49 protein-coding genes and 3 pseudogenes (2 of these 52 only partly in view) are annotated in these 57,671 nt (G+C 66.3%); 31 read left to right on the top strand and 21 right to left on the bottom strand.

Annotation, left to right across the window (positions count from 1 at the left end; translation table 11 throughout):
• Positions 1–733 carry the 5' portion of a transglutaminase-like domain-containing protein gene (locus BN972_RS26290; protein ID WP_036365306.1) on the bottom strand. Its footprint begins 71 nt before the window's first position, so the window shows 733 of its 804 coding nt (coding positions 1–733); the start codon lies at positions 731–733; the stop codon falls past the left edge of the window.
• A 90-nt stretch (positions 734–823) separates the two neighbouring features.
• Complete coding sequence (locus BN972_RS26285; protein WP_036365305.1) at positions 824–1,693, bottom strand: proline iminopeptidase-family hydrolase; 870 nt, start codon at positions 1,691–1,693, stop codon at positions 824–826.
• Positions 1,694–1,844: 151 nt separating this feature from the next.
• Between BN972_RS26285 and BN972_RS26280 the strand changes: the two genes are divergently transcribed.
• Positions 1,845–2,723, top strand: coding sequence for an ArgK/MeaB family GTPase (locus BN972_RS26280; RefSeq protein ID WP_036365303.1), 879 nt, complete (start codon positions 1,845–1,847; stop codon positions 2,721–2,723).
• A 7-nt stretch (positions 2,724–2,730) separates the two neighbouring features.
• Here BN972_RS26280 and BN972_RS26275 read toward each other — a convergent pair whose 3' ends face one another.
• Positions 2,731–3,384 (bottom strand): response regulator, encoded by a 654-nt coding sequence (locus BN972_RS26275; protein ID WP_036365972.1) that lies wholly within the window; start codon positions 3,382–3,384, stop codon positions 2,731–2,733.
• Positions 3,385–3,444: 60 nt separating this feature from the next.
• Between BN972_RS26275 and BN972_RS26270 the strand changes: the two genes are divergently transcribed.
• A complete protein-coding gene (locus tag BN972_RS26270; RefSeq protein WP_036365300.1) occupies positions 3,445–4,662 on the top strand; it encodes a sensor histidine kinase in 1,218 nt (405 codons plus the stop codon).
• Here BN972_RS26270 and BN972_RS26265 read toward each other — a convergent pair.
• On the bottom strand, positions 4,652–6,277 hold the full coding sequence (locus BN972_RS26265; protein ID WP_036365297.1) for an FAD-dependent oxidoreductase: 1,626 nt from the start codon (positions 6,275–6,277) through the stop codon (positions 4,652–4,654). The genes BN972_RS26270 and BN972_RS26265 overlap by 11 nt on opposite strands.
• 14 nt (positions 6,278–6,291) lie before the next feature.
• On the bottom strand, positions 6,292–6,987 hold the full coding sequence (locus tag BN972_RS26260) for an IclR family transcriptional regulator (protein ID WP_051545814.1): 696 nt from the start codon (positions 6,985–6,987) through the stop codon (positions 6,292–6,294).
• A gap of 85 nt (positions 6,988–7,072) precedes the next feature.
• Between BN972_RS26260 and BN972_RS26255 the strand changes: the two genes are divergently transcribed.
• The 8 genes from BN972_RS26255 to BN972_RS26220 are packed head-to-tail and all read left to right on the top strand — an operon-like array spanning position 7,073 to position 16,204.
• Complete coding sequence (locus BN972_RS26255) at positions 7,073–7,936, top strand: alpha/beta fold hydrolase (RefSeq protein WP_036365292.1); 864 nt, start codon at positions 7,073–7,075, stop codon at positions 7,934–7,936.
• The gene (locus BN972_RS26250; protein WP_036365290.1) at positions 7,936–9,618 is read left to right on the top strand and encodes a bifunctional 3-(3-hydroxy-phenyl)propionate/3-hydroxycinnamic acid hydroxylase; all 1,683 of its coding nucleotides are present in this window, start codon (positions 7,936–7,938) and stop codon (positions 9,616–9,618) included. The genes BN972_RS26255 and BN972_RS26250 overlap by 1 nt, the downstream gene beginning before the upstream one ends.
• The gene (locus BN972_RS26245) at positions 9,566–10,486 is read left to right on the top strand and encodes a 3-carboxyethylcatechol 2,3-dioxygenase (RefSeq protein ID WP_036365287.1); all 921 of its coding nucleotides are present in this window, start codon (positions 9,566–9,568) and stop codon (positions 10,484–10,486) included. Before BN972_RS26250 ends, BN972_RS26245 begins: the two co-directional genes overlap by 53 nt.
• Complete coding sequence (locus BN972_RS26240; RefSeq protein WP_036365283.1) at positions 10,483–12,255, top strand: FAD-binding protein; 1,773 nt, start codon at positions 10,483–10,485, stop codon at positions 12,253–12,255. Before BN972_RS26245 ends, BN972_RS26240 begins: the two co-directional genes overlap by 4 nt.
• Positions 12,256–12,257: 2 nt before the next feature.
• Positions 12,258–13,559 (top strand): LLM class flavin-dependent oxidoreductase, encoded by a 1,302-nt coding sequence (locus BN972_RS26235; protein ID WP_036365280.1) that lies wholly within the window; start codon positions 12,258–12,260, stop codon positions 13,557–13,559.
• A 28-nt stretch (positions 13,560–13,587) separates the two neighbouring features.
• The gene (locus BN972_RS26230) at positions 13,588–14,397 is read left to right on the top strand and encodes a coniferyl-alcohol dehydrogenase (protein ID WP_036365277.1); all 810 of its coding nucleotides are present in this window, start codon (positions 13,588–13,590) and stop codon (positions 14,395–14,397) included.
• A complete protein-coding gene (locus BN972_RS26225) occupies positions 14,397–15,386 on the top strand; it encodes a cyclase family protein (RefSeq protein WP_036365274.1) in 990 nt (329 codons plus the stop codon). Before BN972_RS26230 ends, BN972_RS26225 begins: the two co-directional genes overlap by 1 nt.
• Positions 15,386–16,204, top strand: coding sequence for an alpha/beta fold hydrolase (locus BN972_RS26220; protein WP_036365273.1), 819 nt, complete (start codon positions 15,386–15,388; stop codon positions 16,202–16,204). Before BN972_RS26225 ends, BN972_RS26220 begins: the two co-directional genes overlap by 1 nt.
• Before the next feature lie 96 nt (positions 16,205–16,300).
• On the opposite strand, the pseudogene BN972_RS26215 reads toward BN972_RS26220, so the two are convergent.
• Positions 16,301–17,945 (bottom strand): annotated as a pseudogene (locus BN972_RS26215) (multicopper oxidase family protein).
• A 145-nt stretch (positions 17,946–18,090) separates the two neighbouring features.
• On the opposite strand from BN972_RS26215, the gene lpqS reads away from it, so the two are divergent.
• The 3 genes from lpqS (at position 18,091) to BN972_RS26200 (ending at position 21,034) form a co-directional block, all read left to right on the top strand.
• The gene (gene lpqS, locus BN972_RS26210) at positions 18,091–18,492 is read left to right on the top strand and encodes a putative copper homeostasis (lipo)protein LpqS (protein ID WP_036365270.1); all 402 of its coding nucleotides are present in this window, start codon (positions 18,091–18,093) and stop codon (positions 18,490–18,492) included.
• Between the two features lie 233 nt (positions 18,493–18,725).
• On the top strand, positions 18,726–19,760 hold the full coding sequence (locus BN972_RS26205) for a PLP-dependent cysteine synthase family protein (protein ID WP_235192608.1): 1,035 nt from the start codon (positions 18,726–18,728) through the stop codon (positions 19,758–19,760).
• Entirely contained in the window at positions 19,760–21,034 is a 1,275-nt protein-coding gene (locus tag BN972_RS26200) for an MFS transporter (protein WP_051545840.1), read from the top strand. Before BN972_RS26205 ends, BN972_RS26200 begins: the two co-directional genes overlap by 1 nt.
• Here the strand turns inward: BN972_RS26200 and BN972_RS26195 are convergent.
• Complete coding sequence (locus tag BN972_RS26195; protein WP_036365267.1) at positions 20,937–22,151, bottom strand: EstA family serine hydrolase; 1,215 nt, start codon at positions 22,149–22,151, stop codon at positions 20,937–20,939. The two genes, BN972_RS26200 and BN972_RS26195, sit on opposite strands and share 98 nt — an antisense overlap.
• 155 nt (positions 22,152–22,306) lie before the next feature.
• On the opposite strand from BN972_RS26195, the gene BN972_RS26190 reads away from it, so the two are divergent.
• Positions 22,307–25,618 (top strand): helix-turn-helix transcriptional regulator, encoded by a 3,312-nt coding sequence (locus tag BN972_RS26190; RefSeq protein ID WP_235192590.1) that lies wholly within the window; start codon positions 22,307–22,309, stop codon positions 25,616–25,618.
• 137 nt (positions 25,619–25,755) lie between these two features.
• Positions 25,756–26,637: a PPE family protein gene (locus BN972_RS26185; RefSeq protein WP_036365961.1), complete on the top strand. Its 882-nt coding sequence runs from the start codon at positions 25,756–25,758 to the stop codon at positions 26,635–26,637.
• An 8-nt stretch (positions 26,638–26,645) separates the two neighbouring features.
• Here BN972_RS26185 and BN972_RS26180 read toward each other — a convergent pair whose 3' ends face one another.
• The 3 genes from BN972_RS26180 to BN972_RS26170 all read right to left on the bottom strand — a co-directional run bounded on the left by BN972_RS26180 (position 26,646) and on the right by BN972_RS26170 (position 31,044).
• The gene (locus tag BN972_RS26180) at positions 26,646–27,368 is read right to left on the bottom strand and encodes an SDR family NAD(P)-dependent oxidoreductase (protein ID WP_036365265.1); all 723 of its coding nucleotides are present in this window, start codon (positions 27,366–27,368) and stop codon (positions 26,646–26,648) included.
• A gap of 30 nt (positions 27,369–27,398) precedes the next feature.
• Positions 27,399–28,169, bottom strand: coding sequence for an SDR family oxidoreductase (locus tag BN972_RS26175; RefSeq protein ID WP_036365262.1), 771 nt, complete (start codon positions 28,167–28,169; stop codon positions 27,399–27,401).
• 88 nt (positions 28,170–28,257) lie between these two features.
• The gene (locus BN972_RS26170; protein WP_080697216.1) at positions 28,258–31,044 is read right to left on the bottom strand and encodes a helix-turn-helix transcriptional regulator; all 2,787 of its coding nucleotides are present in this window, start codon (positions 31,042–31,044) and stop codon (positions 28,258–28,260) included.
• A gap of 87 nt (positions 31,045–31,131) precedes the next feature.
• Between BN972_RS26170 and BN972_RS26165 the strand changes: the two genes are divergently transcribed.
• The 11 genes and pseudogenes from BN972_RS26165 to BN972_RS26115 all read left to right on the top strand — a co-directional run bounded on the left by BN972_RS26165 (position 31,132) and on the right by BN972_RS26115 (position 42,752).
• Positions 31,132–31,938 (top strand): SDR family NAD(P)-dependent oxidoreductase, encoded by an 807-nt coding sequence (locus tag BN972_RS26165; protein ID WP_036365259.1) that lies wholly within the window; start codon positions 31,132–31,134, stop codon positions 31,936–31,938.
• Between the two features lie 8 nt (positions 31,939–31,946).
• Positions 31,947–32,873: an alpha/beta hydrolase gene (locus tag BN972_RS26160; protein WP_036365255.1), complete on the top strand. Its 927-nt coding sequence runs from the start codon at positions 31,947–31,949 to the stop codon at positions 32,871–32,873.
• 45 nt (positions 32,874–32,918) lie between these two features.
• Positions 32,919–33,590, top strand: coding sequence for a TetR/AcrR family transcriptional regulator (locus BN972_RS26155; protein WP_036365252.1), 672 nt, complete (start codon positions 32,919–32,921; stop codon positions 33,588–33,590).
• Positions 33,587–33,781: a ferredoxin gene (locus BN972_RS26150; protein WP_036365249.1), complete on the top strand. Its 195-nt coding sequence runs from the start codon at positions 33,587–33,589 to the stop codon at positions 33,779–33,781. Before BN972_RS26155 ends, BN972_RS26150 begins: the two co-directional genes overlap by 4 nt.
• A gap of 2 nt (positions 33,782–33,783) precedes the next feature.
• Positions 33,784–35,022: a cytochrome P450 gene (locus tag BN972_RS26145; RefSeq protein ID WP_036365953.1), complete on the top strand. Its 1,239-nt coding sequence runs from the start codon at positions 33,784–33,786 to the stop codon at positions 35,020–35,022.
• A gap of 36 nt (positions 35,023–35,058) precedes the next feature.
• A pseudogene (locus tag BN972_RS26140) lies at positions 35,059–36,224 on the top strand (amidohydrolase family protein).
• Between the two features lie 56 nt (positions 36,225–36,280).
• Positions 36,281–37,450: a M24 family metallopeptidase gene (locus BN972_RS26135; RefSeq protein ID WP_080697215.1), complete on the top strand. Its 1,170-nt coding sequence runs from the start codon at positions 36,281–36,283 to the stop codon at positions 37,448–37,450.
• Positions 37,440–38,558, top strand: a complete 1,119-nt coding sequence (locus BN972_RS26130; protein WP_036365243.1) for a M24 family metallopeptidase — start codon at positions 37,440–37,442, stop codon at positions 38,556–38,558. Before BN972_RS26135 ends, BN972_RS26130 begins: the two co-directional genes overlap by 11 nt.
• A gap of 3 nt (positions 38,559–38,561) precedes the next feature.
• A complete protein-coding gene (locus BN972_RS26125; protein WP_036365241.1) occupies positions 38,562–39,530 on the top strand; it encodes an enoyl-CoA hydratase/isomerase family protein in 969 nt (322 codons plus the stop codon).
• Positions 39,530–41,917, top strand: a complete 2,388-nt coding sequence (locus BN972_RS26120) for a CaiB/BaiF CoA transferase family protein (RefSeq protein ID WP_036365239.1) — start codon at positions 39,530–39,532, stop codon at positions 41,915–41,917. The genes BN972_RS26125 and BN972_RS26120 overlap by 1 nt, the downstream gene beginning before the upstream one ends.
• Positions 41,918–41,948: 31 nt before the next feature.
• Positions 41,949–42,752 (top strand): SDR family NAD(P)-dependent oxidoreductase, encoded by an 804-nt coding sequence (locus tag BN972_RS26115; RefSeq protein WP_036365951.1) that lies wholly within the window; start codon positions 41,949–41,951, stop codon positions 42,750–42,752.
• Positions 42,753–42,778: 26 nt separating this feature from the next.
• Here BN972_RS26115 and BN972_RS26110 read toward each other — a convergent pair whose 3' ends face one another.
• From BN972_RS26110 to BN972_RS26095, 4 genes are all read right to left on the bottom strand, one after another.
• Positions 42,779–43,615 carry an SDR family NAD(P)-dependent oxidoreductase gene (locus BN972_RS26110; RefSeq protein WP_390176242.1) on the bottom strand — a complete coding sequence of 279 codons (837 nt, stop codon included), beginning with the start codon at positions 43,613–43,615 and terminating at the stop codon, positions 42,779–42,781.
• Between the two features lie 23 nt (positions 43,616–43,638).
• Positions 43,639–44,490: a mycofactocin-coupled SDR family oxidoreductase gene (locus BN972_RS26105; protein ID WP_036365232.1), complete on the bottom strand. Its 852-nt coding sequence runs from the start codon at positions 44,488–44,490 to the stop codon at positions 43,639–43,641.
• A gap of 19 nt (positions 44,491–44,509) precedes the next feature.
• Entirely contained in the window at positions 44,510–45,712 is a 1,203-nt protein-coding gene (locus BN972_RS26100; protein ID WP_036365229.1) for a cytochrome P450, read from the bottom strand.
• A 202-nt stretch (positions 45,713–45,914) separates the two neighbouring features.
• Complete coding sequence (locus BN972_RS26095) at positions 45,915–46,568, bottom strand: TetR/AcrR family transcriptional regulator (RefSeq protein ID WP_036365227.1); 654 nt, start codon at positions 46,566–46,568, stop codon at positions 45,915–45,917.
• 207 nt (positions 46,569–46,775) lie between these two features.
• Between BN972_RS26095 and BN972_RS31435 the strand changes: the two are divergent.
• A pseudogene (locus BN972_RS31435) lies at positions 46,776–47,429 on the top strand (acyl-CoA dehydrogenase family protein); the annotation flags it as partial.
• Positions 47,427–47,951 (top strand): acyl-CoA dehydrogenase family protein, encoded by a 525-nt coding sequence (locus BN972_RS31430; protein WP_455709867.1) that lies wholly within the window; start codon positions 47,427–47,429, stop codon positions 47,949–47,951. The pseudogene BN972_RS31435 and the gene BN972_RS31430, both read left to right, overlap by 3 nt.
• 66 nt (positions 47,952–48,017) lie before the next feature.
• Here the strand turns inward: BN972_RS31430 and BN972_RS26085 are convergent, their stop codons facing one another.
• The 7 genes from BN972_RS26085 to BN972_RS26055 are packed head-to-tail and all read right to left on the bottom strand — an operon-like array spanning position 48,018 to position 53,703.
• Positions 48,018–48,761 (bottom strand): acyl-CoA dehydrogenase family protein, encoded by a 744-nt coding sequence (locus BN972_RS26085; RefSeq protein ID WP_080697237.1) that lies wholly within the window; start codon positions 48,759–48,761, stop codon positions 48,018–48,020.
• Between the two features lie 53 nt (positions 48,762–48,814).
• Complete coding sequence (locus tag BN972_RS26080; protein WP_036365217.1) at positions 48,815–49,903, bottom strand: acyl-CoA dehydrogenase family protein; 1,089 nt, start codon at positions 49,901–49,903, stop codon at positions 48,815–48,817.
• Entirely contained in the window at positions 49,900–50,322 is a 423-nt protein-coding gene (locus BN972_RS26075; protein WP_036365214.1) for a nuclear transport factor 2 family protein, read from the bottom strand. Before BN972_RS26075 ends, BN972_RS26080 begins: the two co-directional genes overlap by 4 nt.
• Positions 50,306–51,553, bottom strand: a complete 1,248-nt coding sequence (locus tag BN972_RS26070) for a metal-dependent hydrolase family protein (protein ID WP_051545813.1) — start codon at positions 51,551–51,553, stop codon at positions 50,306–50,308. The genes BN972_RS26075 and BN972_RS26070 overlap by 17 nt, the downstream gene beginning before the upstream one ends.
• A gap of 2 nt (positions 51,554–51,555) precedes the next feature.
• A complete protein-coding gene (locus BN972_RS26065; protein ID WP_036365211.1) occupies positions 51,556–51,882 on the bottom strand; it encodes a hypothetical protein in 327 nt (108 codons plus the stop codon).
• Complete coding sequence (locus BN972_RS26060; protein WP_036365208.1) at positions 51,863–53,143, bottom strand: aromatic ring-hydroxylating oxygenase subunit alpha; 1,281 nt, start codon at positions 53,141–53,143, stop codon at positions 51,863–51,865. Before BN972_RS26060 ends, BN972_RS26065 begins: the two co-directional genes overlap by 20 nt.
• 2 nt (positions 53,144–53,145) lie before the next feature.
• Positions 53,146–53,703: a carboxymuconolactone decarboxylase family protein gene (locus tag BN972_RS26055; protein ID WP_036365205.1), complete on the bottom strand. Its 558-nt coding sequence runs from the start codon at positions 53,701–53,703 to the stop codon at positions 53,146–53,148.
• Between the two features lie 372 nt (positions 53,704–54,075).
• Between BN972_RS26055 and BN972_RS26050 the strand changes: the two genes are divergently transcribed.
• From BN972_RS26050 to BN972_RS26040, 3 genes are all read left to right on the top strand, one after another.
• Positions 54,076–55,374 (top strand): amidohydrolase family protein, encoded by a 1,299-nt coding sequence (locus tag BN972_RS26050; RefSeq protein WP_036365203.1) that lies wholly within the window; start codon positions 54,076–54,078, stop codon positions 55,372–55,374.
• Between the two features lie 99 nt (positions 55,375–55,473).
• Entirely contained in the window at positions 55,474–56,640 is a 1,167-nt protein-coding gene (locus BN972_RS26045; protein ID WP_036365201.1) for an acyl-CoA dehydrogenase family protein, read from the top strand.
• Positions 56,641–56,689: 49 nt separating this feature from the next.
• Positions 56,690–57,671: the 5' portion of a thiolase family protein gene (locus BN972_RS26040; protein ID WP_036365198.1), read on the top strand. The gene runs 170 nt beyond the window's last position; the window shows 982 of its 1,152 coding nt (coding positions 1–982); it begins with the start codon at positions 56,690–56,692; its stop codon lies off the right edge, out of view.

Genomic DNA, 57,671 nt, shown 5'->3' with positions numbered 1-57,671 from the left:
CTTCGGTGAGCTCGATCGCGCCGCCGTGGTTGTCCAGGAAGGCGGTGTCGGCGGCGTCCCGTCCGGTGGCGATCCGCACCATCGTCTGCCGCGGCGCCAAACAGGTCGCATCCACCACCCGCCACTGTCCGTCGACCAGCGCTTCGGCCACCGCATGGAAATCCATCGGCTGACAGCCGGGCGCGTACACCGCCACCAGCCGGGCGGGGACATTGACCGCCCGCAACAGCGCGACCACCAGATGCGCATAGTCGCGGCACACACCGGCCCCGGCCAGCAGCGTGTCTGTGGCGCCGTCGATCGGATCACTGGATCCCGGAACGTATTTCAACCGCGTCCCGACCCAGGACGACACCTTTTCCAGCAGGGTCACCGAGTTGGTGTATTGGCCGAACTCGGTGGCCGCGAAGCCGAAGAACTTGTCCGACTCGGCGTAACGGCTGGGGCGCAGATACGTCGAGATGTCGATGTCGTTGACCGGCAGCGGGTCGGCCGTGCCCACGACGGTGGCCTCATAGTTGACCCGCAGTTCGCCCACCCCGACCTCGGCGGCGTGGATCCGGGTGCCGTGCTGTCCGCTGATCTCCCGTAACGAGATCGGCTTGCCGTCCAGGGTGGCCGTCAACGACTCGTTCACTTCCAGTCCCGGCAGGGTTGCGGCGGTGATCTGAAACTCCAACGAAGTCGGATCGGTCACCTTGACCCCCAGGCTCGCCGCGACCTCACGCTTCATCGACGCGCCCCCTTTGTTCCGAATCCGTCGTAGCTTCATCGTTTGCAGCCAATCACGCTGCGTCTATACCCGCATCTCGTGGCTTGTCAATCAAGCGTCGTGCCAGCGAAGAAATTCGCGCATCACCGCGTCGAATTTCTGTGGCTCTTCGATGAACGGCAGGTGGGCGCTGTGCTCGAAGAACTCGAACCGCGAGCCGTCGATGGTTTCGTGCATCTCGCGCATCTCGTCCGGGGAACATTCGTCGAACCGGCCCGCCAGCAACAAAGTGGGAAGCGCGATCTCGCGCAACCGATCGCGCACGTCCCAGTCCCGGATGGTCCCGACGATGTGAAAGTCACTGGGGCCGAACATCGTTTCGAAGATCTCGGTCCCCATGTTCTGGAATGCCCGATAGAGATCGTCCGGCCACGGCAGTGCGCGGCACAGAAATGTCTCATTCCAGGTCATGATCGCAGCCTGATACTCCGCGTCGCTGGTGGTTCCGGCCGCCTCGTGACGATCGATCGCGTCCTGCGTCGACACGTCCAACTGCGACTTCAGCCGCGTCACGTGCTCGGCGAACCGGGGTATCGAGGCGGTGCTGTTGGAAATGGTCAGGCTGACAGCACCGGACGGCACGTCGAGCACGTACTGCTGGGCCAGCATGCCGCCCCAGGAGTTGCCGAAGATGTGGTAAGCGTCCAACCCCAATCCTCGGATGACGGCGTCCATCTCGGCCACCGAGCGCTCCATCGTCCATAAGGACCGGTCGGCCGGCCGGTCGGAATTCCCGCAGCCCAACTGATCCCAGAACACGACCGGCCGCTCATCAGCCAGACGCTCGAGGGAACTGAGGTAGTAATGCGGCAGTCCCGGACCGCCGTGCACCACGAGCAGTGGCAACCCGGGCGTTCCCGCGCTCGTCGGGCCCACCCGCTTGAACCAGACCGTGCCGCCGGGCACCTCGATCGTGCTCACCCGACACTTCCTTGCAACTCAGACTCTCGCGATGAGAGAATAGTGTTCTCGTTTCTTGGTTTTCTGAAGTGGAGATAGCCCGTGCCCGACGACGTCATCCTAGGTGAGGACACCTCGACGGTCGTCGAGGTAGCCGATGCCTAGCATCACGATGGACGTCGCCGATCTGATTGCCCGAGCACGCAGTGGCTCGCCACGCGCCGCCGGCCGGCTGCTGAGCTTGGTCGAGAGCGACCGCCGCGACGAGGTGCTGGCCGTCGTCGGCCCCTCCTCCGATGTACGGGTCATCGGGATCACCGGCCCACCGGGTGCCGGCAAATCGACGACGATCGCGGCGTTGGTCGGCGCGTACCGGGAGCAGGGCCGGCGGGTGGCCGTGTTGGCGGTGGACCCTTCGTCACCGTTCAGCGGGGGCGCGCTATTGGGCGACCGCATCCGAATGACCGCGCACATCAACGACTCTGACGTCCTGATCCGTTCGGTGGCCAGCCGGGGACATCTCGGCGGCCTGGCGGCGGCCGTACCCGCGGCGATCCGGTTGGTCGGCGCCATTGGGTACCACGTGGTCCTGCTGGAAACCGTGGGTGTGGGCCAATCCGAGATCGAGATCGCCGCCGTTGCCGATCCGACGGTCGTCATCCTCAATCCGGGAGCGGGCGACGCGGTGCAGGCCGCGAAGGCGGGTCTGCTGGAAGTCGCCGACGTCGTGGTGGTCAATAAAGCCGACCGCGACGGCGCGGCGCAGACGGTACGGGACCTGCGGGCGGAAACCGCCGCCCCGATCGTGAGTCTCGTCGCCGCCCGCGGCGACGGCCTGCCGGACCTGGTAGCCGCGATCGAGGCTCATCATCGCGCCGACAACCGCACTCGTCGGTTGGCCCGTGCCCGCGCGCAGATCCTGTCCCTGGCCCAGACGTTACTGCGCAACCGGACAGACCTCGACCTCCTCGCCGAGGCGGTGGTGGACGGCCGGGACGACCCGTATGCGGCCGCCGCCCGACTGTTATCACCTGCGCCGCAACAGGACTGAGCGGCAACTAGTTCAGCAGCCCCTGGCGCATCGCTTCGGCGACGGCGGCGGCGCGGTCACTGACTCCGAGCTTCTCGTAGAGGCGCTGCACATGAGTTTTGACGGTCGACGGTGCCACATAAAGCTCGCCGGCGATCGCCGGAATGCTTTGGCCGCGCGCGATACGGTTGAGCACCTCGCGTTCGCGCGCGCTGAGCACCGGAGCGCTCGGTGCGGCGCGCTGGCGGATCTCGCCGGCCAGTCCGCCGACCAGTGCGGGGGCCACCACGTCACGGCCCTCGGCGCAATCGAGTACCGCTTTGACGATCTCTGTGCGGGTCGAATCCTTCAACAGGAATCCGGCGGCGCCCTGTTGCAGAGCCTGGTACACGATCGCCGACTCGTCGTGCGCGGATATCAGCAATACTCGGGTCGGCAAGTCGTTGCTACGCACCGCCGCGGCCACCTGCGCGCCGTCCATCTTGGGCATGCGGTAATCGAGCAGGGCGACGTCCGGCAAATGCTCCTTGATCAATTCGAGGGCGGCCGAACCGTCATCCGCCTCACCGACGACGTTCACCGAACCGCTCAGCGAAAGCGCGCGCACCACACCCTCACGGAACAACGGGTGATCATCGCCGACCACCACCCGCACTTTTTCAGGCGTCCCCGCGCCGACCATGGCGAAAGTGTAGCGGCTGCCGGCAAAGGCCGAACGGATCCGGCTGAGTACGGTAGGTCCGTGGCGACCAGTGACGTCGAACTGGACCGGGTGCGCCGGGTGCACCAGCTGAGGTCCTACCGCATAGCCTCGGTTCTAAGGATCGCCGTAGCGGGACTCATGGTCGCCGCCATGCTCATCGGAACCCGGCGCTCGGAATGGGCCCAGCAAAGCATCTTGATCGGTGCGTACGCCTTCACCGCAGTGTGTTCGCTGTTGCTGGCGTACCGCCCGTCCCGGCGGTTGATCGGCGTGGGCTCGTTGGACGAGATGCGCCGCCTGGAGCCGTTCGCCTTCACCGCGATCGACGTGGTGGCGCTGACGGGATACCAATTGCTGTCCACCGACGGCATCTACCCTTTGCTGATCATGACGCTGCTGCCGGTGCTGGTGGGCCTCGATGTCTCGACTCGGCGGGCCGCTGTGGTGCTGGCCTTCACCCTGGTCGGTTTTGCACTCGCTGTCGTCCAGGACCCGGTCATGGTCCAGACGATCGGTTGGCCCGAGGCCGTCTTCCGGTTCGCGCTGTATGCGTTCCTGTGTGGCACCGCACTGGTGGTGGTGCGTATCGAGGAGCGGCACGCGCGCTCGATTGCCGGGTTGAGCGCGTTGCGCGAGGAGTTACTGGCGCAGACGATGACGGCTTCGGAGGAGTTGCAGCGCCGGATCTCCGAATCCATTCATGACGGACCCCTGCAGGACGTGCTGGTCGCCCGCCAGGAGCTGATCGAACTGCAGAGTGACGACCCGGACGACGAGCGGGTGAACCGCGCGTTGGCGGGGTTGCAGAATGCCTCGGAACGGTTGCGCCAGGCCACTTTCGAGCTGCACCCTGCGGTTCTCGAGCAGGTCGGGCTGGGCGCGGCGGTGCGACAGTTGGCCGGGTTCACCGCCGCCCGCTCAGGCATCGAAATCAGCACTGACATCGACTATCCGATCCGCGACGACATCGATCCGATTGTGTTCGGCGTGGTCCGCGAATTGCTGTCCAACGTGGTGCGTCACGCCCGCGCCCAACACGCCTCGGTCAGCCTGCAGATCAACGGTGAGAGTTGTGTGCTGGATGTGGCCGACGACGGCGTGGGGGTCAACGACGACACCATGGCGCGACGGCTGGGGGAGGGGCACATCGGACTCGCCTCGCACCGCGCCCGCGTCGACGCCGCCGGCGGCACGTTCCTCTTCCTACCCACCCCGGCGGGCACGCACGTCCGTGTGCAGTTGCCGGTCAGGGTTTGACGGACTCGCCGGTAGCCGCCGCGTAGCCGGCCCGATACCCGAATACCATTGCCGGGCCGATGGTTCCGCCGGCACCGCCGTATGCCCGGCCGGTGGCCCCGGCCATCGCGTTGCCCGCGGCGAACAGTCCGGCGATGGGTTGGCCGTTGACATGCAACACCCGGCCGTCGCGATCGGTCCGCGGGCCGCCCTTGGTGCCCATCGCGCCGATGTGCACCGGCACCGCGTAGTAGGGGGCGGTGTCAATGGGGCCCAACGTCTTTCCGGCCAGGGTCGTCGCGCGATCGTCGCCCCAGTAGCCGTCGTACGCGCTGGAGCCGCGACCGAAGTCGGGATCGGCACCGGCGGCGACATTGCGGTTCCACTGCTCGACGGTACGGGACAGACCCGCCGCGTCGATGCCTGTTTTCGCGGCCAGCTCGGCGAGGGTGGCCGACTCGCAGAACCAGTCCGGCACCGGTTCGCCCGGTGCGATGCCGAGAAATCCGTAGTTGCGCAGATGAATTGCGTCGAACACCATCCAGCCGCGGTCATTCACGTAGCCGCCGCGCGGGTCGAGGTAGTGAAAGGCACCGGCCATCGAGTTGTAGTCACATGCCTCGTTGACGAACCGCCGACCGGCCTGATTGACGATGATGCTGCGCGGGCGGGTCCGTTCCAATCGCACACTGCGGCTGCGCCGCCTGCCCTCGATGGTGTCGTTCGGGATCCGCACGATCGGCACCCACCACGCCTCACCCATGTTCGCCAGGTCCGCACCGAGCGCCATGGCCATGCGCAACCCGTCGCCGGTGTTGTTGGGCGGCGACACGGCGCCGTGCATGGGCCCACGCAGAAAAGCTTGCACCAGAACGGGATCCCATTCGAATCCGCCGGTGCCCAGGATAATCCCGCGGCGCGCGCGGACGTTCATGCTTGCCTCTGGCCCGGCAATCCGCACCCCCGCGACACCCTCGGAGTCGCCGATCAGTTCGGTGGCGCGCGAGTGGGTGCACGGGGCCACCCCCAGGTCCAGCAGACCCTTCAGCAGACCGGCGATCAGCGCCGTTCCGGCCACACACAGGTCGCCGGCGCGCTCCACCTCGGCGTGCAGCCGGGCCCGGGTCTCCGCGTCGAACCCGACGTTGGACCAGTCGGCGGGGAACGCGGTGATGCGGGTGGCCCAGTCACCGAGCTGGCCAAGGTCGAACGGCGCCGCCCCCAGCGAACGACCACCCGTCGGCTGCCCACCCGGCAACTCGGGCTGGTAGTCGGGGAAGCCGGTGGCCACCTCGAACCGCAGGCCGCTGTGGTCCTCGACGAAGTCGAGCATCGACGGGCCGGTCCGCACGAACGTGTCCACGAGCGCGTCGTCCATCGAGCCGAACGACTGTGCGCGCAGATACCGCAAGGCGTCCTCGACCGTCAAATCCCGGTCCGGACAACGGTTGTGGGCGGGGATCCACGCGATGCCACCCGAGACGGCAGTGGTTCCGCCGACGGTGGCCGCCTTTTCGTACACCTGAACCGTGGCACCGGTCGCCGCCGCGGTCAGGGCGGCCGTCAGACCGGCGGCACCACTACCGAGCACGACGACGTCGTATTCCTGATCCCAGTCAGTATCCCAGTCAGTCAAAAGGCTTGGTCCTTTCAGCTCAGGAGCGCGGACAACCGCGCTGCGGCCTGGATGACGGCGTCCTTGCCACGCATCACCACGTCTTCCCGATGCGAGATCAAGTTGATGCACGTCGGCGGCGACGGCGCGGGGCGATGCACCGGCACCGCGAGGCCATAGGTGTTCGGTTCGATTTCACCGTGCGTGGTGATCCAGCCGCGCTGGCGCGCTTCGGTGACCAGACCGCGCTCGGCCGGCCGCGGGGGCATGCTCGCCAGTAGCGCGATCCCGGCCGCACCCCGATCCAGCGGGTAGCGGCTGCCCTCGTGGAAGGCGAGTTGGTAGGCGACCTGAGTCGGCACGATCACCGCGATCGCGACCTGCTCCTCGCCCTCGGCCACCAGCAAGGACACGGTGGTGCCGAGCTCGTCGGCCAGCGCCCGCAGTGTCGGCAGGCAGAGCTGGCGCACGTTGTGGTCGAACGATGCACCCAGTGTGGCGAGCCCGGCGGCCGGCCGGTAGCGGCCGTCCTCACCCTTGGCTACCAACCGGAATTGGGCCAGGGTCGTCAGCAGTCGGTACGCGATGGTGCGGTGCACTCCCACCTGGTCAGCGACTTCCTGCATGGTCAGCCCGGTCGAGGAGGCCGCGACCAGTTGCAGCGCGGTGAGTCCCCGGGCAAGCGTCTGCGAACCCGTCACGCTCTTGACAGACCCCCGGGCGAGAGCCAAGCTCTATATATAACGCACATTAGTGTGCGATATTAGCACACAAGATGTCCGAAAACGAGAACCGGATTTCCGGCAAGAAGGAACCGTGACGGAGTTCGAGAGCGTCTGGAGCGACCTGCAGGGCGTTGAGTTTTCCCAGGGCTACCTCAACGCGGGCGGCGTGCGCACCCGCTACCTGCGCGCCGGCGAGCCAGGCAAGCCGGTGCTGGTGTTGTTGCACGGCTCCGGTGGTCACGCCGAGGCCTATGTGCGGAACCTGGCCGCGCACGCCGAGCATTTCTGGACGTGGTCGATCGACATGCTCGGGCACGGGTACACCGACAAACCCGGCCACCCGCTGGAGATCCGGCACTACGTCGAGCACCTGATGGCCGTGGTGCGCAGCATCGGGGCCGACCGGATCAAACTCAGTGGTGAGTCGCTGGGCGGTTGGGTCGCCGCGCGTGCCGCCGTGGACCATCCGGACGTCATCGACCGACTGGTGCTCAACACCGCCGGTGGCTCACAGGCCGACCCGGCGGTGATGAAACGAATCATCACTCTGTCGATGGCCGCTGCCGAGAACCCGACCTGGGAGACCGTGCAGGCACGCATCAAATGGTTGATGGCCGACAAGTCCAAGAACTACGACGACCTGGTCGCCAGCAGACAACGCATCTACCGTCAGTCCGGATTCGTCTCGGCGATGCGCGACATCATGGCGCTGCAGGATCCGGAGATCCGGGCCCGAAACCTGTTGGGCCCGGCGGAGTACGGTTCGATCACCGCGCCCACCTTGGTCCTGTGGACGAGTGATGACCCCACCGCCGATGTGCCCGAGGGTCGCCGCATCGCGTCGATGATTCCGGGGGCTAGGTTCGAGGTGATGCCGGGCTGCGGTCACTGGCCTCAGTACGAAGACGCCAAGACCTTCAACCGGTTGCACCTCGACTTCCTGCTGGGGCGTTGATGGCCGGCCCGGGCTTCGACGTGGTCGTCGTCGGCGCCGGCCCCGTCGGCCTGACCCTGGCCAACATTCTTGGCCTGCACGGCATTCGGACCCTGGTGGTGGACGAACGTTCGACGCTCATCGACTATCCCCGCGGGGTCGGCCTGGACGACGAGGCGTTGCGCACCTTCCAGTCGATCGGATTGGTCGACAACGTGCTGCCGCACACCGTTCCGAACCAGATCCTGCGCTTCTATGACGCCAAGCGCCGAGTGCTCGCCGAAATGGCGCCGCCGGACGCGCGTTTCGGCTGGCCTAAGCGCAACGGCTTCGTGCAGCCGCTGGTCGATGCCGAATTGCTGCGCGGGCTGGACAGATTCGACCACGTGCAGGTGTGGTGGAACCGCCCGATGGCCTCCTGCACCCAGGACGCCGACGCGGTGACCGTCACCCTCGGTGGCAACGACGACACCACCATGGTGCGCGCGCGGTATGTGGTGGGCTGCGACGGTGGGCGCAGCATGACTCGCGGCATGATGGGCGTTTCCTTCGACGGCACCACGTCACCGACCCGGTGGCTGGTGGTCGACATCGCCAACGACCCGCTGGGCCACCCGAACAGCGAGGTGGGTGCCGACCCGGAGCGCCCGTACGCGTCGATATCGATCGCGCACGGAATCCGCCGCTTCGAGTTCATGATTCACGCCCACGAGACAGATGAGCAGGCCGAGGACCCGGCGTTTCTGAGGCAGATGCTGGCGCGCATGGTGCCGCATCCAGATCGCGTCGAGGTGATCCGGCGGCGGGTCTACACCCACCACTCGCGGATCGCCGGTGCCTTCCGTGCCGACCGGATGCTGCTGGCGGGAGATGCGGCCCATCTGATGCCGGTCTGGCAGGGGCAGGGCTACAACAGCGGCATCCGGGACGCCGCCAACCTGGGCTGGAAGCTCGCCGCGGTGGTCAGCGGCCAGGCCGGTGACGCGTTGCTGGACACCTACGACGTCGAGCGGCGCAAGCACGCCCGAGCCATGATCGACCTGTCGACAATGGTGGGCCGGGTCATCTCCCCGACCAACCGCAGGGTAGCGGGCGCGCGTGACGTGCTCATTCGATCCGTGTCGATCGTGCCGTCGCTCAAGCGGTATGTGCTGGAGATGCGGTTCAAACCGATGCCTCGTTACGAGCACGGCGCCGTCCTGCACGACCGGCCGGAATCACCGGCTGGGACGTTGTTCGTGCAGCCCCGGGTCGATACCCGGACCCAGCAAGACGTGCTGCTCGACGACGTGTTGGGCCCCTGGTTCGCGGTGATGTGCTGGAACAACAACCCCCGCCAGATCCTCGGCGAACCGGCATTCGCGCAATGGAAAGCTCTGGGCGCGCGGTTCTTTGCGCTCCGGCCGCTGACGCAGCTGCACTGGACCGGCCAGGACGATCCAGACGTGGTCATCGTTGGTGATCGCTCGGGCGGGCTCAAAGCCTGGTTCGACGCCCACGAGGAATCGGTGGTGTTTCTGCGCCCGGATCGGTGCATCGCCGGCGCGTGTATCGCCCAGCGGTCGCCCGAATTGAGCGCGGCACTGATCGATGCCCTGACGCTGACACCGAGAGGGGGTGAAATCGACAGTGCCACTGGCTCTTTGCTGTATGTCGCACAGCCCGCTGCTGAATCTACCGGGGCCGCCGCGGGATCTGCTTGACGATGTCGACGCCGCGATCGCCCAGGCGCGGGAGTTCGTCACCGCCTACGACCCGGAGCTCGTCGTCATCTTCGCCCCAGATCACTACAACGGATTCTTCTACAAGGTGATGCCGCCGTTCTGTATCGGCATGCAGGCCAACAGCGTCGGCGATTACGGCACCCACGCAGGCCCACTCGATGTTGCCCAGGACATCGCCGAAGCCTGTGCCAAAGCGGTCCTTGCCGAGGGGGTGGACGTGGCGGTGTCGGCCAGCATGGACGTCGACCACGGCACGGTTCAGCCGCTGGAGAAGCTGCTGGGCGCGGCGACCGCGCGTCCGGTGATACCGATTTTTGTCAACGCTGTCGCGGCCCCGTTGGGACCGCTGCATCGGTGTCGCGCACTGGGCACCGCGGTCGGCAACTTCCTGGCCGCCCTCGAACGAAGGGTACTGGTGCTCGGATCCGGTGGCCTGTCGCACAGCCCCCCGGTGCCCACCCTGGCCACTGCCGGTCCGGCGGTGCTGGAGCGCATCGTGCATGGCCGGCCGATGACCACCGAGCAGCGCCAGGCCCGGCAGGCTCAGGTGATCGAGGCCGCCAAGGAGTTCGCCGACGGTACCGGTGCGTTGCAGGCCCTCAACCCGGCCTGGGACCAGCGCTTCCTCGATATCGTCGACAGCGGGCATCTCGCCGATCTGGACCACTGGTCGAATGCCTTCGTCACCCACGAGGGCGGCAGCTCCGCACATGAAATCCGCACCTGGATAGCGGCTTTCGCGGCACTGGCGACGGCCGGCCCGTACCGGACCACGGTGCGTTACTACCGGCAGGCGGCCGCGCTGATCGCCGGGTTCGCCGTCCGGACGGCGGTGCCCGCCGAATGACCGCCGCAGCCGGCTTCGACCGGGTCGTCGACGTGCTCGTCGTCGGATCCGGCGCGGGCGGCATGACCGCGGCCCTCACGGCGGCGGCCGCCGGGCTGGATGTACTGGTCATCGAAAAGTCCCCGCAGTTCGGTGGTTCCACTGCGCTGTCCGGCGGCGGCATCTGGGTGCCGGGCGCACCCGCACAGCGCAGGGCGGGCTACTCGCCCGACCCCCAAGCGGTCGTGCAGTACCTGCGGCAGATCACCGACGGACTGGTCAGCGATGCCCGACTCCGGCAGTACGTCGAATCGGCGCCGCGGATGCTCGAGTTTCTGGAAGGCCTCAGCCCGTGGCTCGAATTCGTCTGGAAACCGGGCTATGCCGACTACTACCCGGAATTGCCGGGCGGATCCAAACTCGGCAGCACCATCAACGTGCCGCCCATCGACCTCCGTCGGCTCGGCGATGACGAAGACAAGCTGTTACAACCGCTGGCACTGGCGCCGAAGGGAATCTGGCTGGGGCCCATGGAACTTCGGTCCTTTTACCGGATTCGGCAGTCCTGGGCCGGTAAAGCCGTACTGCTGAAGCTGATCGCGCGAATGGTCCGGGCCAGGGTGTTCGACGAGCGGATCGCCGCCATCGGGCAGTCGCTGGCCGCACGACTGCGGCTGGCGCTGCGAGACGGCGGCGTACCGCTATGGCTGAACACGCCGATGATCGAACTGCGCACCGACGCCGACGGATCGGTGGTCGGGGCACTAGTGGACCGCGGCGGCACGCCACTGCGGATCGGTGCACGGCGCGGGGTCATCCTGGCCTCCGGCGGCTTCGACCACGACATGGCCTGGCGCAAAGAGCATCAGCCGGTGGTGGACCAGGATTGGAGCTTTGGCAACCCGGCCGCCACCGGCGATGGTATCCGCGCCGGCCAACAGGTGGGTGCCGCTACCGACCTGCTCGACGAAGCGTGGTGGTTTCCGGCCATCCAATGGCCGGACGGGCGAATGCAATTCATGCTCAACGAGCGGATGATGCCCGCCCAGTTCATCGTCAACGGGGACGGGAAGCGGTTCATCAACGAGGCGGCGCCCTATATGGACTTCGGCCACGCCATGATCGAAGGCCAGAAGACCGGCGTGACGCACATCCCGTGCTGGCTGATCACCGACCACCGATCGTTCAACCGCTATGTCGTCGGCGGCCACCTGCCGATACCGAAGGTTCCCGGCGCGCCGGTGCCCACCGGGCGCAAGGTACCCAAGGCTTGGCTGAACTCCGGCGTCGTCAAGGCCGCTTCGACGTGGGAGGAGCTGGCCGCCAAGATAGGTGTACCGGCGCAACAACTTCGGGCTACCGCCACCCGCTTCAACGAACTCGCGCACCGGGGCCACGACGACGACTTCTGCCGCGGCGACAGTGTTTACGACAACTACTACGGCGACCCGACGCTACCCAACCCCAACCTGTACCCGCTCGGCGGCCCACCGTACTACGCGTTCCGCGTGGTGCTGGGCGACCTCGGCACCTCCGGCGGCCTGCGTACCGATGAATTCGCCCGCGTGCTGCGCGACGACGACACCGCGGTACCCGGACTCTATGCGGTGGGCAATACCTCCGCACCGGTGATGGGCCGCAGTTATGCCGGCGCGGGTGCGACCATCGGACCCGCCATGACCTTCGGCTTCGTCGCGGCGAATCACGCGGCGAATCACGCGGCGAATCGCCAAGTCGCACAGGACGCCGGGCTCGATGCAACCCAGACCCCGAATACTCCCAGGAGGTAACGATGAAGATTTCGCTGTTCTACGAGTTCGCGCTGCCGCGCCCCTGGGTGCCCGACGACGAGCGCCAGATGCTGCAGGATTGCCTGGACGAGGTCGAGGCGGCGGACAAGGCCGGCTTTTCCACCGTGTGGCTGACCGAGCACCACTTCCTCGAGGAGTACTGCCATTCCACCGCCCCGGAGATCTTTCTGGCAGCGGCCAGCCAGCGCACCAAGAACATTCGGCTGGGATTCGGCATCATGCATCTCCCGCCTGCGGTCAATCACCCGGCCCGGGTGGCCGAGCGGATCGCCACCCTGGACCTGCTGTCCAACGGGCGCGTGGAGTTCGGCACCGGCGAGTCGTCTTCGGTCGGCGAACTAGGCGGATTCAACATCGATCCCGCCGACAAGCGCGCGCAGTGGGAGGAGGCGCTCGAGGTCTCCATCCGTTGCATGATCGAGGAGCCGTTCTCCGGGTTCAAGGGTGAACACATCCAGATGCCGGCTCGTAACGTCATTCCCAAGCCGCTGCAGAAGCCGCACCCCCCGGTCTGGGTGGCCTGTACCCGCCCGGCCAGCGTGCAGATGGCGGCCCAAAAAGCAATCGGCGCACTGAGTTTCGCCTACACCGGGCCCGGCCCGCTGACCGAGCGGGTCAACGGCTACTACAAGGAATTCGAGGAGAACGGCGTACCCGTCACCCCCGCGATCAACCCGAATATCCTGGCCATCGGCGGGGACCTGTCGATGATGGTCGCCAAGTCCGACGACCTGGCGCTACAACGCCTCGGCAAGGGCGGCGGCTTCTTCTCATTCGGGATCATGCACTACTACATGACCGGTGTGCACACCCCGGGCCGGACCGGCGTCTGGGAACGTTATCTCGAAGAGGTCGAAAAGGACCCGACCCTGGCCTATGGTCCCGGCCGGGGCGCGATCGGATCGCCGGCCACCGTGCGTGAGTTCTTGCGCGGCTACGAAGAAAGCGGTGTGGACGAGATCATTCTGCTACTCAACCCGCGCAGTCACGAAGGCACCATGGAATCCATCGAATTGATGGGCAAAGAGGTGCTGCCCGAGTTCATCGAACGGGATGAAAAGGCGGTTGCCGACAAGGTCGCACGGCTGGCACCGGTCATCGAGAAGGTGGAGGCGCGCCGGCCCGAATCGACGGTGCCGCCGTTCGACGAGAACTACTCGTTCGGTGGGCTGCCGACCGGGCGCGGCGGTAAGTTCACCGCCAGCGAGATCCCGGAGGCGATGGCCGAGATCAACGAGGGCCGGGTGCAGGCGGCGCAGCGGTTGAAAGAGCAGGGCAAGTGACGAAAGCTCGGCCGGCAAGGGAGAGCGGTTGACCCGATACGACGAGCTGTGGCGCTACGACGGCCGTCGTGCCGTGGTGACCGGATGCGCCTCGGGCATCGGCGCACGCGTGGTCTCCGGGCTGACCGAGCTCGGTGCCGAAGTGGTGGGACTGGACAAACGGCGACCCGCGGTCGACCTCAACGCTTTCCATGAAGTCGACCTGGCCGACCCCGCATCGATCGAGCAAGCGGTGGCAGCCGTCGGGGGGCCCGTCGACGTGCTGTTCAACGTCGCGGGTGTCTCCTCGGGAGTCGGCGACCCACACCTTGTCCTCACCGTCAACTTCCTCGGCTTGCGCCATCTCACCGAAGCGGTGATCCCCACGATGACGGTGGGATCGTCGATCGTCAGCGTGTCCTCACTGGCCGCGTCCGGCTACCGCGAGCACCTGCGCGACGTCGCGCCGCTGTTGCGCACCGCGACGATGCAGGAGGGCGCCGAATGGGCCCAGCGTCACCCGGAGACGTTGGGCTCGGGTTACCAACTGGCCAAGGAAGCCGTCATCCTTTACACCATGCGAAGCGCCGCCGCGCTCGGTGCGCGCGGTATCCGGATCAATTGCACCGGCCCGGGGGTCACCGAAACACCGATCCTGGACCAACTCCGGACCGCGTACGGACCGGCATTTCTCGACGACATCCCCAAGCCACTGGGCCGGGTGTCCGATCCAGCGGAACAGGCCGCCGTGCTGCTGTTCTTGAATAGCGCAGCCGCAAGCTATATTTCCGGCCAGGTCGTCTGGGTCGACGGCGGAAACGTCGGCACCGCCATCGCCCATGAACTCGAGGAGGCCTGATGGCCACGATGGCTGATTTTCGCCGGGTCGCCAACGACGTCAGCAACTGGGGCCGGTGGGGCGATGACGACGAGTTGGGGACCCTGAACTTCATCACTCCCGAGAAGGTGCTGCAGGCGGCAAGCCTGGTCCGACACGGCAAGGTCTTCCCGCTAGGTGTGGACTTCGGATCCTCGGGACCCCAAGGGGCCTTTGGCTTCCGGCACAATCCCGTGCACGTGATGACCGTCGACGGGGGAGACGCGAACTCCCTGCTGCAGTACGGGCCCGGTTGGGAGAAGAATCCGACCGCCGCCCAGCTGAGCGGTTACCTCGCCGACAATCCGTTCCGGTTCAACGACGACATGATCATCATGCCGCTGCAGGCCGCCACGCAGTGGGATGCGCTGTCCCACGTGTATTACGAGGACCGGCTTTACAACGGCTTTCCTGCCGATTCGGTGACCAGCCTGGGTGCATTCCACTGCGGCATCGACAAGGTTGACGTCAAAGGCATCACCTCCCGTGGGGTGCTGCTCGACCTGGTGCGGCACCGCGGCGCCGAGGTGTTCCTCGAACACGGCAACCCGATCACCCCGGAGGAACTGGACGACGTTGTCCGCGCACAGGGCGTTCGGATCGACAGTGGCGACATCGTGCTGGTCCGAACCGGCTGGTGGGCAAGGTTTCTGCACACCGGCGACAAGGTCGAGCCCTATTCCGGCCTGGATTGGCGTTGCGCGCAATGGCTGCACGACCACGACGTCGCCGCCGTCGCTTCCGACAACCTACAGGTCGAGGATCCGGTGTCCGGCGTCGAAGGCCTGTTCCTGCCTTTCCATCTGCTCTGCCTGCGTGACATGGGCCTGATGCTCGGCGAATATTGGGACCTGACCGCGCTCGCCGCCGACTGCGCCGCGGACGGCGTCTACGAATTCCAGTTGATAGCACCACCGCTGCGCTTCACCGGCGCGGTGGGTTCGCCGGTCAATCCGATCGCGATCAAGTGATGGAGATACACCGCAGAACCATTGAGGTCGACGGCCTGATCACCAGCTACCTAGAAGCCGGTGAGGGTGAACCGGTGGTGCTGTTGCATGGCGGTGAGTTCGGCGCCAGCGCCGATTTAGGCTGGGAGCGAACGATACCCGCGCTTGCCGCACGGTACCGGGTGCTGGCACCCGATCAGCTCGGCTTCGGTCAGTCGGCCAAGGTCATCGACTTCGTCAACAGCAGGGCCATGCGAATCCGGCATGTCGCCCGGTTCTGCCGGCTGCTCGGCGTCGAGTCGGCGCACTTCGCCGGAAACTCGATGGGCGCCATCAATCTGCTCACCGACACGACGTCGGAGGCGCCGTTACTGCCGGTGCGCAGCATGGCGATCATCTGCGGCGGCGGGGAGATTCAGCAGAACCACCACTTCGATGCTTTGCAGCAGTACGACGCCACATTGCCGGCGATGCGCAACATCGTCGAGGCGCTGTTCTACGACGCCGGTTACCCGGCCGACGAGGACTATGTGTGGCGCCGCTACACCTCCAGCACTGCCCCGGGTGCGTGGGAAGCGGTGGCCGCGGCCAGGTTTCGGCGTCCCAACGCCGCTGCAACGGCGGCCCCATCCAGTGCGCGTCCGTACCATCGGATCGGGGTGCCAACGTTGGTCATCGAGGGCGGCGGCGACAAACTCCTTCCGCCGGGCTGGGCCGCGCAGATTGCCGGCCAGATCGACGGTGCGCGATCGGTGGTGGTTCCCCGTGCCGGGCACTGCCCGCAGATCGAACAGGCCGCGGTGGTCAACGAGTTGCTGCTCAACTTTTTCGGCGGCTGACGGGCTCGGCATGGGGCAGACGAGTCGCCGAGACTGAAGATTTGCAGCAAAAGTGCGAGTGCGGACCTGCCAAATTTCAGTCTCGGCGAGTGACCGTCAGAAGACGTAGTCCAGCCGGGTCATCATGCCGGCTTCCTGGTGATAGGTGTTGTGGCAGTGCATAACCCACGTCCCGGGATTATCGGCGATCAGGACGGCGCGCAACTTGCGCTTGGGCAGCACGATGACGGTGTCCTTGCGGGCACCGAGGGTGCCGTCGCTGTTGATCACCTGAAAAGTGTGTCCGTGCAGGTGGATCGGGTGCCACATCATCGTGGTGTTGTCGAAGGTGAGGGTCGGGTGTTCACCTTCCCGGACGTGCAGCGGTCTGGTCCTGCTGTACGGCTCGCCGTTGATGATCCAGTCATATTTGGCCATAGTGCCGCCGAGCACCACCGGTAGGTCGAGGTTGGGCTGGGGGCGACCCAAATTGGCGGAGGTCACCGCGGTGAACATGTCGATGACGCCGACCCGTTTGTTCAACTCGTCCGGCCTGAATTGCGGGTCGGGCGAACTGCCCTTGCCGGTGACCAGCAGTGCGCGCGCCACCGCGTTCTTACCTTCGGCGGATGCGACCAACGGGAACACTCCGTCGGCCGCCGTCACCAGAACGTCGTAGCGTTCGGCCATCCCGATCAACAGAGCGTCAACCTGAGCGGGGACCACCGGATAGCCGTCGGTGTGGGTGACCGTCATCGTGTGTCCCGCCAACGCGACGCGGAACGCGGTATCGGAGGCGACGTTGATGAAGCGGATCCGAATGCGCTGACGGGGCTTGGCATTGAATGTGGTCGCCGCTTCGGGAATTCGCCCGTTGATCAAGTAGTAGGGGTAGGCGATGTCACCGGCGTCACCACCGAGCAGGTCGCTGGTACCGACCTGTCCCGTTCCGCCCATCCCCGGCATCTCGGGCATCCGCGGCATCCCGTTCGCCGGGCTTGCCGACGTGGTCGTCGTGGTGGGCGCACTCGTGGGTGTCGTGGTTGGTGTAGTAGTGGACGTCGGGGACGTCGGGGACGTCGGCGTTGTGGTGGTGGGGGGAGGTTGCATCGTCGGTTTGTTGGGATCGACGAGCGCGTCGTAGAGCTGTTGCGGGGACTTGCCGACGCCGTCGGTCCAATCATCGAGGATGACAATCCATTCGGCGTCGTAGCGGCCCGGCTCGGTCGGATCGTCGATGATGAACGGCAAATACAGGCCTTTGTCCGCGGACAGGCCGGTGTGTGGATGAGCCCAGTAGGTGCCGGCATTCGGCACCGAAAACCGGTAAGTGAAGTCTGCGCCGGCCGGGATGTTGGGGGTGGCGGGTTCGGCGCCGTCCATGTCGTTACGTATCGCGATGCCATGCCAATGCACCGACGTCGGACGATCCAGCTTGTTGGTCACCGAGACCACCACCTCGTCGCCGACGGTTGCCCGAATCAGCGGGCCCGGGACGGCGTCGCCGTAGGCGAACGTGTCGACGATCCGTCCACCGATGTCGACGCGCGCGGGTTTGGGGCGTCAGGGTAGTGGTCACCGTCCGGCCGCTGTGCGGACGCTGGGCCTCGGCCGCCGCGATCGCGGCCGCCATGGGGGACATTGGCGTCTTGTGGCCGCAGGCCGCCAGCGCGAATCCGCCGGCGATACCGGCGGCGAGGAAGCCGCGCCTGCTGAAGCGAACGCTCTCTGAGGGGTAACCGCTGGTCGGCTGCGCCGGCATGGACTGCTCCTCGTCTAGGTCGATTCGTCGAACCAAACGCCTTCCACCCTGCTCAGCGCGGCAGCATACCGCAACCCGACCGGGGGGAACGCGCCCGCCAGATCGCTCTAGACTATATACCCATAGGGGGTATATAGTCTGCCGCATGAACCTACGCCGCCGATCAACGCGGATGGCGGTCCTTGCCGTTCTCGCCTGGTTGGTGGCGGTGGTGGTCGGCCAGTGCTGGCTGCCGCACCTGCAGCAACATGCGCCGCATACCCCTCATCCGTTGGCAGCGGTGGTAGGCGGTGAGTTCACGGTCAACGCCGACCACGCGCACTTCTCCGACAACTCGACACCGCCATGCCCACTGGACATGGCGGCCGTTGCGCTATCACGCTCGGACGCAACAATCTTCGCGCCTGCGTCGGTTGTACCGGCTGCGGGCATCGTGGTCGCGCACGCTCACCCGGCCGAGTCCACGGGACGCGCTCCGCCCCGGGCGGTGGACTGCCCTACCTGCGGACAGGACTTGCTGACCCGTTACTGCCTGGCTCGTCGCTGAGTGGTCAGCGCCACGCCGTGGCGGCTATGCCGCCGCAGCCGGTGACCGCTGACCCCAGCCATGCCGCGCACTCTTTGCCGGCACCGATGTAGAAGCGACGGAAAATGAACTTTCTGACGAACGTAAAAGACCTGCGCGTTTCGAACCGCGCTCACCTCACCACCGTCCGACCCAACCGCGACCGGTACCGGCTTGTTCGCCCGATCCCGACCCGGAATCATCAGCCCGGCACCATGGTTGGCCACACACCAGTGCTGTGGGTGTCCGGAGAGACGAGCCCGGTTGGCGCCGCCGACCGCGGATTCTGGGCCAAGCTAGAAGGATTCAACCCCGGCGGTATGAAGGATCGCCCCGCGTTGCACATGGTGGAACGTGCCCGCGCCCGCGGCGACCTCGCCCCAGGCGGCATGATCATCGAGTCAACCAGCGGCACATTGGGATTGGGTCTGGCTCTGGCCGGCAATGTGTATCGGCATCCGGTCACCCTGGTGACCGACCCCGGCCTGGAGCCGATCATCGCGCGGATGCTGACTGCCTACGGTGCCCGGGTCGACATGGTCACCGAGCCGCATCCGGTCGGCGGCTGGCAGCAGGCCCGCAAGGACCGGGTCAACGAGCTGCTCGCCGGGGAACCTGGCGCGTGGAACCCCGATCAGTACGGCAATTCCGACAATGTCGACGGCTACCGGACTTTGGGCCTGGAGTTGGTGTCTCAGCTCGGCCGTATCGATGTCCTGGTGTGCTCGGTGGGCACCGGTGGGCATTCGGCCGGTGTGGCGCGGGTCTTGCGGGAGTTCAATCCCAACCTGCGGCTGATCGGCGTGGACACCATTGGGTCCACCATCTTCGGGCAGCCCGCAGCCAACCGGTTGATGCGTGGATTGGGCTCGAGCATCTATCCCGGCAACGTCGACTACGGCGCATTCGACGAGGTGCACTGGGTTGCTCCCGCCGAGGCAGTGTGGGCCGCGCGCAACATGGCGGCCACCCACTTCGCCAGCGGGGGGTGGAGTGTCGGGGCAGTGGCGCTGGTCGCCGGCTGGGCCGCGCGCACGTCGTCGCCCGAGACCACGATCGCCGCGGTCTTCCCCGACGGCCCGCAGCGCTATTTCGACACCGTCTACAACGACGAGTACTGCGCCGAGCACGGGATACTGGGCGGACGCCCGGCCACCGACCCCGACTACATCGCCTCACCGGCGGACGCAGTGGTGAGCCGTTGGACGCGTACCACCGCGGTGGTCAACCCGGTGCGGGCGGTGGCGTGATGGGATTGCTGGCGCAGTTCCGCAGCTTCAATCAACCCACCCGGGTGCTGATGGTCAACCAGTTCGGCATCAACTTCGGTTTCTACCTGTTGATGCCGTATCTGGCCGACTACCTTTCCGGTCCTTTGGGGTTGGCGGCGTGGGCGGTCGGTCTGGTGCTAGGCGTACGCAACTTCTCGCAACAGGGCATGTTCTTCGTGGGCGGCACGCTCGCCGACCGGTTCGGTTACAAGCCGCTGATCGTAGCCGGATGTCTGCTGCGTACTGGCGGTTTCGCTCTGCTGGCCGTAGCGCAATCCCTGCCCAGCCTGCTGACTGCCGCGGTTGCAACGGGTTTCGCCGGGGCGCTGTTCAATCCCGCGGTGCGCGCCTACATCGCGGCCGACTCCGGTGCGCGCAAGGTGGATGCGTTCGCGACATTCAACGTGTTCTACCAGGCGGGAATCCTGCTGGGGCCGTTGGCGGGATTGGCGTTGCTGACAGTGGATTTCCGTGCGACGGTGTGGACCGCCGCGGCGGTGTTCGCCGTGCTGACGGTGGCGCAGCTACGGTCGCTGCCTCAGCGCACGGTCCAGCCCAGCGGTGAGCGAGGCTCGGTCCTGCACGATTGGCGCACGGTGGTCCGCAACCGGCGGTTCCTCGCCTTCGCCGCGGCAATGTCCGGGGCCTACGTCCTGTCATTCCAGATCTATCTGGCGCTTCCGATGCAGGCCACGCTCCTGGTGCCGGGCCGCCAAGCACTGGTCGTGGCAGCGGTGTTCGCGGTCTCGGGACTGGTCGCAATCGCCGGCCAGCTGCGCATCACCGCGTGGTTCGCTCAGCGTTGGGAGCCGGCCCGCAGCCTGGTTGTCGGCGCGGGAATCCTAACGGCTTCCTTCGTACCCCTCGCCGTGATGCCGAACGGTCAGCGGTTCGGCACGGCCGCCGGGGTGACGGCTTTGCTGCTCTCAGCCGGCTTGCTCGCGATCGCCTCGGCCGCGCTGTTTCCGTTCGAGATGCGCACCGTGGTAACCCTGTCGCGGGACAGACTGGTCGCGACGCATTACGGGTTTTACAGCACGATCGTCGGGGTGGTGATCTTGGCGGGCAACCTCACGGTTGGAACTTTGCTCGATATGGCGCACCGGTGGAACGCTGACGAAATGGTCTGGGGCGCTTTGATACTGCTGGGCACCCTCACGGTCGCGGGGTTGCGCCGGTTGGAAAGATCCGCTCCAGTGCTTGATAGATCAGCCGGGTGTACCGCTGTGTCCGGTCCGATCCGGCCGCGGTGACCTGCCCCATCTTGTTCATCACGTAGGCGAAGGTGACCCGGCGATCGAGGTCCATGACCACCATGGACCCACCCCAGCCGCCCCAGTAGCAGATCCGTCCCGCCGGAATGTCGGGCACCGCTTCCGCTTTCGGCAACGCAAACCCGATGCCCCAGCGCACCGGCATGCCCAGCACCAGGTCGATGCCGTCGGCCTGCTCGGAGAAGATCAAATCCACCGTATCTGGGCTCAGAAACTGGCGCCCATTGATGGTGCCGCCCAAGGAAATCGGCGACAGTGCTCGGACCAGGGCACGGGCATTGGCGTGACCGTTGGCCGCGCCGATGTCGGCGCGCCGCCACCCGGTGCTATGCGCGAGTAACGCGGCCTCGCCGGTCGGTGCCAACATGCCGAAGGTCTTTCGCATCGGATGGTCCTCGGGCACCGCGTCCAAAGGGACATCCAGCGGAGGTGGCGGGATCAATTCGGCGATGCGGCTGTCGTCCTCGGGGCGGGCGCCGATCTGGACGTCGGCGCCCAACGGAGTGGCGATCTCCTCGCGCACGAAGTCCTTGAGGGTCATGCCGGTGATGCGGCGGACGATCTCGCCGACCAAGTGGCCGATGTTCACCGCGTGGTAGCCCGATGCGGTGCCGGGCTGCCACCACGGCGCCTGCGCGGCGAGCCGGGCGGTGGATTTCTCCCAGTCGTAAACCTCTTCGATGGTGAAGGGCAGCTCCCAACCCGACACCCCCGAGGTGTGGCTCAGCACGTGGCGGACCTCGATGCGCTCCTTGCCGTTCGCGGCGAACTCCGGCCAATAACGGGCGACGGGCGCGTACGGGTCGAGGTCACCGCGGTCGATGAGCAGCAGCGCCGCCAGGGCGGTGATGTTCTTGGTGCTGGAGAAGACGTTGACGATGGTGTCGGCGTTCCACTGCCGGGACTGGGCGCGGTCGACGTAGCCACCCCAAATGTCGACCACCGTCTCGCCGTCGATGTCGACCGCAATGGCGGCGCCGAGTTCTCCGCCGGTGGACAGCTCGTCGGCCAGGCCAGCCGCCAGGTCAGCGAAACGCGCGTCGTAGTGTCCGGCGATGACGGCGTCGACGGCGGTATCGCAGATTTGTCGAGTCATGCTTGAGCTCCTCGGTAGTCGGTTCCTCGACTATGGGGCCGGCGCCGGCCGCGGCGCATTGGCCGGATCGCGTAAATCGCCGCCGCCGTCAGCGGGTATTTTTCTACGCATATCCGCCGATGTTGCGGGTCGCGACGCGGCGCAGGCTGGCTAGCATGGGTGAATCTGATTCCCGCGTGGACACGGCGCCGCTGGACTGGAGCGAGTTGGGCGTGAGTGAACTGCCGACCGGTACGGTGACCCTGCTGCTGGCAGACATCGAAGGATCCACTGCTTTGTGGCAGAACCATCCCGCCGAGATGACCGAAGCGGTGGCGCGCCTGGATGCGACCCTGGCTCAGCTGGTGGACGGCCACCACGGAGTGCGCCCGGTCGAACAGGGTGAGGGAGACAGCTTCGTCGTCGCTTTCGCCCGTGCCAGCGACGCCGCGTGCTGTGCCCTGGCGTTGCAGCGCGCACCGCTGGCTCCGCTGCGACTGCGAATCGGGTTGCACACCGGAGAGATTCAGCTCCGCGATGGCGCCAACTACATGGGACCCACCATCAATCGGGCCGCCCGGGTGCGCGACCTGGCGCATGGCGGTCAGACCGTGCTTACCGCGGCCACCGAGCAGGTCGTGGTCGACCACCTGCCGGATGGGGCATGGCTGACCGAGCTCGGCACCCACCAACTCCGTGGCCTGAACCGGCCCGAGCGCATCGTGCAGCTGTGCCATCCCGACCTGCGCGTCGAATTCCCGCCGCTGCGGTCATCGGATAGCGTTGCCGCACAACCGCTTCCGATATCCTTGACCAGCTTTGTCGGGCGCAGCGCCGAAATCACAGAGCTTACGCGGTTAGTCAACGAGCACCGGTTGGTGACCCTGACCGGCGCGGGCGGGGTCGGCAAGACCCGGTTGGCCGTCGAGCTGGCAACACTTCTCAACAAGGGCGTCGCCGGCCCGATCCACTATGTCGATCTCGTCCCGATCAACGACGCCGCTCTGGTCGAGGGAGCCGTCGCCCAAGCCATGGGTCTGCCCAATCAACCGGGTCGGTCGGTCGTCGACACCCTCGCGGCACGCATCGCCGACGGCCCGACATTGATCGTGCTGGACAATTGCGAGCATGTCCGCGAAGCGGTTACGGCGTTGGTGGATTCGTTGTTGGGTCGCTGCCCCGCCCTCCGGATTCTGGCCACCAGTCGCGAACCGCTGCGCACCGCCGCCGAGGTGAACTGGCAGGTTCCTTCGCTCGCGGTGGTCGACGAGGCCGTCGCGTTGTTCACCGACCGCGCCCGCCACGTTCGGCCCGAGTTCACCATCACCGAGAGCAACATCGACGCGGTCACCGAGATCTGTCGGCGGCTGGACGGCATGCCGCTCGCCATCGAATTGGCCGCCGCCCGAATGCGGGCGTTGTCGACGGCCGACATCCGGGACAGCTTGCAGGACCGTTTCCAGCTGCTCACCGGTGGCGCGCACACGGCCGTTCGGCGGCAGCAGACCCTGCGGGCTTCGGTGGACTGGTCGCATTCGATGCTTACCGAGGCGGAGCGCGTGCTGTTTCGTCGATTAGCGGTATTCGCAGGTGGTTTCGATCTCGACGCCGCTGTATCGGTGTGTGGGGGCGAGGGTGTGCAGCGCTATCAGGTGCTCGACCAGCTGAGCCTGCTGGTGGACAAGTCACTGGTGCAGGCCGACAATATCGCCGACCGAGCGCGGTACCGCATGCTGGAAACGATCCGCGAGTACGGCTTGGAAAGGCTCGACGAGTCCGGTGAGGCCGCCGCGGTGCGTCGTCGGCATCGGGATCACTACGCGGTGCTGGCCACCGCTCTTGATACCCCTACGCGCAACGATTTTCGGGACCGGGTGGCCCGCGTCGAAGCCGACCTCGACAACGTGCGGGCCGCATTCGCCCACTGCTGCGACAACGGGGAGTGTGAACAGGCGTTGCGGCTGGCGTCCTCGCTGCAACCGCTGTGGCAAGGCCGCGGCCGCCTGCGCGAGGGACTGAGGTGGTTCGACTCGGTGCTTAACCGCGCCGACTTCGATCCGGCTGTCATCGACGCGGTGATACATGCCCGGGCCATTGCGGACAAGGCCGTCCTCGATTCCTACACCGCAGCTACCGACAGTCTCGGGCAGGTGCACCGCGCCCTGGAAACCGCACGCGAGCTCGGGGACCCCACGCTGCTGGCCCGCACGCTGACCGCATGCGGTTGCATCGCCAATCTCGACTTCGATTCGGCGGCAGGATATTTCGCCGAAGCGATCGACTTGGTCCGGACGATCGGCGATGACTGGCGGCTGAGTCAGATCCTGGCCAGACAGGCGTATCTCGCCGCAATGGCCGGCGACCCGGTCGCGGCCGACGAGCTCGGCCGAGAAGGCGCGGAAGTCGCCGGTGCGCTCGGCGATTGGCTGAACGAGCACTGGTGTCGCTGGAGTGTGGGCATGTCCCAGATGTTCCGTGCTGATCTGGACGGCGCGATCGACACCTTCCGCAACGTGCTCGCCGACTGCGAAACCGACGGAAACATGTTGGGCAACATGTTGTGCCTGATCAGTATGGGGTGCGCCCTGGTGTACCGCGGAGATGTCGCCGCGGCCCGGGACGCGGGCCATGCAGCGATGGCCACCGGGGCTCAACTCGACGCCATGCTGGAACTCGCGGCCGCGACCGTGGTGGCCATTGCGGCGGTGGCCGATGGCGATGCCGAAGCTGCGAGCGCGATCAGCGCAAAGATCTGGGACCATCCCGGTGTTCACCGCGGTACAGTGGCCGCCCCCGCCGTCGCGCTGGGCGCGCACGTCGATGGCGACCTCGTCAAGGCGCAGCAATTGGCCGATGAGGCCGTCGCAACGCTGGCTGGTTGGCACCAGATGCTGGCGCTGAGTGTCCGCGCACACATCGCCGCGGACCGTGGCGACTCCGAGCAGGCCCGACGCGACGCCCTTCGCGCGCTGACGATGGCGGCCGACAACCACGCATACCTCAGCGTCCCGGCGGATCTCGAGGTCCTGGCGCGGCTGGCGGTCGACGGGGACAACCATCGCGAGGCGGCCCGGCTGCTCGGGGCGGCGGACGCCCAGCGCGCCCGCGTCCGCGAATTACGCTATCCGGTGTATGAGCCGGCCTACGCGTCGGCGGTTGACGCGTGCCGAAAGCAGCTGCAAGACAAGGGCTTTCAGGAAGCCTACAATGACGGTGCAGCACTTTCGGTCGACGACGCCATCGGCTACGCGCTGCGCCGGCGCGGCGAACGGAAACGGCCCGCCACCGGTTGGGCATCGCTGACCCCTACCGAACTCGACGTGGCCCGCCTGGTCAGCGAGGGACTGGCGAACAAGGACATCGCCGAGCGCATGTTCATCTCACCCCGCACGGTCCAGGCGCACCTGACGCACATGTACACCAAACTCGGCTTCACCTCTCGGCTACAGCTCGCCCGGGAGACCGCGCGCCGCGGCGACGACTCCTGAGGCCAGCCCGCCAGATCACATAACGGCCTCATTCGAGTTCCATGTGAATTTCGTCGGCTTCGCCAACAACCACTCAACTTTGCCTTAACATAAGGTTAACGAGAGGTGAACGCGTCCATAGCGCGGTGAGGTGAACCATGGATTTCGGGGCGTTGCCGCCGGAGGTCAACTCCGGCCGGATGTATGCGGGTTCGCGCTCCCGGTCGATGCTGGAGGCTGCGTACGCCTGGGATCGGTTGGCCGATGAGCTCTACAGCACCGTGAACGCCTACCGGTCGACGGTTGCCGCGCTGGCGGCGGACGGCTGGCAGGGTTGCGCGGCAGATGCGATGGCCGACGCCGCCGCGCCATATCTGCGGTGGCTCACCCGTACCGCCGCGCAGGCCGAGGAGATCGCCAGTCAGGCCCGGGCCGCGGCAAGCGCCTTCGACGACGCGCTCGCGGCCACGGTCGCGCCGTCGCTCATCGACGACAACCGCGCCCGCGTGGCGGCGTTGAGCGCCACCAACGCAACCGGCCAGTACACGCCGGCGATCGCGTCCCTGGAAGCCGAATATGGCGAGATGTGGGCACAGGACGCGGGCGCGATGTACCGCTACGCGGCCGCCTCCGCCGCGGCCGCCACCCTGCCCTCGCTGACGCCGCCCGCGCTGGGCTACAACATGCCTGCGCTGATGGGCTCCGATGACGGCGACGGCACTCCGGCCATGTTGGCGCCCGCGATGCCGGCCGTACCGCAAGCGCTGCGTAGCCTCGCCGGACCGGTCCGGTCGGCGGCGGTGAGCTCCGGGATCGCCAGGCTGCTGCGGCAGTGCAAGTTCGCCTCCCCGATGAGCGCCTTCGCCTCGGCGATCAGCACGTCCCGCAGCATGACTTCCTCGGGCACCTCGGCGCGGCCGAAGATGCCGGCGCAACCCGACATGAAGTTGGCCGTGGGCCGCGGTGTGGTGGTCGGGCGGTTGGTGGTGCCGCCCAGTTGGGGCGCGGTGGCGATGGGCGCCGTACGCGCCATCGCCTGATCGCCCGATCAGACCGCCGAGCCGCCGCCGTCGACGTGCAACGTCGAGCCCGTGATGAAGCTGGCCCGAGGTGAGCTGAGGAACAGCACGGCCTCGGCGATCTCGGCCGGGTGTGCGGTGCGGCCCAGAGGGAGCGCCTTGCCGAGTTCCTCGTTCACCTCGCCCCATTCGGCGGCGACACCCGGGGTGCGGGTGGGGCCGGGCGCCACACTGTTCACCCGCACTCCGCTGGCTCCGAACTCTGCGGCCCAGGTCCGGGTCAGAGATTCCAGGGCGGCCTTGGAAGCGCTGTAACCGGAGGCCCCTGCCACGCCCTTGGCGGCGACCATGGTCGTGACGTTGACGATGCTGCCCCGGCCCCGCTCCAGCATGCCCGGCACCAGGCCCGCAACCAGGAAGTAAGCGCCCCGGACATTGGTGTCGAACATCGTCTCGAAGCTCGACATGTCCTGATCGACGGTCAGTGCCGAGGGGAAGCTGGCGGCGTTGTTGACGATGATGTCGACCTCGCCGCACTGCTGCACCAGGGCTTGCACCGACTCGGCGTCGGCCATATCGGTCTGGACGAACCGAGCGTTCGGTCCGATGGCCTGGACGGCCAGCTCACCTCGGACCGGGTCCCGGCCCGAGATGATGACCGTGGCGCCCTCGCTGGCGAGCAGCCGGGCCGCCTCCAGCCCGATCCCTGCGGTACCGCCGGTGACGACCGCAGTGTGGTCGATCAGTTCCATCCGACTCAACTCCGCAGCGGCGCCCACGGGCTAACGGGCGGTGCCGCTGGACACGCTCGCGGCCGTCCAGTCGCTGAACCGGGTGGGATAGATCGTGACGTCTTCCCCCTCGATGGGAACGATGGTTTCCTCCTCGAGCACCGTGCCGTAATAGCGGGCGTCCGGATCGGTCACCACCTCACGCGGGTCGCCGGTGGCGGCGAACCGGTTGCGGATGAAGTCGTCCATGCCGGCCTTCTCCGGTCCGGCGATGTTGACGACCCCGTTGACCGGTTCAGCGGTCGCGGCACGAATCACGGCCGCGGCGACGTCCGCGGCGGCGATGGGTTGGAACGCCGCGTGCGGAGCGCGGACGGTGTCACCGTCGGTGAGCGAATCGGCAATGCCGTCAACGAATTCGAAGAACTGCGTCGCCCGCACGATGGTGTAGGGCGCCCCCGATTCGGTGATCACCCGTTCCTGGGCGATCTTGCCTCGCATGTACCCGCTGTCACCGGCCCGGGTCAGGCCCACGATCGAGAGTGCGACGTGGTTGCGCACGCCGGCGGCACGCTCGGCCTCCAGCAGGTTGCGGGTGGAGGTGGTGAAGAAGTTCAGTACGTCTTCGTCGGACCACGACGGCGAGTTGGACACGTCGACGACGGCGTCGACCCCGGTCATCGCTTCGGCAACGCCCTCGCCGGTAAGACTGTTGACACCCGAGCTGGGCGACGCCGAAACGGCCTCGTGTCCCTGCTCGGTCAAGTTGGCGACCACCTGCGACCCGATCAGCCCTGTGCCGCCTACCACCAAAATCTTCATTGCCACGCCTTTCCAAGTTTCTCCCGATGAACTGGCACGTTCAGCATCCCCCGGCCACGGGGCGGGGTGAACCCTTGAAAGTCCGTAGTCAGTCCGTGGGCCGGAGCTGTCGGCGTGACTTGATGCCCAGCTTGGCGAACACCTTCCGCAGGTGCCATTCCACGGTGTGGGTGCTGATGAACAGCTGCGCGGCGATCTCGGGGTTGGTCAGACCCTCGCCGGCCAGCTTCGCGATCTGCGCCTCCTGCGCCGTCAGTTCCATCGCCGGAGCCGCGGCGCGCTTGCTCACCTTCTGACCGGTCACCAGCAGCTCGCGGCGGCTGCGTTCGGCAAAACCTTCGGCGCCCATCTGGGTGAACATCTCGTGGGCGGTGTGCAACTGGCTGCGGGCGTCGACGCGGCGGTTGCAGCGGCGCAACCATTCCCCGTAGAGCAGATGCGCGCGGGCGAGCTGGACGGCGATCCGCGTGTTGCCCAACTTTTCGATCGCTTCCCGGTAGTGGGCTTCGGCTCGACGGTCGTCGGCGAGTAGCGCCCGAGAGCGGGCCAAAATCCCTGTCGCCCAGTCGGTTCGGCTGGCCAGGGCACGCTCTTCGAGCCGGCTCAGTGCGTCCACTGCGGTATCCCGATCACCGCTGCGGGTCGCCGATTCGATCAATTCGACCAGGCACCAACCGAACAGGCCCAGGTCGTCGTCCTCGCATGCGCGCCGGGCGGCGGCGCACGCCTCCTCGTAGCGGCCCAGACCGTTGTACAGCACGGCCGTGGCGAAACTCGTCAGGGCGATCACCCGGCCTTCGCCGCGGGCGAGGCCGTCGTGCAGGGCCGAGCCGATGAGGTGCAGGGCCTCCGATTCGGCGCCACGCAGCGCCGCCAGCAACACCGAGTGGTACTTCACCGGCGCGTAGCCGGTGGCGGTCGTGATGGCTTCGGCTTCCTCGATCAGGGTCGCGGCGGCGCTGAACTCACCGGCCTGGACATGCACTCCCGCGCGATACACCAGGGCAAGCGGCAGGACGGCGAGCGCACCGGCCTGCCGGGCCATCCGCACCGCGTGCGTGGCCAGTTGGTGCCAGATCTCGTCGTCCCAGAGTTCATGCGCCGCGGACTCCTGGACGATCGGGAACGCCTGCCAGAACCAGCGCATGATGTCGTCGCTGCCGCGCTCGGCTTCGGAACGGATCAGCGCGAGCGCGTCGCGCAGCGTCACCAGGCTCGCTGCATGGCCCTCGGCGGCCCGGATCGCGATGCCGTCCAGCAACAGGTCCACCGCCCGTGCGGGATGGGGCCCGGGTGGTGCAGTGCGCGCGGCGGCGGCGGTCATCCGGATGCCGCCGTACGGACACAGCCGTCCGCCGAACAGTGCCGCGCCCACCGCCTCGAGGTAGGTCTCCCGGGACTGGGCGTTGTCGAGTGCGGTGAGCTGCCGGGCGGCGTCCAGCAACCCGACCGCCGCATCGGAGACCGTCGGCGCATCGGGGTCACCGCTGCGGCTGCGGGCAAAGGCGATCTGGGCGCGCAGCCGGGTGAGCCGCGCCCGCTGCAAGTCATCCAGCGCCGCGCCGCCACCGGACTCCGCGATGTTCAGCAGCTCGTCGGCGGAGTCGAAGGCCGCCGCGTCGCGCTTGGCCTGCGCGGCGGCAAGTGCTCGGACCGACCGGCGCATCGGATCGGCGGTCAACTGCGTGGCCCGTTCCAGGAACGCCGCCGCGGCGGCCACCCCACCCCGCGCCTGCGCGCGCTCGGCGGACAGCTCGAGTTGCACCGCGACCGCCTCGTCGGGACCCGTCGCGGCCAGCGCCAGATGCCAGGCGCGGCGATCCGGATCGGCGTCCCCGTCGGTGACGGCGGCCAGGGCCCGATGAGCGCGGCGGCGCTCCATCAGGCTCGCCGCCCGGTAGGCGGCCGAACGCACCAACGGGTGGCGGAACCGCACCCGGGTTCCGACGTCGATCAGTCCCGCCGCCTCGGCCCCAACCGCGGCGTCATCGGGTAGCCCGAGATGTGCGGCGGCACGCATCAGCAACGCCGCGTCGCCGACCGGCTCGGCCGCCGCTGTGACCAGCAATTGCTGGGTATGCCCGGACAGTTGCTCAATGCGGCGCAGGAAGGTGCGCTCTATCTGCCCGACCAGTGGTTGCGCATCGGGCGGCCCGAATCCGCCGGCCAGCTCCGCGGCCGTCAGCCCTTTCGGTAACTCCAGCAGGGCCAGCGGGTTGCCCCGGGTTTCGGCGATGATCCGGTCGCGCACCTGGTTGTCCAGCCGGCCCAGGACAGCCGAATCCAGTAACGCGCGGGCCTCACCGGCGTTCAGGCCCTGCAGGGTCAGCTCCGGTAACCCGGCCAAATCCTCGCTCGGGCCGTCGCGTACCGCGAAGACAATCGCTACGGGTTCGGCGATCAGCCGGCGGGCGACGAAGGCCAGCGTTTGCGCCGACACCCGATCGATCCACTGTGCATCGTCGACGAGGAAGAGCAGCGGCTGCCGTTCGGCCGCGGCCGCGATCAGACTGAGCACCGCCAACCCGACGAGGAACCGGTCGGGAGCCGGCCCGGCGGCGCGGCCGAATGCAATCTCGAGGGCGTCGCGCTGCGGCGCGGGCAGCTCAGCGATCCAGTCCTGCAGCGGTATACACAGTTGGTGCAGAGCGGCGAACGCTAGCTCCATCTCCGACTCGACGCCGGAAACCCGCGCCGTCTGGAAGCCCACGGCCCGCTGTGCGGTGAAATCAAGCAGGGCCGTTTTGCCTATCCCGGCTTCACCGCCCAGCACCAGCACCTGGCTCCGTCCCGACCGGGCTGCGGACAGCAACCGTTCCAGGGCCGCGCATTCCGCGCGCCGACCCCGTAAACGAAGCGCCCGATCGGTGATCACCCTGCCGGATGACCTTACCGACAGCGCGGAGCTGCGTGTTAAATCAACTGCTTGACTTAATGCGGTCGACGCCGATTAACTCGACGGGTGGTCAACGAATTGGCGGACCAGGTTGCCGTCGTCACCGGCGCGGCTTCGGGGCTGGGCCGTGGCATCGCCCAACGGTTCGCCGCGGAGGGCGCGCGGGTCGTCATCGCCGACGTGGAGACCGAGGGCGGTCAGGCGCTGGCCGACGCACTGGGTCCCAACGCCGTCTTCCAGCGCACCGACGTCTCCGATCCCGAGCAGGTGAGCGCGCTGGTGGCCGCGGCGGTGCAGACATTCGGGGACCTGCACATCATGGTGAACAACGCCGGGGTTTCCGGGCCGCTACGCCGCCTGCTCGACGACGATTTTGCCGACTTCCATCGCGTGATGGCGGTCAACGTCCTCGGGGTCATGGCCGGTACTCGCGATGCCGCGCGGCACATGGCGGCTCACGGCGGCGGATCGATCATCAATCTGACCTCGATCGGTGGTATCCAGGCCGGCGGGGGCGTGATGACGTACCGCGCCTCCAAGGCCGCCGTCATCCAGTTCACCAAGTCAGCGGCAATTGAGTTGGCGTATCACGAGATTCGTGTCAACGCCATCGCGCCCGGCAACATCCCCACGCCGATCCTGGCGTCGTCGGCCGGGGACATGGACCCACCGGACCTCGAGCGATTCGAGGCCCGGATTCGCCAGGGCATGCGCGACGACCGGCCGCTGAAGCGCGAGGGCACCCCCGACGATGTCGCCGAGGCGGCGCTGTATCTGGCGGGCGAACGATCCCGCTATGTCACCGGTATTGTGCTTCCGGTGGATGGGGGAACTGTCGCCGGCAAGGTGATTCGGTCCCGCAAGCGGGACTGAAGCTGTCGATGTCGATCCTTTCGAAACAGGTGGTGGCCGACACCGTGGCTCGGGTCATCGCGGCCACGATCAACCCGGCGCCCAAGCCTGCCGTACGCTTTCCCGAAATCGCCGGCCACACGACAAAGGTCGAGATTCCGAGCAGGCACGGAGAGGTCTCCGCCACCGTCTACCACCCGACCGGTGCTGGTACCGGGGGCGCACTGCCCGTCTATGTCAATGTCCACGGCGGCGGATTCGTCGTCGGGCATCCCGAACAGGACGACCCATGGTGTCGTTACCTGGCCGCCCATGCCGGCGTGATCGTCGTCAACGCCGACTATGTCTTGGCTCCCGGCCATCGCTTTCCCGCTGCGCCTCAACAGATTTACGACGTCGTGTGCTGGGCGGCAAGCGCAGACCGGGACTGGGACGGGACGCGCCTTTGCGTCGGCGGTCAGAGCGCAGGCGGCAACTTGAGCGCCGCCGCAGCCCGCCTCGCGCTGGAGAACGGCGGTCCCCGCATTGCGTTGCAGGTGCTGCACTATGCGCCGCTGGATTTGGTGACGCCCACCGGTGAGAAGGCGTCCACGCTTGGGAGCCGGGCGGTGATGAAGCCGTGGATGGGCAAGGTTTTCGACACCGCCTACATCCCGGATCCGGCACACCGGCGTGATCGGCTGGCTTCGCCGGCGTGGGGCACAAACGCCAACGGCATTGCGGGCATAGCGCCCGCTTTGATCGTCACGGCCGAACACGACCGGCTCCGCGACGAGGCCCGTAGGTATGCGGACAAGCTCGCGGCCGTCGGCGCGTTGGTCGAGTATTACGAGGTGTCCGGCGTCGACCACGGGTACAACATCATGACCGGTGCCGCGGATGTCACCCGCCGTGCGTATGCCCGAATCGCGGAGCACGTTTCGAAGGCCATTGGCCCGAACGCTACCGCGAATTAAATCAGTCGCTTGACTTAACGGTGGGCGAGGCGTTGACTGGCCGGTATGACCACTGTCGGCCGGGTCGTTCGCAGCGAGCGGGCCAGCTCCACACAGGAGGCGATCCTGGTCGCCGCCGAGCGGCTGTTCGCCGAACACGGCGTCTTCGCGGTGTCCAACCGCCAGGTCAGTGAGGCGGCCGGGCAAGGTAACAACGCCGCCGTCGGCTATCACTTCGGCACGAAGGCCGACCTGGTCCGCGCGATCGAACACAAGCACCGGGGTCCCGTCGAGCAGTTACGCGAACGGATGGTGGCCGCCCTGCCGGCCGCCGCCGGTATGCGGGACTGGGTCGCGTGCCTGGTCCGGCCGTTAACCGATCACCTCGAGGCGCTCGGCAATCCCACCTGGTATGCGCGGTTCGCCGCCCAGGCCATGACGGATCCCGCATACCAGAACATCGTCGTCAAGGACGCGTTGAGTTCGCCGTCACTGGTTCAGGTCATCGACGGGATCAACAGCTGCCTGCCCGACCTGCCCGTCGACGTCCGGTTCGAACGAAACATCATGGCGCGCAACCTGTTGATGCATACCTGCGCCGATCTCGAGCGGGCACTGGCCGAAGGCAGCCAGGTGTCCCGGCCATCCTGGCGGGCTGCCGCCACCGGATTGACCGACGCGATCGTCGGACTGTGGCTGGCGCCTGTCACCGCTGCGGATGAAGAGTCAGGTAAATGAAAGTCTCTGTCAATCAAGATATCTGCGCTTCATCGGGTAACTGCGTGATGAACGCGCCCGAGGTCTTCGACCAGCGCGACGAGGACGGCGTCGTCGTCCTGCTCAACCCGAACCCGCCCGCCGACCAGGCCGAGGGTGCGCGCAAAGCCGCCGCCTTCTGCCCGGCTCTAGCCATTCAGATCGAGGAGTGACCGTGTCCGACACCCTGACGGATAACACCACCGCCACGGACATCCCGGAGTATCCGATGCCGCGTGCGGCCGGTTGCCCGTTCGCGCCGCCCCCGAACGTGATGGCACTGGCCGACGCCAAACCGCTGTCGCGGGTGCGGATCTGGGACGGAAGTACTCCGTGGCTGATCACCGGTTACGAGCAGTGCCGCGAGTTGTTCTCCGATTCCCGGGTCAGCGTCGACGACCGGGTGCCGGGGTTCCCGCACTGGAACGCCGGCATGTTGTCGACGGTGCACAAGCGCCCGCGCTCGGTGTTCACCTCCGACGGTGAAGAGCACACCCGCTTCCGTCGAATGTTGTCCAAGCCGTTCACCTTTCGACGTGTCGAAGGGTTGCGACCGGCCATTCAGCGGATCACCGACGAACACATCGACGCCATGCTGGCTGGGCCGCAGCCGGCCGATGTGGTCAGTGCCCTGGCGCTGCCGGTGCCGTCACTGGTGATCAGCCAGTTGCTCGGGGTGCCCTATGAGGACGCCGAACTGTTCCAGGAACACGCCAACGTCGGGCTGGCCCGCTACGCCACCGGTGAAGAAACCACCAAAGGCGCGATCAGCTTGTACAAGTACATCATCAAGCTGGTCGAGGCCAAGATGGAGAACCCGATCGAGGACGCGGTCTCCGATCTGGCCGAACGGGTCAAGGCCGGCGAGCTCAGCGTGAAGGAGGCCGCCCAGCTGGCCAACGGGCTACTGGTGGCCGGTCATGAGACCACCGCGAACATGATCGGGCTCGGCGTGCTTGCGCTGCTGGAAAATCCAGACCAGCTGCCCGCCATTCGTGACGCCGACGATCCAAAGATCGTCGCCAACGCGGTCGAAGAACTTCTGCGCTACCTCAGCATCATTCAGAACGGCCAGCGCCGCGTCGCCATCGAGGACATCCCGATCGCCGGCGAGGTGATCCGCGCCGGCGAGGGCATCATCATCGACCTGGCTCCGGCGAACTGGGATGGGCAGGCTTTCACCGAACCCGAGCGACTGTACCTGCATCGCTCCGGCGCCGAGCGCAACGTCGCCTTCGGCTACGGCCGCCACCAGTGCGTCGGCCAGCAATTGGCGCGGGCCGAGCTGCAGATCGTCTTCCGCACCCTGTTCCAGCGGGTCCCGACACTGAAACTTGCTGTCCCGCTGGAAGAGATCCCGTTCAAACACGACCGCCTCGCCTACGGCGTCTACGAATTGCCGGTCACCTGGTAAGCCTCAGCCCACCGAGAAGTATGTGAAAGGTCGACGATGACTACACCAACAAGCACCCTGTATCCGCCGAAAGGCTTCGGCGCACCGAAAGATCGTCGTGGGCATGCCATCGGCAGCGATGTGGGGTTGCCGGCGGGCACCGAGGTGTTCTCGGCGGACAACCATATCTCGCTCGCCGCCGACATCTTCTACGAGCGCTTCCCCGAAGACCTGAAGGACAAGGCGCCCCGAATCTGGTACGAGGAGGGCGCATACCAGGTAGGCCGCAAAGGCCAGTCCTTTCTGCCGGGCGACTTCAGCGCGGTGCTCATGCAATACGACGACCTGCCCGGGGCGGCCAGCACCAACATCGACGCCCGCATCCAGGAGTTGCGTGAGGACGGCGTCGACAAGGAACTCGCCTTCCCCAACGCGGTGCTGGCACTGTTCCACTACCCGGATAAGAAACTTCGCGAACTCACCTTCCGGATCTACAACGAGTACATCGCGGAACTACAGGAACGTTCCAATGGCCACTTCTACGGCGCGGGCCTGATCAACTGGTGGGACCCGAAGGCACCCGGGACACCCTGGCCGAGCTGAAGTCCTTGGGGCTCAAGACGTTCCTGATGCCGCTCAACCCTGGTAAGGACGACGACGGCAACCCGATCGACTACGCGAGCACGGCGATGAGCGCAGTGTGGGATGAGATCGAGGCCGCCGGAATCCCGGTCACCCATCACATCGGTGAGACCCCGCCCAAGAGCCCGTGCGAGTTCAACAGCGTGGTGGTCGGCATGATGATCAACATCGACGGGTTCCGGGAGACGTTCTCCAAGTACATCTTCGGGGGCATTCTCGACCAACACCCGGGTCTGCGGATCGGCTGGTTCGAGGGCGGGATCGCGTGGGTGCCGTGGGCGCTGCAGGACGCCGAACACTTGGTGGCCTCCTACCAGCACATGTTCAACCGGCCGCTGCAGCACGACGTCCGGTACTACTGGGACACGCACATGAGCGCCTCATTCATGGTCGACCCGCTGGGCTTGGAGCTGATCGACCGGATCGGTGTCGACAAGGTGATGTGGTCCTCGGACTACCCGCACAACGAAAGCACATACGGCTATTCGGAGAAGTCGCTGGCGGCCGTGGTGGACGCGGTCGGACCGGAGCGGGCCACACGAATCGTGAGCGGCAACATCACTGAATTCCTGGGCCTGTGACTGTCTTTGCCGACGCACCCGGGTTGACCATCCCTGAGCGTCCCGATCTGTCCCGGATGCGCCGGGAGACCGGAGCGCGGCTTAGGGCCGCCATGGCCGAGCGCGGTGTCGACGCCCTGGTCCTGCTCGGCAACAACGCCGTCGTGTATGCCACCGGGTCGAGTTGGCCGTTGGGTGATGCCGGGGTGTCCTACGTCGAGCGCCCGGTGGCGGTGGTACTGGTCGACGATCCGTGGCCGCATCTGTTCCTGCCGTTCCGGGAGGGCGCCGCGCAGGAATCGGAGTTGCCGACCGACCACCTGCACGGACCGGTCTATCTCGAATTCGACGAAGGTGTGGACGATTTCGCCGGGCTGCTGGCCGGCCTGGTTCCCGCCGGATCGACGGTGGCGGTCGACGAATTCACCGGCGCCATGTCACGGGCCCGGAAGTCGTTGTTCCCCAACGGTGCTCCCGTCGATGCTTCGGCGGTGGTGAGCGCCGCCAAGGTGGTCAAGACTCCAGACGAATTGGCCTGCATCCGTACCGCCGTGCGGATCACCGATCAGGCCATGGTCGAAGTCCATCGGGCACTGGTCCCCGGTATCCGCCAGATCGACCTCTCGGCAAAGTTTTTGCGCCGGGCCTTCGAGCTGGGGGCGATGGCGAGCATGCTGGAACCGATCTGGCAGGTGATGCCGCCCAGCAAGGCCGAGGGGGTGTGGACCACACACGGTGACCTCGCCCTGCCGCTGCTGAGCACCGAACGCGAGCTGGCAAAAGGTGACGTGCTGTGGACCGACGTCAGCATCACCTACCAGGGCTACTGCTCGGACTTCGGGCGGACCTGGATCGTCGGGCAGCACCCCTCGCCGCGCCAGCAAGCACAGTTCGAGAAATGGCGCGAGATCATGCATGCCGTGGTGGGCGTCGCCCGAGCCGGTGCGACCGCCGCCGACCTCGGCCGGGCGGCCATCGCGGCCAACGGTGGCAGCCGGCCGTGGCTGCCGCACTTCTACCTCGGCCACGGGATCGGCGTCAATGCCGCCGAAATGCCGATGATCGGAACGGATCTCGGCGACCAGTTCGACGAGAACTTCGTCCTCCAACAAGGCATGGTGCTGGTGCTCGAGCCGGTGGTCTGGGAGGACGGCACCGGCGGCTACCGCAGCGAAGAAGTCCTGGTGATCACCGAGGAAGGCTCGATTCGATTGACCGACTACCCCTATGACCCCTATGTCGACTGAGGTTCTGCCCGACGCCCGCGCCCTGCGCAGCGGGCGCCGCGAACGAGCGCTGGCGCAGATGGCCGCGCACGACCTCGATGTGCTGGTGCTGGGCCGCCAGGCCAATGTCCGCTACGTCACCGGAGCGCCGCAACTGTGGGTTGCCGGGACCCGGCCGTTCGGCCCGACGTGTGTGCTGGTCCGCGCGACCGGCGCCATCCACCTACTGAGCACTTGGGACGAGGGTGTGCCCGAGGACATACCGCACGAGAACCTGTACGGCATCTCCTGGAATCCGGTCAACACCATCGCGGCACTGCAGCGCATCGAGGGTGCGGCCAACGCCCGGCGGGTCGGAACCGACGCGCTGTCACCGGTTTTCGCGCAGTTACTGCCAACCGCATTTCCTGCGGCCGAACTCGTCGACGGAGAACTCGCGATGCGTGCGGCACGGCGCATCAAGACCGCTGCGGAAGTCGATGCGCTGCGTGAGTCCATCAGGGTGGCCGAGTTCGGTCTGGCCGCCGCCGTATCGGAATTGCGGCCAGGGGTGGGCTCCCAGACGCTGGCCGGGGTGCTGCTGGAAGCACTCGCCGCGGGCGGAGTGAGCACGCCGTCGAGTCAGGACGTGGCGTGGGTGACCTCCCGTGAACACCCCTGGCGGCGTGTCGACGGTGCGGGCAAGGTACAGGCCGGTGACCTGGTTGCGCTGTCGGCCGGCGTGGTGGCCGGCGGCTATATCGGCGAGGTGGGCCGTACCTGGCCGGTGGGCGAAATCAGCGGTGCCGCAGCGCTGTACGAGCGTTGGGACCGGTTGTGGTCGCTGTTGATCGCGGTGTGTCAACCGGGAGCCGGGGCGGGCGAGCTGCTGTCGGCCTACGCCGCGGCCGGCGAGCCCGCACCGCCGATGCCCGTGGCCCGCGGTCTGGGGATGGGCTTCGACCCACCGGTCATCTCCGCGCGCCTGCCCCGGACCGCCGGCGAGGAGCACCTGGAGTCCGGCATGGTCCTTGCCGTCACGGGCTACGTTTGGGAACCGGGCGTTGGCGCGGTGTTCGGACGTGAAGCGGTATTGATCACCGCCGACGGGCCCGAGGTGTTGACCGCGAGCCCGTTCTGGCAGAGGTGATCGATGGCCGCCAAGGCGGAGAAGATCATTCGCTACGAAAAGGACGCCAAGACTCGAATCGCCACCATCACCTTCGACCGGCCGGAATATCTGAACGCTCCAACGATCGCCGCCCGGCAGCGTTACGCCGACCTGCTGCACCGCGCCAGCATCGACGACAAGGTCAAGGTTGTGGTGATTCGGGGAACGGGTGACGACCTGGGATCGGGCGCGGACCTAAAAGAGTTCATGCGGGCCAAGGACGCGGCCGACCCGGGCCCGCTGCTGGCCGAATTTCGGGTTGGCGCCAACGAAATCGCCTATCCGCCAAGAGGATCGTTCCGGCATGGCGCCTCCATCGGGCAGTGGTACGCCAACCCGAACTCCGGGATCCGTGGACTGCAGGACTTCAAGAAGATCAGCATTCTGGAGGTCAAGGGTTACTGCTACGGCTGGCACTTCTACCAGGCGGCCGACGCGGACCTGGTGATCGCCAGCGACGATGCCCTGTTCGGACATCCGTCGTTCCGGTACTACGGATGGGGGCCGCGGATGTGGTGGTGGGCCCAGACCATGGGTATTCGGAAGTTCCAGGAAATGGTCTACACCGGACGGGCTTTCACCGCCGCCGAGATGTACGACTGCAACTTTTTGAACAGCGTGGTACCCCGTGCCGAACTCGAGGCCGAGGTTGCCAAGTACGCGTTGGCCTGTGCGCGTAACCGCCCCACCGACACCGTCTTCATGCAGAAGACGTTCTTCGAGGTCATGAAACAATTCCAGGGCGAGTACATGGGCAGTCTGCTCAGCGGCTTCTTCGAATCTGTCGGCGGCGGTGCGCATCCGGACGCCGATGATTTCACCCTCGATGGTGCCATCGACCGGGGTCTCGGTGATGCCGTCAAGGACAACGACGCCAAATTCCCACCGGAGTGGCGGCTGAGCAAGAAGGCGCGGCCCGCCAAGGAGGCCAACCGGAAGCGGAAGCACTAGTGGCGGCGCCGCTGACCGGTTACACCGTCGTCGACCTGTCCACCGGAATCGCGGGTGCCTACTGCACCAAGCTGCTCGCCGAGGGAGGCGCCGAGGTCGTCAAAGTCGAGCCGCCCGACGGTGATTGGCTACGATCTTGGTCGGCCTCCGGCGCGACGATCGCGCCCGGTACCGACGGGGCGCTGTTCAGCTTCCTGGCTGGGTCCAAGCGCAGCATTGTCGTCGAGCCGCGCGACGCGGACGACGTCGGCTTGCTCAACCGGCTACTCGCTGCCGCGGACGCCGTGGTGTGGTCGCCCGGATCCTCGGTGGCGCAAGCGTTTACACCGCTTGAAATCCAGAGCAATCACCCGCATCTCGTCGTCACGTCGATCACTGCGTTCGGGCTGGACGGCCCGTGGCGGGACCGCGCGGCAACCGAGTTCACGCTGCAGGCGTGGTCGGGCGGCATCATCGGACTGGGGCGCGGGGTGGCCGACCGGGCACCCGTCCATGTCGGCGGGCAGGTTGGCGAATATCTGGCGGGCGCATATGCCAGCGCAGCGACGCTCGCCGTGCGGTACCTCGGTCGCGGTGATCTCATCGACCTTTCGGTCCTGGAGAGTCAAATCCTCGGCCTCACTTACTATCCCGTCACTTACTTCGAGATGTTGGGACGGCCCTGGCGAGACGCCCGGCGGCCGACCGTGCCCGGGGTGGCGGCCGCGCAGGACGGTCTGGTGGACCTCGGCTGCGGGACCGCGCAGCAATGGTTCGACCTGTGCGCGATGGTCGGCCACCCGGAATGGATCGATGAGAACTCGCCGCTGACGATCACCGAGCAGGCGAACATCCATGCCGATGACATCTATGCGTGGGTCCGAAGCCAGCCGGCCGACGCGATCCGCGAATTGGCCACCGCCTTCCGGATACCCAACGCGCCGGTGGCCAATGGTGCGAACGTCACGTCGCTGGACCACTTTCAGGCACGCGACTCGTTTATGCGAAACCCGCGCGACGGATTCACCCAGCCGCGTCATCCCTACCGGATGCGGCCCGCGCAGTTGCGCGAGCCGGGCCCGGCCCCCCGACTCGGTGAGCACACCGCCCAGTACCGGGCGGCCGGTCTCACCCCCCGGCCGGCGCCGACCTCGGACCGGCCCGCACCGCACCTGCCGCTGAGCCCGCTTAGGGTGCTGGATCTGACGACCTTCTGGGCGGGACCATCCTGCACCCATTTTCTGGCCATGCTGGGCGCTGAGGTGATCCACGTGGAATCCACCGGTCGCCCGGACGGTACCCGGCTGATCGCCGGCATACCGGTCACCGAGGAGCAGTGGTGGGAGAGGTCACCGATCTTTGCCGCCCTGAACACCAACAAGAAGGGGCTGACGCTGGATCTGCAGAGCCCGCGCGGACGCGAACTGCTGCATCGCCTCATCGCCACCTGCGATGTGGTCGCGGAGAATTTCACGCCCCGCGTGCTCGACTCGATCGGATTGGATTTCGCCGCGGTGCAGTCCATTCGGCCTGACGTGGTGATGGTGCGCATGCCGGGATTCGGCCTCGACGGCCCGTGGCGGGACAACCCGGCCTTCGCCTACGTCATCGAATCGGCATCCGGGGTGAGCTGGCTGACCGGCTATGCCGACCGCACACCATTCGAGCCGTATTCCGTGGGGGATCCCAACGCCGGGGTGCACGCTCTCAACGCGCTGCTGCTCGCCCTCGAACATCGTCGCCGGACCGGCCAGGGTGTGCTGGTGGAGGCGGCGATGGTGGATGCGGCGCTGAACATCGCCGCCGAGCAGGTCATCGAATACTCGGCGTACGGGGCGCTGCTGGAAAGGGACGGCAATCGCGGACCCACCGCCGCGCCACAGAATCTGTACCGTACCAACGAGATCGACGAGTTTGGGCGGCTGGACAGCTGGGTTGCGATCGCGGTCTCCAGCGACCAGCAATGGGGTCGGCTGTGTGACGCGCTCGGATCGCCCGCGTGGGCAACCGATCCCGCGCTGAGCACCGCAGCCGGCCGCCGTGCTGACGCCGACCGGATCGACGAGCACTTGGCGGCCTGGTGCGCGGACCGGACCGGCGACCAGATCGTCGTTGCCCTTTGGGACGCCGGTGTGCCGGTTGCCAAGGTCCTGCAACCGCACCGGCAGACGGAGATACCGCAATTGGATGCGCGCGGCTTCTTCGAAGTCGTCGACCATCCGGTGTGCGGTCCAGCTAGGCTCAGTACCGTGCCCATGCGGATGTCCGGCGGTCCGTGCCGGTTTCATACCCAGCCCGCGCCCCTGCTCGGGCAACACAACCATGAATTGCTCACCGAGTTGGGGCTGACCGATGCCGAGATCGCGCAGTTGGAAGCCGACGGCGTGATCGGCCAGGCACCGCGATGATTTGCGTCTGCTCGCGGGTGGGGTGAGGGGCGTGCCGATCGATCCGTCCGACGTTCTGCTCACCGACCGCGTCGCGGTGGTCACCGGCGGCGGGGCCGGCATCGGGCGGGGGATCGCCGCGGGCTTCGCGGCGTTCGGAGCACGGGTGGCGATCTGGGAGCGTGACCCGGGTACCTGCGCGCAGGCCGCGGAATCGATTGGCGGACTGGGTATCACCACCGACGTTCGGGACAGTGGCCAGGTCGACGCTGCCCTGCAGCGCACGGTGGCGGAGCTGGGCGTACCGACGATCCTGGTGAACAACGCCGGTGGGGTGTTCTCGTCGCCGCTGCTGGAAACCAGTGAAAACGGTTGGGACGCGTTGTATCGAGCGAATTTGCGGCACATCCTGCTCTGCACGCAGCGGGTCGCGCGAACGATGGTGTCCGCCGGCCTGCCCGGCAGCGTTATCTCGGTGACATCGATCGAAGGCGTGCGGGCGGCGCCGGGCTACGCCGCGTACGCCGCGGCCAAGGCCGGCGTCATCAACTACACCAAGACCGCCGCACTCGAACTGGCGCCCCACGGCATCCGCGTCAATGCGATCGCGCCCGACATCACCATGACCGAAGGCCTCGCGGCGCTCGGCGGCGGGGATGCCAGCGCGGCGATGGGTGCCGTCGTTCCCTGGGGACGGCCCGGCCATGTCGACGAAACGGCCGGTGTCGCAGTGTTTCTCGCCTCGGACTTGTCCACCTACATTACCGGCCAGACCTTGCACGTCGACGGTGGAACACACGCGGCCGGCGGCTGGTATCACAATCCGCAGACGGGGACCTATCAGCTCGGACCGTGACCAGGGTGGCGTTTGCTCGCGCGATGCTAGTGACGCCAGCCTTCGGCGGCCTGCTCCTCGAAAGCTCGGTCAAGGCGCTCGAACCGGCGGCGGATCGATGCCCGGGCGGCCTCGTGCGGCAACACATACAGCCGGTTGGCCAGGATCGCGTCGGCGGTCAGGCGGGCCACCGCGTCGACGTTGAGTGTGTCGTCCTGCTGGGGGAGCGAGCCCGTCGAGCCCGTGACATCGGGTTGGGACGCCAGCCCGTAGTCAGCGCCGCGAATGCGTTCGGAATTAGACACCAGCTTGGTTTCGATGACCATCGGGCACAGCACCGACACACCGATGCCATGGCCCTTCACCTCGCGGGCCAGAGTTTCGGCCAGACCCACCACCCCGTACTTGGCCACCCCGTAGGCGCCCAAGCCGGCATTGGGCACCAGTCCGGCGAACGACGCGGTGAACGCGATGTGCCCACCCGTGCCCTGCTCGAGCAACCTGGGCAGGAAGGCCTCGACAGCGTGGATGTTCCCCCACAGGTCGATATCGATCACCCAGCGCCAATCCTCATGCGTCATGTCGGCGATCGGACCGGCGACGACGATGCCCGCGTTGCTGAACAGCACGTCCACCTGTCCAAGCAGCCGGAAGGACTCGTCGGCCAGGTGCACCATCTCCTCGAGATGCCGCACGTCGCATTGCACACCGTGCGCGTCGAAACCTTCACCGCGCAGGTGAGCGACGGCCTGCTCCAGCCCCGGCTGGTCGACGTCGGCGAGCACCACCCGGGCTCCGCGGCGGGCGAACTCGGTGGCGGTGGCCAAGCCGATCCCGCTCGCGCCGCCCGTGACGACCGCCCCGCGTCCATCGAAATTCGACAAGTGTCCGTCCATAGGCGGACACCCTATTTGAGGCAGCTCCCCGCATCGACGGGCAGGGTGACACCGGTGATGTACCGGGCTTCATCGGAGGCCAGGAACAGCACGGCGTTGCTGATGTCCTGGGCGTCAACCCACGGCACTGGCAGCGTGTGGAACATCTGGCAGATCGGAGCCATGTCGTCGGGACCCGGATTTTCCAGGTCCGGGCGGAACAATTTCCAGGTGCCCTCGTTCATGATCATCCCGGTGCTCACGTGCGTGGGATGCACCGAATTCACCCGAATCATCTTCTGCCCCAACTCGACCGCGAACGAGCGCATCAGCCCGACCACACCGTGCTTGGCGGCAACGTAGTTGCCGCAGTGTGGGTACGCCTTCAGCCCGCCGACGGAACTGGTCAAGATGATCGATCCGCCCCTGCCGCCGGCAAGGATATGCGGCACACCAGCTTTCACCGTTTTCCAGACACCCGAGAGGTTGACGTCGATCATCTCCTGCCAGTCGTGCTCGGTGCACTGATCCAGGGTGTCCCCGCCATTGCCGATGCCGGCGTTGGCCACGATGATGTCCAGCCGGCCCAACTGGTCCACTCCGGCATCCACCGCTGCCTTCAGCCCGTCATAGTCACGAACGTCCACTTCGGCGGTGAAGATCTGCCGGTTGTAACTCTTGACCAGATCGGCGGTTTCGGCCAGGTCCTCCGGTGTCGCCGCGGGAATCGGGCTCGTTGCCACGACCCGTTTGCACACGTCGATGGCAATGATGTCGGCGCCCTCCTGCGCCAGTCGCACCGCGTGGCTGCGGCCTTGGCCGAGCGCCGCCCCCGTGACGAAGGCGACTTTGCCTGCTACCCGCCCCTTGCCGTCTTCGCTCATTGTTACCTCGTTTCCTTATTCAGCCGAGAATTGCCGGCATGGACTCCCAACCCCGCACCGTGGACGTCGGGGAAAGTTTGGCGTCGGTAAGGTCGACATCCCATTCGGGGAAGCGCTTGAGAATCTCCTCGATCGCGATCCGGCCCTCGAGCCGGGCCAACGCCGAGCCCAGGCAGTAGTGGGTGCCGACGCTGAAGGTCAGGTGCTGATGCGGCACGCGGTAGATGTCGAAAACGTCACCGTCGGGCGGGAATTGGCGGTGGTCCCGGTTGGCCGCGCCGATCAGCATCATCATGACGCTGCCTTCGGGCACCCGCTGGCCGTAGTACTCCACGTCCCGGGTGACGTATCTCGCCACATGCGGAGCCGGCGGCTCGTACCGCAGTAGCTCCTCGACGGCAGCGGGGATCAGCGCGGGGTTTTCGACCAGAGCGCGCCGCTGATCGGGATGTTCGGCCAGCACCTTGCCGGCCCACCCGATCAGCCGGGTGGTCGTCTCGTTGCCGGCGCCCGACACCACGGTGATGTAGGTGAGCAGCTCGTCGCGGCGCATCCGGCGCACCGTGCCGGTCTCATCCTCGAACTCGGCGTTGAGCAGCTCGGTCGTCAGGTCGTTGGACGGGTTCGCGGCGCGCCAGTCGATGTACTGGCTGAAGAACTCACCGCTCAGCATCGCCTCGGCCGAGAACTCCATCGGCTTACCGGCCTCAGTCCGCATCTGCGCGTTGGCGAAATCGCGTGCGGCTTCCTGATCTTCCTCCGGGACACCGAGCAGCATGCCGATCACCCGCATCGGCATCTGCGCGCCGAGGTCGTTGACGAAGTCGAATCTGCCCGTCCCGATCAGCGGATCCAGGCTGCGCGCGCAGAATTCGCGGATCTTGGGCTCCAGATCGTTGATCTTGCGCGGAGTGAACATGCGCGACAACAACTTACGGTGAATGTCGTGGATGGGCGGGTCCTCGAAGATGAGGACGCCCGGCGGCATCTCTATGTTGGCCCGGATCAGCTCGAGAATCGCGCCCCGCGCGGAACTGAAGGTTTGGTAGTCGACGATCGCATTGTCGACGTCGGCGAAGCGGCTCAGCGCGTAAAAGTCGTGTTGCTCGTTGTAGTACAACGGCATCTCGTCGCGCAGCCGCTTGAACATGGGATAGGGGTCGGCGTTGAGCTCGACGTCGTACGGGTCGAAATAGACGTCGTTGGCTGCGCTGACTGTCACGGGTGATTGCCCTCTCGCCGGTGACGCGCCCTGTTCGTCAGGAGGGCGCGACAATGCCGCCTGTAGAACTCTGTCATCACCCACCAACGAGTGTCAACGTCGAATCCGTTTTGGCTATTTGTAGTTCTTTGTACCAGAGAATACCGTTCTCACAAAGACAACGACGTGCGATATTCGCTCATGCGAATTTGCGTCGGAGGAACTACTTGCCCGCGAATCCGCGTGAGCAGAAATCCCAGACCTCGTCGGCGCTGATCGGGTGAACCGTCGCGTCGTCGGAGCCGCCGCTGGACTGCGCGATGAACATGACCGTCTGCATCGTCATGGCGGCCACCCGCTTGGCGTTGACGTCGGCGCGCAACTTGCCGGCATCGCCTGCGGCTTCCATCAGCTCGGTCAGCAAAGCCAACAGTGGAGCATGGGCAATCTTGACCTCGGCAGGATGAGTCACCAGCAAACGAGGCGCGAAATCGGTGAAAAGCGGGCGCTTGGCGGTGGGGTCGGGGCGCGATGCCTCGTAGAGCAATTCAACGGCGACCTTGAGCCGCTCCAGCGGATCGGTGTGGCTCTCGGTGGCGGCGCGGATCTGGTCGGCGGACCGGCTCAGGGCGTCTTCGAACAGGGCCAGCAACAGTTCGTGCTTGCCGTCGAACTGCAGGTAGAAGCTGCGCAACGACTGACGCGACCGGTCCACGACCTCCTGGACGGTAAAGTCCGTGCTGCCCTTCTCGATGATGATGGCCTGTGCGGCGTCCAGGAAGCGCTGAACGCGCTGCGCCGCCCGCAGTTTTGCGGTCTTGATGGATCGCTCGACGGCCCGCTGCTTCCAGGCCGGCTCTTCACTGGGGTTCGTCACGGGCGGCTCAGGAGATTGCCGCGAGGAGAGAACATGATTGGACTGTACCGGAGAACGTCGTGCCATCGCGGTGCTCGACCTCCTCACGGACGATGTCTTGGAGATTGTAACTTCCTCACGGCGAGAATACTATTCTCTTAGACGTGTGTTTGGGAAGCGGATTCGCGAGAGCGAACCTAGCTCGCCCCTGATAACCCGGAGAGTCCTGTGCAGCTGACGTTCGATGCCGACGTCGAGGCATTTCGCGCCGAATTCATCGCATTCCTCGACAAGCATCTGCCCGACGAGGCGGTGGGGATCGAGCGGCCACGGTCGTGTTCGCACCTGCCGGAATGGGCCGCCAGGTGGCAGCGCCTGCTGTTCGACCACGGCTGGCTACTGCCCGGCAACCCGCCTGAGTTCGGCGGACGCAATGCTTCGCTGCTGCAGCAGTATGTGCACGCCGACGAGATGGCCCGGCGCCGGATCTATCGCAGCTTCAATCCCCAAGGCGTGGGCATCATCGCGGCGTCGTTGCTGTCCTTCGGAACTCGCGAACAGAAGCAGCGGTGGGCAATACCGATTCTGCGGGCCGAAATCACCGCATCGCTGGGCATGAGTGAGCCCGGGGCCGGATCGGATCTGGCGTCGCTCAAGACGCGCGCGGTGCTCGACGGTGACCACTTCGTGGTGAACGGACAAAAGGTTTGGACATCGGGGGCCCATGATGCCGACGTGCTGCTGACGTTCGTGCGCACCAATACCGAGGTCCCAAAACACAAGGGCATCAGCGTATTGCTGATCCCGACCGATACACCGGGGGTGGTACGCCGGCCGTTCGCCTCGATTTGCGACCACGACGACGTCGACTTCAACGAGGTGTTCTTCACCGATGCGCGGGTGCCGGCCGAGAATCTGGTCGGTGAACTCGACGGGGGCTGGCGGGTGGCCCACGGCTCCCTTGGCCACGAGCGCGCGATGCTCTGGCTCGACTATGCCAACCTATTGGACGAGCTGACAACCGATTACACGCCCAATGGGATGCTGGAGCGGGATCGCTACGCCACCCTGGTGATGGACGCCCGCGCGATGCGCCTGCTGGGCTCGGCGGCGACGGCGCGTGCGGCGCGCGGGGAAGAGGACGTGCCGGCGCAGTCGGTCCTGAAACTCCTGGGCTCGGAAGCATTACAGCGTGCCGCCGAGGACGCGCTGAACGCCAAGGGCGCCGACGGCCTTGTCCACCCGGCGATCACCGCGCCCTTCGCCCCGCTGAATCTTGACGACTACTACGGCAGTTGGTTCGACCGGTACGCACGCAGCTTCGCCGGCACCATCGCCGGGGGTACCTCGGAGATCCAGCGCAACATCATCGCCGAGCGGATCCTGGGCTTACCCCGCAACTGAGGCGTCGCGAGTGTGCATCTCACGACGCCCGCCCGGTGTGTCGCGTCGTCAGATGCACACTCGCCGTCAGAGGTGGGCCAGTCGCGGAGCAAATCCGCGCTCCCGCAGAGCCTTCCCCGCTTCCCGGGTGAGCTCCCGCGAGCTGCCCAGCAGGCCGTCCAGCACCAGCGCGCGCTTGACATGCTGGTGCAGTCGGTGTTCGGCGGTGAAGCCGATGCCACCGAGCACTTGCTGGCAGTGCCGCGCCGCGGTCAGCGCCGCCTGTCCCGCAGCGGCTTTGGCCAGCAAGAAGGCCAGTTCGTCGGGCTCATCGGTGGCGGCCTGCAGCGTGGCTTCGGCGCCCTCGATGGCCACCAGGGTCTCCGCGAGTCGGTGCCGCACCGCCTGAAACGACGCGAGCGGACGGCCGAACTGCACGCGATCCAGTGCATGTTGGCGCGCCAGGGAAAGCATCGCCCGGCCGGTGCCGACCAGCCACCAGCCCAGCGCAGCCCGCCCTTGGCCCAACGGCACCGGTTCGCCGGCCGAGGTCCGGTGTATGGGAAGTTCGTCGTCGAGCGCCGACGACGTCTCGTCGGTACGTTCCCAGACCACCCAGGAGTCCCCCGCGTACGGCAGCGGCACGGTGCCCCCACCGGGGCTCCCAGCTGCGCACAGGACGACGTCATTGACCACCGGCGCATGCGCCCCGGTTTCGCCGAGCAGCCGGAAGACCAAGGGAATTGCGGACTCTGGGATCTCGCTGAGCATGTCGAGCCAGCCGAGTTCGGTCAACGCCGCGTCGAGCTTGGCACCCGAGGCGCCCGTCATAGCCGTGCGCAGCGAGTCCGCTATCAGCTGTAGTTCCCCGGGTTCGCTCACCTTCACTCCTTGCCCAGTTCCAGTAACCGGCGGGCGATGATGTTGCGCTGGATCTCCGCGGTTCCCCCGTAAATGGTGGCCGCCCGGGAGTAGAGGTATTCCGGCCGCCAGGCTGTGTCGTCGAGTTCGAGGGCTCCGGGGAGCAGATCGTGCACGGTGTCGTAGAGCCGTTGCTCGGCGCCCGCCAGCAGCACCTTATCGATCGAGGTGTCCGGTCCCAGCCGTGCCCCTGCCGCCAGCCGGTGCTGCGTCGCGCGGGACCGGCAGCGCAGCGTGTGCAAGGCGAGATATGCCGTGCCCAACAAGGATTCGTCGGCGTCGGAAGCTTCGGCGATCAGCGCGTCGAAGCGGGAATACAGGTAGGCGATCCGCTGCCAGAAGCAGGTCGACCGCTCGTACGGCAAGAGGTCCATCGCCAGCCGCCAGCCGTCCCCGGGCCGGCCGAGCATACGGTCAGACGGGATCACCACGTCGTCGTAGTAGACCTCGCAGAATTCGTCCACGCCGTGCATGGTGCGCAGGGGGCGGACGGTGATGCCCGGGGTGTCCATGTCGACGAAGAACGCGGTGATGCCGTCATAACCGGGTGCGGTGCGGGTGAGCAGGATGCAACGGGTGGCGAATTGGGCGTAGCTGGTCCACACCTTCTGGCCGTTGACGATCCAGTTGTCGCCGTCCGGCGAGGCGCGGGTGGACAGCGACGCCAGATCGCTGCCCGATCCCGGTTCGGAGAACCCCTGACACCACGTTTCGCGGCCGCTGAGTAGTCGCGGCACCATCTCGGCGGCGAGTTCTGTTGGCGCGTAATCGATCATGGTGGGGGCCAGCACCTCGACCATTGAGTACGGTCCCGGCTCAGCCAGTCGGCGGCCCACCACCTCCTCGCCGACGATCGCTCGCAGCAGCGCGGGCCCGCCCAGTCCGCCGGCTTCGGTGGGCCAGCCGTAGCGCATCCAGCCGGCCTGGTAGAGCGCGGCGTGGACGCGGGCGAGCTGGCGCATGTGCCCCTGCAGTGAATGGTCCGGCTCGGGGGTCAGGTCGTGCTCGTCGAGCCAGGCGCACAGCTCCGCGCGGAACTGCTCGACGTTCACGGCGTGGGACGGCCCACGGCGTGCGGACGGCCCGAGTCGTGCACCCCACTGCGCCGAATGAAGGTCATCGCACGGGTTTTCAGCCGCCAGCCGTCGGCGGTGCGCTGGTAGGTGTCGCGGTAGTAGCCGATTCGCATGTCGTGCGCTGAGTGTTCAATGAAGCACAGCGGCTGGGTGCCGCTCGCCGAGTCGCCGTCGAGTTGCTCCACCAGCGCCGTACCGGTCATGAACAGGCCCTTGGGGGCGGCGGCGACCAACTCGGGAAACCGGTCCAGGGTGTAGGTGTCACCGAATGCGCTGTAGGTGCCGTCGGGTGTGAACACCCCGATGAGGCCGTCGATATCGCCTTGGGTGATGGTGACTGCATACCGGGCCAGCAATTGCTGGATCTCCACCAGGTCGTCAGTTCTGGTTGGCATATACCTTGCCGCCTTTCATGACAAAGCTGACGTTTCGGGTAACGGTGATGTCCTCCAACGGATTTCCCGGCACCGCGATCACGTCGGCGAGACATCCCTCGGCGAGCCGTCCGAGGTCGGCAGAGTTGATCAGTTCGGCTGCGGTCACCGTGGCCGCGCGCAGCACAGCCAGCGGCGGCAGGCCCCACTCCACCAGGGTGACGAGTTCATCGGCGTTCTTGCCGTGCGGTATCGCGGGCGCGTCGGTGCCCACCGCAATCTTCACTCCCGCTTTGTGGGCGGCCAGGATCGAGGTGCGTGACTTGGGGAACATCTCGGCGGCCTTGGCCTGCAGTGCGGGCGGAGCATGCGAGACGTCCATGCCCTCGGCCAGGCGCCTTGTGCTGACCAGGAAGGTGCCGTGCTCGACCATCGTCGCGATCGCCTCGTCGTCGATGAGGAAGCCGTGTTCGATGCAATCGATGCCGGCCGCGACCGCGTGCTTCACCGCATCAGCACCGTGCGTGTGGGCGGCGACCCGCAGACCCCGCCGGTGCGCCTCGTCGACGATGGCGCGCAATTCTTCATCCGAGTAGTGCTGTGCGCCAGGCGGACCCGTCAATGACATCACGCCACCGGAGCAGCACACCTTGATCAGTTGGGCACCGTGCTTGATCTGGTAGCGCACGGCCTTGCGGATCTCGTCGACGCCGTTGGCGATCCCCTCTTCGACGGTCAACTCGAGTGCATGCGGCGCGAATGCGGCGAACATCGTCGGGTCCAGATGCCCGCCGGTAGGTGTGATCGCATGCCCCGCCGGCACGACCCGCGGCCCGTCGATCCAGCCCGCGTCGATGGCATTGCCCAAAGCGACGTCGAGCAGGTAACCGCCGGTCTTGACGAACAGCCCGAGGTTGCGCACGGTGGTGAATCCCGCGCGCAGCGTGCGGCGGGCATTGCCCACGGCGCGCAGCACCCGGGTCGGCGGGTCATCCTGCACCTGGGACAGCCCCGGCTTCTCGCCACGGCCTCCCATGAGCAGGTTCACCTCCATGTCCATCAACCCGGGCAACAGGATCTGCTCGCCCAGATCGATCAGGTCACCTTCGGGCTCGCCACCGACACCGACGATGCGATCGCCTTCAATTCGCAGCACGCCCGGCCGGACGATCTCGCCGGCGTCGACGTCGAACAGCCCTGCCGCCTTGAGGGTCAGTTGCGATGAGCCGCTTGCGCGAAGAGCGTCGGCCAATGTCAGATCACCGGCTCCCGGGTCAGTTCCACCCACGCCGCGCCGCTGTCCGGGACGCGCGGCTGCTTCCAGGCCTCGATGGGGAACGAGACCATCACCAGCGACTGCATCAGGTGCATGAGCGTGCGGGCGTCCTCGGGCAGGTCGTCAAGCGGATACTTGTCAACGTAGTCGATGACATCGTTGAGGAGCGGGAACGCGACGTCGTAGAACTCCTGCAACTCGGCCATCGTGGAGGCCAGCCGCTTGGCGTAACGCTCGGGCTCGGTGGCCAGATCCCATTCCAAATAGGGCTCCAGCGCCGCGAATTCAGAGGGTAACTTTGCCATTGCTCTGGTACTCCTTCACGAAATCACCGGTCGTCTTGTGTAGATGACGGATCAGGACTTCCTGGTCGCACAGTAGGAATTCGGTGACGGCGCGGGTGCCGATCATTGTCTGGGTTGCTTCCAGGGTGTTGGCGTCCTGCAGTGCATACTCTTTGAACGTCACCGCGGCCAGCTCCTGGGCAAGGCGTTCCCGCGCGTTGCGAGGCGGCACGAAATAAAGCGTGCTTTCGAAGATGTGCTTATCCACCGCAGTAGGCCAGTAGTGGTAGGTCAGATACCATCCGGGCTCCCAGATCAGCAGCATGAAATTGGGGTAGAAGAGCCATGAGTCGATGCCCCACTGCGGCACCCTCTTCACGTTGACACCCGGTGGCAGTTCTAGGTTCTGGATGATTTCCGGCTTGTCCCATGGACCGAACAACCCGCTGCGCAACACCTGGTCCAGCGGTTTGACCATGGACATGTCCGGGGGTGGCGCCTGCCCGCCCCAGGTGGATTGCAGGTTATGCGGACCGGCCAGCTCGTAGTGCAACGCCTCGTACCCGAACTTCTGAATCTTGGCGGCTTCTTCCTTGGTGTACTGCCCCTGGTGCAGGATCGGCGCGTGGTAGAACTCGACGAACGCGTCGATGAACAACTTCCAGTTGCTGCCCACTTCGGCCCGATAGGAGTAGGTCTCCGTCATCTCACCGAATGGGTAGCCCTCGATGCTCTTGGCCAGGGGTCCGAGATAGTCGACGAGGGGTGCGGCGTTGTTGTCGAAGTTGATGAAGATGAACCCTTCCCAGACCTCGCAGCGCACGGATGCCAAGCCGTACTTCGTCTTGTCGAGGTCGAAGAACTCGTCTGGCTGTTGGACGAAGGTCAGTTCGCCGTCGAGGCTGTAACGCCAGGCATGGTACTTACACGTGAACTGTCTGCAGGTGCCCGAGGTCTCCTCGTTGGGAAAGTCGTTCCACACCAACTTGTTCCCGCGGTGCCGGCAGACGTTGTGGTACGCCTTGACGGTCCCGTCCTTGGTCTTGACGATGATTACCGACATGCCCTTGCCGGCCGACGGTATCTCCTTGGTGAAGTAACTGCCGGTACGGGGCAAACGGTTGACGCGCCCGACATTCAGCCAGGTGCGCTTGAAGACCGCTTCACGCTCGGCCTCGAAGAATGCCGGATCGATCGAGTCGGTGTAATCGACCGGCGCCGTTCCCAGTTCGGGATAGTTCTCTGTCCAGCTTCCGGCGGCTGGCTTCGGGAAGTGGGCCACTCTTACTTCTCCTCGGATTCGGTGGTTGTCTCGAGCTCGACACCAAAAGTGTTGAGCGCCATGGCGAGCATGATGTACGAGCCGACCGTGAAGACGTAGTCCATCCGCTGGCGGTCGTCGAAGCGCGTGCTCAGCGTGGCCCAGGTCTGGTCGGACAGCTGAGATTGCTCGTCGAGTTCGTCCACGCCGGTCAGGATCGCGCGTTCGAATTCGTCGAACGCCGTTTCGGCGATCCGCGGCTGCCGCGCAGCCTCGACCTCGGCGTCGGTGACACCTTCCCGCTTGGCCAGGTTCACATGGTGCGTCCATTCGTAGGCGCAGCCGCGACGGTGCGCGACCCGGAGGATGGCCAGTTCGCGCACTCGCGGCGGCAGTGTGGACGTGAACAGCAGATGCACGTTGAATTTCAGGAACGCCTTGGTCAGGACGGGGTGGTTGACCAACGTCGCCAGAACGTTGGACGCATCGCGCGGATTGCGGCGTTCCGCGGGCAGCATCCCGGCCAGCGCCTGGTCGACAGACTCGTCCCAGCGGTCGGCGGGCAGCGGCGGCAAGCGCATCGCGCGAGTATCCTCTCGGTCAAAGAGAATCATATTCTCATTTCTAACCAATAGACTCACACATATTGCTCTGTTGGTCAATCTCGCGGCGAAACGATCCGCCCGTTGCAGGCGAGGGCCCGCGCCGGGGCCGTGCCGAGAGTCGTTCCCAACCGAAGAATTTGCCGTTCGTTCGCTGCTTGCCGGGGCTTTCCGCATTACCGGTGACAATGCTGGATGTTGATTCTCGCTTCGCGAGAAGCTAGTTTTCAACCTATAGAGATTTTGCGTATGCGGGGCTTGACTGTGCCGGTCGGGGGCCGGTGGGAACCCGCGCGTTCGTTGAGACCCGTGTGATCGGTTGGGTCCGGCCAGAATTAGAAGGGAAGCGTCGTGAACAAAGAGGACATGATCCTGATCAGCGTGGACGACCACACCGTCGAGCCGCCGAACATGTTCCAGAACCACCTGGCCAAGAAGTACATCGATGACGCACCGCGCCTCGTCCACAACGCCGATGGTTCGGACATGTGGAAGTTCCGTGACACGGTGATCCCCAACGTCGCGCTGAACGCCGTCGCCGGACGGCCGAAGGAGGAGTACGGCATCGAGCCCACCGGGCTCGACGAGATCCGGCCCGGTTGCTACAACGTGGATGAGCGGGTCAAGGACATGAACGCCGGTGGCATCCTGGCCTCGATCTGTTTTCCGTCGTTCCCCGGCTTCGCCGGCCGGTTGTTCGCCACCGATGACCCCGAGTTCTCCATCGCGCTGGTGCAGGCCTACAACGACTGGCACATCGAGGAGTGGTGCGGCGCCTACCCCGCGCGGTTCATCCCGATGGCCATCCCGGTGATCTGGGACGCGGAGGCCTGTGCCGCCGAGGTGCGCCGGGTCGCGAAGAAGGGCGTGCACGCGCTCACTTTCACCGAGAACCCGGCCGCGATGGGCTACCCCAGCTTCCACAACGAGTACTGGAACCCGCTGTGGAAAGCCTTGTGCGACACCGACACCGTGATGAACGTGCACATCGGTTCTTCGGGCCGGCTGGCCATCACCGCGCCGGACGCGCCGATGGACGTGATGATCACGCTGCAGCCGATGAACATCGTGCAGGCCGCCGCGGACCTGTTGTGGTCGCGGCCCATCAAGGAGTACCCGGACCTCAAGATCGCGCTCTCCGAAGGCGGGACCGGCTGGATCCCCTATTTCCTCGAACGCGCCGATCGCACCTACGAGATGCACTCCAGCTGGACGCACCAGGACTTCAAGGGCAAGTTGCCCAGCGAGGTCTTCCGCGAGCACTTCCTCACCTGCTTCATCAGCGACAAGGTCGGCGTGGCGCTGCGCAACATGATCGGCATCGACAACATCTGTTGGGAAGCCGACTACCCGCACAGCGACTCGATGTGGCCGGGCGCGCCCGAGGAGCTGTGGGACGTGTTGTCCATCAACAACGTTCCCGATGACGAGATCAACAAGATGACCCACGAGAATGCCATGCGCTGGTATTCGTTCGACCCGTTCACGCACATCACGCGCGAACAGGCCACCGTCGGTGCGCTGCGCAAAGCGGCCGAGGGGCACGACGTGTCCATCAAGGCGGCGGGCCACGACAAAGACAGCCGCGGCGGCGCGTCCTTTGCGGACTTCGCGGCCAACGCGAAGGCCCTCACCGGCAACACCGACTAGGCCCCGTTCCCCCGCGAGCAGACGCGGAATCGCACTGCGCGGGCCGCGATTGTGCGATTCCGCGTCTGCTCGCGCTAAAACGCTAGAGAAAGTTGCGGCATGGAATTCGAGCTGACCGAGGACCAGGAACTCATCCGGCGCTCGGTCGCGGAGTTGGCGTCGAAATTCGACGACCACTACTGGATGGAAAAAGACCAGGCGCACGAGTTCCCGACGGAGTTCTACCGCGCCATCGCCGACGGCGGCTGGCTCGGGATGACGATTCCCACCGAGTACGGCGGGCACGGCCTGGGCATCACCGAAGCGACCATCCTCCTCGAGGAAGTGGCCAAATCCGGCGGCGCGATGAACGCCGCCAGCTCCATTCACCTGACGATCTTCGGCATGCAGCCCGTGGTGGTGCATGGCTCCGACGAACTCAAGGCTCGCACCCTGCCACGGGTGGCGACGGGGGAGATCCACGTCTGCTTCGGGGTGACGGAGCCGGGCGCCGGCCTTGATACCTCACGCATCACGACATTTGCCAAGCGCGACGGCGACCGCTACGTCGTCAACGGTCGCAAGGTCTGGATCTCCAAAGCGATGGAGTCCGACAAGATCCTGTTGCTGACCCGTACCCAGAGCTATGACGAGGTCACCAAGAAGACCGACGGCATGACGCTGTTCCTCACCGACCTCGACCGCAGCCGCGTCGACATCCGGCCGATCAAGAAGATGGGCCGCAATGCCGTCAGCTCCAACGAGCTGTTCATCGACAACCTGGAAGTCCCGGTCGAGGACCGGGTCGGCGAGGAGGGCAAGGGTTTCCAGTACATCCTGGACGGGCTGAACCCGGAACGGATGCTGATCGCGGCCGAGGCGCTGGGCATCGGCCGGGTGGCGCTGGACAAGGCGGTGAAGTACGGAAACGAGCGCGAGGTGTTCGGTCGGCCCATCGGGATGAACCAGGGTCTGCAGTTCCCGCTCGCGGACTCCCTGGCCCGCCTTGATGCCGCCGAGCTCATGCTGCGCAAGGCCACCTGGCTCTACGACAACGGCAAACCCTGTGGGCGCGAAGCCAATACGGCCAAATACCTGTGTGCGGACGCCGGATTCACCGCCGCGGACCGGGCGCTGCAGACCCATGGCGGCATGGGTTACGCGGAGGAGTATCACGTCACCCGATACTTCCGCGAGGCGCGGCTGATGAAGATCGCGCCGGTCAGTCAGGAGATGATCCTCAACTTCCTCGGTTCGCACGTCCTGAAACTGCCTCGCAGCTACTGAGGGCTACTAGGTAGTTTGTTGTTCGTCGGACGAGGATCGGAGCGAACACATGCGGGAGACCGTCATCGTCGAGGCGGTGCGCACCGCGGTCGGCAAGCGCAACGGCGGACTGGCGGGAATGCACGCCGCCGATCTGTCCGCCGTCGTCCTCAATGAACTGCTGGAACGCACCGGCATCAACCCCGAGCGCATCGACGACGTCATCTGGGGCTGCGTGTCCCAGGTCGGCGACCAGTCCAGCAACATCGGCCGCTATGCCGTGCTGGCCGCCGGCTGGCCGGAGAGCATCCCCGGCACCACCGTGAACCGGGCCTGCGGCTCCAGCCAGCAGGCGCTCGATTTCGCCGTGCAGGCGGTGATGTCGGGTCAGCAGGACGTGGTGGTGGCCGGCGGCGTCGAGGTGATGAGCCGGGTCCCGCTCGGCGCGGCCAGGGCGACCGGGATGCCCTACGGACCGAAAGTCCTTGCCCGATACGACGATTTCTCCTTCAACCAAGGGCTGTCGGCGGAGCTGATCGCCAAAAAATGGGGACTGTCCCGGACCACGCTCGACGAGTATTCCGCGCTGTCGCATGAACGGGCCGCGGCCGCCCAGGACAGCGGCGCGTTCACCGAACAGATCGTCCCGGTGTTCACCGACGACGAGGCCGGCCTGGTCCACCAGGACGAGGGCATCAGGCGCGGGACCACCGTTGACAAGCTCGCCGGTTTGAAGCCGGCCTTCGTCGAAGACGGGGTGATCCACGCGGGCAACTCCTCGCAGATCTCCGACGGGGCCGCCGCGTTGTTGGTCACCACTTCCGAGCTGGCGCTCGAGATGGGTCTGACGCCGATCGTGCGTTATCGCGCCGGTGCGGTCACCGGAGCCGATCCGGTGCTGATGCTGACCGGTCCGATCCCCGCCACAGAGAAGGTGCTCGCGAAGTCCGGTGTGCGGATCGGCGACGTCGGCGTCTTCGAGGTGAACGAGGCATTCGCGCCGGTGCCGTTGGCCTGGCTCGCCGAAACCGGTGCGGACCCCGACCGGCTGA

Source organism: Mycobacterium asiaticum DSM 44297 (assembly GCF_000613245.1).
Classification (GTDB): domain Bacteria; phylum Actinomycetota; class Actinomycetes; order Mycobacteriales; family Mycobacteriaceae; genus Mycobacterium; species Mycobacterium asiaticum.
This window is presented reverse-complemented; position numbering and strand designations above follow the sequence as displayed.

Excerpts from the sequence above, each read along its gene's own strand:
- BN972_RS26125 (WP_036365241.1), top strand. The coding sequence starts at position 38,562 with ATGGCCGCCAAGGCGGAGAAGATCATTCGCTACGAAAAGGACGCCAAG.
- BN972_RS26185 (WP_036365961.1), top strand. The coding sequence starts at position 25,756 with ATGGATTTCGGGGCGTTGCCGCCGGAGGTCAACTCCGGCCGGATGTAT.
- BN972_RS26085 (WP_080697237.1), bottom strand. The coding sequence starts at position 48,761 with ATGACGGGCGCCTCGGGTGCCAAGCTCGACGCGGCGTTGACCGAACTC.
- BN972_RS26150 (WP_036365249.1), top strand. The coding sequence starts at position 33,587 with ATGAAAGTCTCTGTCAATCAAGATATCTGCGCTTCATCGGGTAACTGC.
- BN972_RS26175 (WP_036365262.1), bottom strand. The coding sequence starts at position 28,169 with ATGAAGATTTTGGTGGTAGGCGGCACAGGGCTGATCGGGTCGCAGGTG.
- BN972_RS26190 (WP_235192590.1), top strand. The coding sequence starts at position 22,307 with ATGGGTGAATCTGATTCCCGCGTGGACACGGCGCCGCTGGACTGGAGC.
- lpqS (WP_036365270.1), top strand. The coding sequence starts at position 18,091 with ATGAACCTACGCCGCCGATCAACGCGGATGGCGGTCCTTGCCGTTCTC.
- BN972_RS26250 (WP_036365290.1), top strand. The coding sequence starts at position 7,936 with ATGGCCGGCCCGGGCTTCGACGTGGTCGTCGTCGGCGCCGGCCCCGTC.
- BN972_RS26275 (WP_036365972.1), bottom strand. The coding sequence starts at position 3,384 with ATGGTCGGCGCGGGGACGCCTGAAAAAGTGCGGGTGGTGGTCGGCGAT.
- BN972_RS26130 (WP_036365243.1), top strand. The coding sequence starts at position 37,440 with ATGTCGACTGAGGTTCTGCCCGACGCCCGCGCCCTGCGCAGCGGGCGC.
- BN972_RS26045 (WP_036365201.1), top strand. The coding sequence starts at position 55,474 with ATGGAATTCGAGCTGACCGAGGACCAGGAACTCATCCGGCGCTCGGTC.
- BN972_RS26065 (WP_036365211.1), bottom strand. The coding sequence starts at position 51,882 with ATGGCAAAGTTACCCTCTGAATTCGCGGCGCTGGAGCCCTATTTGGAA.
- BN972_RS26245 (WP_036365287.1), top strand. The coding sequence starts at position 9,566 with ATGTCGCACAGCCCGCTGCTGAATCTACCGGGGCCGCCGCGGGATCTG.
- BN972_RS26195 (WP_036365267.1), bottom strand. The coding sequence starts at position 22,151 with ATGACTCGACAAATCTGCGATACCGCCGTCGACGCCGTCATCGCCGGA.
- BN972_RS26155 (WP_036365252.1), top strand. The coding sequence starts at position 32,919 with ATGACCACTGTCGGCCGGGTCGTTCGCAGCGAGCGGGCCAGCTCCACA.
- BN972_RS26200 (WP_051545840.1), top strand. The coding sequence starts at position 19,760 with ATGGGATTGCTGGCGCAGTTCCGCAGCTTCAATCAACCCACCCGGGTG.
- BN972_RS26160 (WP_036365255.1), top strand. The coding sequence starts at position 31,947 with ATGTCGATCCTTTCGAAACAGGTGGTGGCCGACACCGTGGCTCGGGTC.
- BN972_RS26180 (WP_036365265.1), bottom strand. The coding sequence starts at position 27,368 with ATGGAACTGATCGACCACACTGCGGTCGTCACCGGCGGTACCGCAGGG.
- BN972_RS26280 (WP_036365303.1), top strand. The coding sequence starts at position 1,845 with ATGGACGTCGCCGATCTGATTGCCCGAGCACGCAGTGGCTCGCCACGC.
- BN972_RS26105 (WP_036365232.1), bottom strand. The coding sequence starts at position 44,490 with ATGAGCGAAGACGGCAAGGGGCGGGTAGCAGGCAAAGTCGCCTTCGTC.
- BN972_RS26075 (WP_036365214.1), bottom strand. The coding sequence starts at position 50,322 with ATGCCAACCAGAACTGACGACCTGGTGGAGATCCAGCAATTGCTGGCC.
- BN972_RS26205 (WP_235192608.1), top strand. The coding sequence starts at position 18,726 with ATGGTTGGCCACACACCAGTGCTGTGGGTGTCCGGAGAGACGAGCCCG.
- BN972_RS26225 (WP_036365274.1), top strand. The coding sequence starts at position 14,397 with ATGGCCACGATGGCTGATTTTCGCCGGGTCGCCAACGACGTCAGCAAC.
- BN972_RS26220 (WP_036365273.1), top strand. The coding sequence starts at position 15,386 with ATGGAGATACACCGCAGAACCATTGAGGTCGACGGCCTGATCACCAGC.
- BN972_RS26135 (WP_080697215.1), top strand. The coding sequence starts at position 36,281 with ATGCGCCGGGAGACCGGAGCGCGGCTTAGGGCCGCCATGGCCGAGCGC.
- BN972_RS26235 (WP_036365280.1), top strand. The coding sequence starts at position 12,258 with ATGAAGATTTCGCTGTTCTACGAGTTCGCGCTGCCGCGCCCCTGGGTG.
- BN972_RS26055 (WP_036365205.1), bottom strand. The coding sequence starts at position 53,703 with ATGCGCTTGCCGCCGCTGCCCGCCGACCGCTGGGACGAGTCTGTCGAC.
- BN972_RS26240 (WP_036365283.1), top strand. The coding sequence starts at position 10,483 with ATGACCGCCGCAGCCGGCTTCGACCGGGTCGTCGACGTGCTCGTCGTC.